The following is a 56,836-nucleotide window of genomic DNA, read 5'->3' as shown; positions in this document are numbered from 1 at the left end:
CACGCGCTGGACGTTGGCGCCATGGGCCCGTTCCTGTATTGCTTCCGCGACCGCGAAGACTTGTTCGACGCCTACGAGGCAGTCTCGGGCGCGCGCATGCACGCGGCTTACTACCGTCCGGGCGGCGTGTACCGCGACCTGCCGGATGCGATGCCGCAGCACAAGGCGTCGATCATCCGCAACGCCAAGGCGATTTCCAAGCTGAATGAAAACCGCCAGGGTTCCCTGCTGGACTTCATCGAAGACTTCGCGCGCCGTTTCCCGAATTCCGTGGACGAGTACGAAACGCTGTTGACCGATAATCGAATCTGGAAGCAACGGACCGTCGGTATCGGCGTGGTCTCGCCGGAAGATGCGCTGGCCATGGGCTTTACGGGCGCCATGCTGCGCGGCTCGGGCGTGCAGTGGGATTTGCGCAAGAAACAGCCGTACGAAGTGTACGACCTGATGGACTTCGACATTCCTATCGGCACCAACGGCGATTGCTACGACCGCTACCTGGTCCGCGTGGAAGAGCTGCGCCAGTCGAACCGCATCATCAAGCAATGCGTGGAGTGGCTGCGCAACAATGAAGGTCCTGTCATGACCAGCAACCGCAAGGTGGCGCCTCCGGGCCGCGTCGATATGAAGACCAACATGGAATCGTTGATTCACCACTTCAAGCTGTTTACGGAAGGTTTTCACGTGCCGCCAGGCGAGGCCTACAGCGCCGTGGAGCATCCGAAGGGCGAGTTCGGCGTGTACCTGGTGTCCGATGGCGCCAACAAGCCGTACCGCATGAAACTGCGCGCGCCAGACTACGCCCACTTGCAGTCGCTCGACGAGATGGCGCGTGGGCACATGCTTGCCGACGCCGTGACCATCATCGGGACGCAAGATATCGTGTTCGGCAGTATTGACCGCTAAGAGGCAAAAAGTATGTTGTTATCAGAGCAATGCTATAAGAAAATTGACCGCGAGCTGGCCAAGTACCCGGCCGACCAGCGTCAGTCGGCCGTCATGGCCGCGCTGGCCCATGCCCAGGATGAACTGGGCTGGCTGGCGCCGGACACCATGAAGGAACTGGCCGATTACATCGGCATGCCGGCGATTGCCGTGCAGGAAGTGGCCACGTTCTACAATATGTACAACGTGAAACCCGTGGGCAAGCACAAGATCACCGTGTGCACCAACCTGCCATGCGCCCTGTCGGGCGGCGTGCGCGCTGCAGAGTACCTGAAGCAGAAACTGGGTATCGATTTCCGCGAAACCACCGCAGACGGCCAGTTCACCCTGGTTGAAGGCGAGTGCATGGGTGCTTGCGGCGATGCGCCGGTCTTGCTGGTCAGTAATAAAACCATGTGCAGCTGGATGTCGAACGAGAAAATCGACGCCATGCTGGAGGAACTCAAGAAATGACGTCACTCCACAACCGCCATATCGATCCATTGATCCTGAAGGATCTGGATGGCAAGAACTGGCATTTGCAAGATTATGTGAACCGCGGCGGCTATAGCGCCCTGCGGCGTATCCTGGAAGAGAAAATCACGCCGGAACAGATCATCGCCGACCTCAAGGCTTCGTCCTTGCGCGGCCGTGGCGGCGCGGGTTTTCCTACCGGCTTGAAGTGGAGCTTCATGCCGCGCCAGTTCCCGGGTCAAAAATACCTCGTCTGCAATACAGATGAAGGCGAACCGGGCACTTTCAAGGACCGCGACATCATTCGTTACAATCCCCATGCCCTGATCGAAGGCATGGCCATTGGCGCTTATGCGATGGGCATCACTGTCGGCTACAACTATATCCACGGCGAAATCTGGGCCGAGTACGCCCGTTTCGAAGAAGCGCTGGAAGAGGCGCGTGCCGCCGGTTTCCTGGGCGATAAGATCATGGGCAGCGAGTTCTCGTTCCAGTTGCATGCGCACCATGGTTATGGCGCTTACATCTGCGGCGAAGAAACGGCCCTGCTGGAGTCGCTGGAAGGCAAGAAAGGCCAGCCGCGCTTCAAGCCGCCTTTCCCTGCCTCGTTTGGCCTGTACGGCAAGCCGACGACGATCAACAACACGGAAACCTTTGCGGCCGTGCCATTCGTGCTGAACATCGGTCCAGAGAAATACCTGGCGATGGGCAAGCCGAACAATGGCGGTTCGAAGATCTTCTCGATCTCGGGCGACGTGGAAAAACCGGGCAACTACGAAGTGCCGCTCGGCACCCCGTTTGCGACCCTGCTGGAACTGGCAGGCGGCATGCGCGGTGGCAAAAAGATCAAGGCCGTGATCCCTGGCGGCTCGTCCGCGCCAGTGATCCGCGGCGACATCATGATGCAGACCGACCTGGACTATGACTCGATCGCGAAAGCCGGTTCGATGCTGGGTTCGGGCGCCGTCATCGTGATGGACGAAACACGCTGCATGGTAAAGGCGCTGGAACGCCTGTCCTACTTCTACTTTGAAGAATCGTGCGGCCAGTGTACGCCTTGCCGTGAAGGCACAGGCTGGATGTACCGCATGGTGCACCGCATCGAGCAGGGGCAGGGTCGTCCAGACGACCTGGACATGCTCAACTCGATCGCCGACAACATCCAGGGCCGCACCATTTGCGCGCTGGGCGATGCGGCTGCCATGCCGGTACGGGCCTTCATTAAGAATTTCCGTGAAGAATTTGAATATCATATCGAGCACAAGCATTGCTTAGTGCCCGCATATATCTAAGCTGCGTCAGGTAACGATCACCATGGTTGAAATCGAAATAGACGGCAAAAAAGTCGAAGTCCCTGCTGGTAGCATGGTGATGGACGCCGCCAACAAATTGGGAACCTACATTCCGCACTTCTGCTATCACAAGAAATTGTCGATCGCAGCGAACTGCCGCATGTGCCTGGTCGAAGTGGAAAAGGCGCCCAAGCCTTTGCCCGCTTGTGCGACCCCGGTCAGTGCCGGCATGATCGTGCGCTCCGCCAGCGATAAAGCTGTGCAGGCGCAAAAGTCGGTCATGGAATTCTTGCTCATTAACCACCCGCTCGATTGCCCTATCTGCGATCAGGGCGGCGAATGCCAGTTGCAAGACTTGGCAGTGGGCTACGGCAAGAGCGAATCGCGCTACAAGGAAGACAAGCGCGTGGTGCAGCCGAAGGAAGCCGGTCCGCTGGTTTCCATGCAGGAAATGTCGCGCTGCATCCAGTGCACCCGCTGCGTACGCTTTGGCCAGGAAGTGGCCGGCGTGATGGAGCTGGGCATGATCGGCCGCGGCGAACACTCGGAAATCGTGTCCTTCGTGGGCCAGACGGTCGACTCCGAACTGTCGGGCAACATGATCGACCTGTGCCCGGTCGGCGCACTGACCTCGAAGCCGTTCCGCTACAGCGCCCGTACGTGGGAACTGTCGCGCCGCAAATCGGTCAGCCCGCATGACGGCCTGGGCGCGAACCTGATCGTGCAAGTGAAGGCTGGCAAGGTCAAGCGCGTATTGCCGCTGGAAAACGAAGCCGTCAACGAGTGCTGGATCTCGGACAAGGACCGTTTCTCGTACGAAGCGCTGGACAGCGCCGAACGCCTGACTTCCCCGATGCTGAAACAAGGCAACGAGTGGAAAGAAGTCGATTGGCAAACGGCGCTGGAATACGTGGCGCACGGTTTGAAAAATATCAAGCACGAGCATGGCGCTGACGCCATCGCCGCGTTGGCAACGCCGCATTCGACCGTCGAAGAGCTGGTACTGCTGCAAAAAGTGGCCCACGGTCTCGGTTCCGAGAACGTCGACTTCCGCCTGCGCCAGACCGACTTCGCGCTCGACGCAAGTGTGAAACCATGGCTGGGCATGCCGATCAACGAATTTGGCCAGATCAAGCGCGCCTTCGTCATCGGCTCCTTCCTGCGCAAGGATCATCCATTGCTGGCCACGCGTTTGCGCGCATCCGTCAAGGGCGGCGCCAAGCTGTCGATCCTGCACGCCTCCGACGATGATCAATTGATCAGCATCGCCAACAAGATGATCGTCGCACCTGGCGATTGGCTGGCGGCCTTGTCGGAAGTGGTCGTCGCTGTTGCTAAAGCGAAAGAAATCGCCGCGCCTAACGGTTTTGAAGCGGTTGCCGCTTCGGACGTGGCTGTCGCCATCGCCGCCAGCCTGATGGCCGGCGACCATGGCGCCGTGCTGCTGGGTAATGCGGCCACGCAACACCCGCAAGCGTCGCAACTGCATGCTGCTGCGCAATGGATCGCCGAACAGACGGGCGCCAAGCTCGGTTACCTGACGGAAGCGGCCAATACGGTTGGCGCGCACCTGGTCGCCAAGCCGCGCGCCAACGTGCAAGCCGCCTTTGCCGTGCCGAAAAAAGCTTACGTGCTGCTGCACGCCGAGCCGGAACTCGATGCCGCCAATCCACAAGCGGCCCGCGCCGCCCTGGATGGCGCCGAGATGGTCGTGGCGATGTCCGCCTTCAAGCATGGCATGGATTACGCCGATGTCTTGCTGCCGATCGCCCCGTTCGCTGAAACCTCGGGCACCTTCGTGAACTGCGAAGGCCGCGCGCAAAGTTTCAACGGTACCGTCAAACCGCTGGCCGATACCCGTCCAGCCTGGAAAGTGCTGCGCGTCCTGGGCAACATCCTGGGCCTGGCCGGTTTCGACTACGACACTTCCGAAGCGATCCGCGACGAAGCGTTTGGTGCCGGCGTGACCGATTTGTCGGCACAGCTGAACAACATCGCCAAGAACGCGCCGGAAGCGGCATCGTACGCACCGGCTTCGCCAGCGCTGCAACGCATCGCCGACGTGCCGATCTACTTCGCCGACGCGCTGGTACGCCGCTCCGAACCGCTGCTGCGCACGGTCGATGGCGCCGCGCCGCAAGCGCACCTGTCCCTGGCGCTGGCTGACAAGCTGGGCATCAAGGCGGGCGACAAGGTCAAAGTGGCGCAAGGCTCCGGCAGCGCCATCCTGGTGGCGGCACTCCATGCCGGCCTGCCAGCCAATGTGGTGAAAGTGTCGGCGGCGCATGCCTCGACGGCTAGCCTGGGCGGCATGTTCGGTGACATCACAGTTGAAACAGCAGAGGGGAAAATCTGATGGCTCTGCCTGAATTTGTAAACGTCATCAACAGTACCGGCCAGGATTTGCTGGGCGGTACCTGGCCGTTCTTCTGGACCCTGATCAAGATCCTGTGCGTGCTGTTGCCGCTGATGGGCCTGGTTGCTTACGCCACCCTGTGGGAGCGCAAGCTGATCGGCTGGATCCAGATCCGCGTCGGCCCGAACCGCGTGGGCCCATTGGGCTTGCTGCAACCGATCGCCGATGCGCTGAAACTCTTGTTCAAAGAGATCATCATCCCGGCCAAGGCCGCCAAGGGCCTGTTCGTGATCGGCCCGATCATGACCATCATGCCGGCCCTGGCCGCCTGGTCGGTCGTGCCGTTCGGTCCGGAAGCCGTGCTGGCCAACGTCAACGCGGGCTTGCTGCTGCTGCTGGCGATTACCTCGATGGAAGTCTACGGCATCATCATCGCCGGCTGGGCCTCGAACTCGAAGTACTCGTTCATGGGCGCCATGCGCGCTTCGGCACAGATGATTTCGTATGAAATCCCGATGGGCTTCGTGATGGTCATCGTGCTGATGGTCTCGGGCAGCCTGAACTTCATCGACATCGTTGGCGGCCAGCAAATCGGCTACTTCGCCGACAAGGGCGTGAACTTCCTGTCGTGGAACTGGCTGCCGCTGCTGCCGATGTTCGTCATCTACCTGGTGTCTGGCCTGGCTGAAGCCAACCGTCACCCGTTCGACGTCGTCGAAGGCGAGTCGGAAATCGTCGCCGGCCACATGGTTGAATATTCGGGCATGGCCTACGCCATGTTCATGCTGGCCGAATACGCCAACATGATCCTGATCGCCGCCCTGGCTTCGATCATGTTCCTCGGTGGCTGGTCCGCGCCATTTGCTTTCCTTGAGTTCTGGGGTGGTTTCGGCGGCTTCTTCTGGCTGTTCGCCAAGACCTTCTTCATCGTCTCGGTGTTCATCTGGGTACGCGGTACTTTCCCACGCTACCGTTATGATCAGATCATGCGCCTCGGCTGGAAAGTGTTTATCCCGTTGACGCTGGTCTACCTGGTCTTCGTCGCTGCCTGGATGCAGACATCCTGGAATATTTGGAAGTAAGAGAGTGCATACGAATGGATAAGGTAAAAGATTTCTTCAGCAGCCTCTTGTTAGGCGAGCTGATCAAGGGCATGGCGCTGACAGGCAAGTACATGTTTTCGCGCAAGATCACGGTGCAATTCCCGGAAGAGAAGACACCGATCTCGCCGCGTTTCCGTGGCTTGCACGCGCTGCGCCGCTACCCGAACGGCGAGGAACGTTGCATCGCCTGCAAACTGTGCGAAGCGGTTTGCCCGGCGATGGCCATCACGATCGAATCGGAACAGCGTGACGACGGTTCGCGCCGCACCACGCGTTACGATATCGACTTGACCAAGTGCATCTTCTGCGGTTTCTGCGAAGAGTCCTGCCCGGTCGATTCGATCGTCGAGACGCAAATCCTGGAATACCACGGCGAGAAACGCGGGGATTTGTATTACACGAAAGAGATGTTGCTGGCCGTGGGTGATCGTTATGAAAATGACATCGCCGCTGCGCGCGCCGCCGACGCACCTTATCGCTGATGGATGCGCCGTAGCCCCTGGCTGCGGCGCGCCCCTCGTTCATCTGTACGTCTATTGGGTTTTTTATGGACTTTAAAACAATTTTGTTTTACGCCTTCGCGCTGATCTTGATTCTGGCAGCGACGCGCGTCATCACGGCCCGTAATCCGGTCCACGCAGTACTGTTTTTGGTGCTGTCCTTCTTTTCCGCAGCGGGCATCTGGATGCTGCTGCAAGCTGAATTCCTGGCCATCGTGCTGGTATTGGTGTATGTCGGCGCCGTGATGGTGCTGTTCCTCTTCGTGGTCATGATGCTCGATATCAATATCGACCGCATGCGCGAAGGTTTCTGGGGCTATCTGCCGTTGTCGGTGACGGTGGGCGTGATCATCGTGCTGGAAATGGCTGCCGTCCTGTGGCACGGTTTCCGCAACTTTGCGCCTAGCATCGCTCCGGTGAACGTCAACCTGGGCGGCACCAAGGAACTGGGCTTGCTGATCTACACGAAATATGTGTTCGCTTTCGAGATCGCTGCCGTCGTGCTGCTGGTGGCCATCGTCGCCGCAGTTGCACTGACTTTGCGCAAACGCAAGGACACCAAGCATTTTGCTCCAGGCGATGCGGTACGCGTCAAGCGCAACGACCGCCTGAAGATCATCAAGATGGACGCGGTCGTCGAGCGTCCTGCGGCTGAGCCGGAAGTTAAGGAGGCACCATGACATTATCGCTCACACATTTTCTGGTCCTGGGCGCGATCCTGTTCGCAATCTCGATCGTCGGTATTTTCCTGAACCGCAAGAACATCATCGTATTGCTGATGGCAATCGAATTGATGCTGCTGGCGGTGAATATGAATTTCATCGCGTTCTCCCATTTCATGGGCGACGCGGCCGGTCAGATCTTCGTTTTCTTCATCCTGACGGTTGCCGCCGCTGAGTCGGCTATCGGTCTGGCTATTCTGGTGGTGATGTTCCGTAATCTGGATACCATCAACGTCGAAGACCTGGACAGCCTCAAAGGCTGATGTTTTTCAGACTCGATCTCTCGAATAATAACGATTAAGGTTCATCATGGCGGGGCAACTCCTCAACCCTAACCTCCTTCTTGCCGTACCGCTGGCGCCGCTGGCCGGTGCCGCGATTGCAGGTTTGCTTGGCACCCAGTTCCTGGGTAATTTGGTCGGACGCAAGACGTCGCATACCGCGACGATCCTGGGCGTACTGATTGCACTCATCCTGTCCGTCCACACGCTGCTGGCCGTACTCGATGGCGCGACGTTCAATGGCACCATCTATAACTGGATGACGATCGGCACCCTGAAGATGGAAGTGGGCTTCCAGATCGATTCGCTGTCGGCGATGATGATGTGCGTGGTCACCTTCGTCTCCCTGATGGTGCACATCTACACGATCGGCTACATGAAGGACGACGAAGGCTACAACCGCTTCTTCGCCTACATCTCGCTGTTCACGTTCTCGATGCTGATGTTGGTCATGGCCAACAACTTCCTGCAACTGTTCTTCGGTTGGGAAGCCGTGGGCCTGGTCTCCTACCTGCTGATCGGTTTCTGGTACCAGCGTCCGACGGCCATCGTGGCCAACATGAAGGCTTTCCTGGTCAACCGCGTGGGCGACTTCGGCTTCATCCTGGGCATCGGCCTGCTGCTGGCCTACGCCGGCACCATGAACTACCAGGAAGTGTTCGCCAAGAAAGACGAACTGGCGCTGTTGAGCTTGCCAGGTACCGACTGGGCCCTGCTGACCGTTGCCTGCATCTGCCTGTTCATCGGCGCGATGGGCAAATCGGCGCAGTTCCCGCTGCACGTGTGGCTGCCTGACTCGATGGAAGGTCCTACCCCGATCTCGGCACTGATCCACGCCGCGACAATGGTGACGGCCGGTATCTTCATGGTCTCGCGCATGTCGCCGCTGTTCGAACTGTCCGACACGGCACTGTCCTTCATCCTGGTGATCGGTTCCATCACGGCGCTGTTCATGGGCTTCCTGGGCATCATCCAGAACGACATCAAGCGCGTCGTCGCTTACTCGACCCTGTCGCAGCTCGGTTACATGACCGTGGCGCTGGGCTCGTCCGCGTACTCCGTGGCCGTGTTCCACCTGATGACGCACGCATTCTTCAAGGCACTGCTGTTCCTGGGCGCCGGTTCCGTCATCATCGGCATGCACCATGACCAGGACATCCGCAACATGGGCGGCCTGCGCAAATACATGCCGATCACCTGGATCACTTCCCTGGTCGGTTCGCTGGCCCTGATCGGCACGCCGCTGTTCTCCGGTTTCTACTCGAAAGACAGCATCATCGAAGCCGTCGAAGCGACGCACATCTGGGGTGCTGGCTTTGCCCAGTTCGCCGTGCTGGCTGGCGTGTTCGTCACCGCCTTCTACTCGTTCCGCATGTATTTCCTCGTCTTCCACGGCAAGGAACGTTTCGGCCAGGCGCACGCGCATGGTCACGACGACCATCACGCACCGAAAGCGGCCCATGGCGCGCACGGCGATGCACATGACGACCATCATGAAGAAGAGGAAGACGACCACGCGCACCACGGTCTGGAACCTGGCCAGAAGCCGCATGAGTCGCCGTTCGTCGTATGGTTCCCGCTGGTGATGCTGGCGATTCCTTCGCTGATCATCGGCTACCTGACGATCGGCCCGATGCTGCATGGCGATTTCTTCAAGGGCGTGATCTTCGTTGGCGAAAACCATCCAGCAATGGAAGAGTTGTCGCATGAGTTCCACGGCGCGATGGCGATGGCGATCCACGGCCTGTCGACGGCACCGTTCTGGCTGGCATTGTCCGGCGTGGTGGCAGCCTACTACTGCTACATGGTCAACCCGCGTGTACCGGCCTGGTTCTTTGCCAAGTTCCACGCGATCCACACCCTGCTGGACAACAAGTACTACATGGACAAGTTCAATGAAGTCGTGTTCGCCGGCGGTGCCCGCTTGCTGGGTAATGGCCTGTGGAACTTCGGTGACAAGAAGCTGATCGATGGCCTGCTGGTCAACGGTAGCGCCAAGGTCGTCGCCTGGCTGTCCTCGCTGTCGCGAGTGCTGCAGACCGGCTACATCTATCACTATGCATTCGTGATGATCCTGGGCGTGCTGGGCTTCCTGATCTATTTCCTGCCATTCTGGCCCGCTAAGTAAGCTGACCTGATAAAAGAATACTGAGAACCATGATGCAGTCTACGATTTCTACACTACCTCCTTACCTGAGTCTGTCGATCTGGGTGCCGATCATTTGCGGCGTCCTGGTCCTGGCTCTCGGCCGTGACAGCAAAGCGGGCTTTACCCGCTGGCTGTCGCTGGCTGGCGCCGTGCTCAGCATGCTGTGCACCTTGCCGCTGATCCAGCATTTCGACAACGCCGCACACGGCATGCAATTCGTCGAAAAAGCACCCTGGATAGCAACTTTCAATATCTGGTACTCGCTGGGTATCGACGGCCTGTCGCTGTGGTTCATTCCACTGACGGCCTTCATCACGGTCATCGTCGTCATTTCCGCTTGGCAAGTGATCGAGAAGCGCATCGCCCAGTACATGGGTGCCTTTTTGATCCTGTCGGGCCTGATGATCGGCGTGTTCTGCGCGCTGGACGGCTTGCTGTTCTACTTCTTCTTTGAAGCAACCCTGATCCCGATGTTCATCATCATCGGTATCTGGGGTGGTTACAACCGCGTGTACGCCTCGTTCAAGTTCTTCCTGTACACCTTCTTCGGTTCGCTGCTGACGCTGGTCGCCATCATCTACCTGCGCAATGTGACGGGTAGCTTCGACATCCTGGCCTGGCACGCGTTCAAGCTGACGATGAACGAACAGATCTTCATCTTCCTGGCCTTCCTGATGGCGTTTGCCGTCAAAGTGCCGATGTTCCCCGTCCACACGTGGTTGCCGGACGTCCACGTGGAAGCGCCTACCGGTGGTTCCGCCGTGCTGGCCGCCATCATGCTGAAACTGGGCGCGTATGGTTTCCTGCGTTTTTCGCTGCCGATCACGCCGGACGCCAGCCATTACCTGTCGGGCTTCATGATCGCCTTGTCGCTGATCGCCGTCATTTACATCGGTCTGGTTGCCCTGGTGCAAACCGACATGAAAAAACTGGTCGCCTATTCGTCGATCGCGCACATGGGCTTCGTGACCCTGGGCTTCTTCATGTTCAACGACATCTCGGTGCAGGGCGGTATCGTGCAAATGGTGTCGCACGGCTTCATCTCCGGCGCGATGTTCCTGTGCATCGGCGTGCTGTATGACCGCATGCATACCCGTAACATCGCCGACTACGGTGGCGTGGTGAACCGCATGCCAAAATTTGCCGCCTTCTTCGTGCTGTTCTCGATGGCCAACTGCGGTCTGCCAGCGACGTCCGGCTTCGTCGGCGAGTTCATGGTGATCCTGGGCGCGGTGCAATACAACTTCTGGATTGGTCTGCTGGCTGCAACGGCACTGATCTGGGGCGCGGCGTACTCGCTGTGGATGGCCAAGCGCGTGGTGTTCGGCAAGATCAAGAACAAGCATGTGGCCGAATTGACCGACATCAACAAACGTGAATTCTTCATGCTTGCTGTGCTGGCCATCGCCGTGCTCGTGATGGGTCTGTACCCAGCCCCGTTCACCGACACGATGCAAACTTCGGTTGCCGACCTGCTGCAGCATGTCGCCACCAGCAAGTTGCCTTAAATAGAAGACCGATAACATGACTAATGCACCTAATCTGGTACCGCTGTACGCGGAAATCTTTCTGCTGATCGCCACGTCGGCGCTCTTGCTGATCGATATGTTCTTGCCTGCGGCGAAGCGTTCGATCACTTACGTGCTGGCCTTGCTGACCCTGGCCGGCTGCGCCTTGCTGACCGTGGGCGACTTCAATGCGGGCACCACCGTCTACACGTTCCACAACATGTTCGTGTCGGATCCGATGTCGCAGTTGCTGAAACTGTTCTCGTATGGCGCCGTGGCGCTGACCCTGATCTATTCGCGTGCCTATGCCACTGACCGCAACATGCTGTCGGGCAACCTGGGCGGCGAGTTCTACGTGCTGGCCCTGTTTGCACTGCTGGGCCAGATGATCATGATCTCGGCCAACAACTTCCTGATCATCTACCTGGGTCTGGAACTGATGTCGCTGTCGCTGTACGCGCTGATCGCCTTGCGCCGTGACAATGCCAAGGCCACGGAAGCGGCCATGAAATACTTCATCCTGGGCGCCCTGGCTTCCGGTTTCATGTTGTACGGTATTTCGATGCTGTACGGCGCCTCCGGCACCCTGGATCTGGGCGAACTGCGCGTGGCGCTGGAAAACGGCAAGACCAACGGCACCATCATGGTCTTCGGCCTGGTGTTCCTGGTAGCCGGCCTGGCCTTCAAACTGGGCGTCGTGCCATTCCACATGTGGGTGCCTGACGTGTATCAAGGTTCGCCGACGGCCGTGACCCTGCTGCTGGGCGCGGCGCCGAAACTGGCCGCCTTCGCCATCACTCTGCGTTTGCTGGGCGAGGGCTTGCTGCCGATGGCACATGACTGGCAGCAAATGCTGCTGGTACTGGCCGTGATGTCACTGGCGATCGGTAACTTCACCGCTATCGCGCAAACCAACCTGAAGCGTATGTTGGCGTACTCGACCATCGCGCAAATGGGCTTCGTTCTGCTGGGCCTGCTGTCGGGCACCGTTGACGCGCCGAACAACACCCTGAACGCGGCTGGCGCAGCCACCGCTTACGGCGCCTCGATGTACTACGTCATCACCTACGTGTTCACCACGCTGGGTACCTTTGGCGTGATCATGTTGTTGGCACGTAATGGTTTCGAAGCAGAAGAATTGGCCGACTTCAAGGGCCTGGGCAAACGCAGCCCGATCTTCGCGCTGGTGATGACCCTGTTCATGTTCTCGCTGGCCGGCGTGCCGCCGCTGATGGGCTTCATGGCCAAGTACTCGGTGCTCGCCTCCGTGCTGGCGACGGGCCAGTTGTGGCTGACCATCGCTGCCGTGCTGTTCTCGCTGATCGGTGCCTTCTACTACCTGCGCGTCGTGAAAATGATGTGGTTCGACGAGCCGACAGACAGCAACGCGCTGGTCGTGCATGGCGACATGCGTGTCGTGCTGGCCCTGAACGGCGTGTTCGTCCTGGCGCTGGGTGTGATGCCTAACAGCATCCTGGCTGCCTGCGCGACGGCCATCACCAAGACCCTGGCGTCCTGACCGATGGATGTCACCGCCTCGAGCTGGCTGGTGATCGCGCTGGGTATCCTGGGCGCCAACCTGCCGTTCCTGAACGAGAAACTGTTTGCCGCCGTGCCCCTCAAAAAGGCGGCGCAAGCAGAGCAGGGCTGGCGCAAGCCACTGGCGCTGCGCCTGCTGGAGATGGTGATTCTGTACTTCATCGTCGGCGCCGTGGCGTTCGCGCTCGAAGCGCGCATCGGTAACGGTTTCCCGCAGACGTGGGAGTTTTACGCCATCACCGGCTGTCTGTTCCTGGTGCTGGCTTTCCCCGGCTTTGTCGGACGCTATCTGCGCAAACGCCGCTAGCCCCATCGACCGAAAGCGGCGCCTCTGGCGCCGTTTTTTATTGAATAAAGGAATCCCATGGATACGAATCTGATTGAAACCAAGGTCGACGGCGAGCTCGTCTACCAGGGCGGCTTCCTGCGCGTGCAGCGCGACCGGGTCGCCCTGCCGGACGGCAAGATCACGGCGCGCGAATTCGTCCTGCATCCGGGCGCCGTCGTCATCCTGCCGCTGCTCGACGATGGCACGGTGCTGATGGAACGCCAGTACCGCTATCCGCTGGACCGGGTCTTCATTGAATTCCCCGCCGGCAAGATCGATGCGGGAGAATCCCACCTGGCTTGCGCCCAGCGCGAGTTGCTGGAAGAGACGGGCTACACGGCCAGCGACTGGCGATTCGTCTCCACCATCCATAACGCCATCGCGTATTCGGATGAACATCTGGAGCTGTTTCTGGCGCGCGGCCTGGTCGCCGGCGAACGCCAGCTCGACGAGGGTGAATTCCTGGAAACGTTCACGGCCACGGTGCCGCAGCTGCTCGACTGGGTCAGGGATGGCACGATCACCGACGTGAAAACCGTCATTGGCATCTTCTGGCTCGACAAGATTACCAGCGGCGCCTGGCAAGCGGCTTGATCCTGCGCATGCGTATGGCTCTTTTCCTGCTGCTTGCCTGTGTCACCTTTGGTGCACAGGCGCAGGCGCGCACGCCGTTCCAGGTGCGCTGCGAAGACACGATCAGCAAGACGGTGTCCGTGCTGACGGCGCAGCAGAACGGCTACAGCATCGACACGCATCTGCCATACAAGGCCCTGACGGTGATGAAGGGCATGGCGCGCGCCAACACCTGGGTGCTGGGATTGACGAAGACGGATTCGCGCGTGGCCATCGCCCTGGCCGGCCCCATGCTGCAAGACCCGGTCAGCGGCTACGAATGCGTGGCACCGCAGATTACCGTGACCCTCACCTATGCGCCCGTGGTGATCTATATCGGCCGCGAGTTTGCCCCCGGCACTTGCGCGTATGATGAGATACTCGCGCACGAGCTGCGGCACATGAAAACCTATATGGAACACTTGCCGCGCGTGGAAAAGACCGTGCGCGCCGCGCTGGCCAAACGCTTTGAGGCGCGGCCCTTGTATGCGCCCAGCGGCACGGCCAAGGCGGCGCTGGCGCGCGAGATCGACACGGGCTGGTTGCCGTATATCAAGGCGGAAATGCGCAAGGTGGAAACCTTGCAGGCGGCCATCGATTCTCCACAAGAATACGCGCGCCTGGGCAAGGCGTGCAAGGGCGAAATCCAGAACATTCTGGCGGGCAAGGCAGGGCCCGCCAACTAGGAAATTAGATGAGGAATGGCATGACAGCAGCACCGAACACCATCCGCTACTTTGCGCTGATCCCCGCCGCCGGCGTGGGCGCGCGCATGGCAGCGGGCAGTCCCAAGCAATATTTGCCCATCGCCGGCAAGCCCATGCTACGCCATGCGCTCGACGCCTTTCTCGCCAGTCCCCTGATTGCGCACACCTATGTGGTCGTCAGCGCCGAGGATGGCGTGATTGACACGGTCGTGCCCGAGCAGGGCGCAGGGTTTGGCGTATCGGTGTTGCGCTGCGGCGGCGCCACGCGCATGGAAAGCATCCTGAATGGCTTGCACGCCGTGCAGGGCAGCATAGCCGCCCACGACCAGGTGCTGGTGCACGACGCGGCGCGCCCCGGCCTCACGCCGGCGCTGATCGCAAAGCTGATCATGGAAGTGGGTGAGCATGCGGCCGGCGGCCTGCTGGCCTTGCCCGTGGTCGATACCGTCAAGCGGACGGGGCCGGGCACGGGTGGCGCCAGCATGTCGGCGCAGACGGTGCCGCGCGACGGCCTGTGGCTGGCGCAGACGCCGCAAATGTTCAGCTATGCCTTGCTGCACCGGGCGTTATCCGAAGCGCCCGATCCGCAAGCGATTACCGACGACGCCAGCGCCGTCGAAGCGCTGGGCCTGGCGCCCAAGTTGGTCGAAGGCCACCCGCGCAACCTGAAGGTGACCTTGCCGCGCGACATACACACGGCCGAGCTGTATTTGGCCAATTCCTGACCTTACAAGAGACTTGCATGCACACAACGACTCCCGTCCTCCCATTTCGCATCGGCCAGGGCTATGACTGCCACGCACTGGTGGAAAACCGCGACCTGATCATCGGCGGCGTGAAAATCCCCCATCACCTGGGCTTGCTCGGCCACTCCGACGCCGACGTGCTGCTGCACGCTATTACGGACGCCATCTTCGGCGCCGCCGCGCTGGGCGACATCGGCCGCCATTTCCCCGATACGGACGCGCAATTCAAGGGCGCCGATTCGCGCACCCTGCTGCGCGAAGCCGTGCGCCGCGTGCAAGCCACCGGTTATATCATCGGCAATATCGACGCCACCATCATCGCCCAGCGCCCGAAAATGGCGCCGCACATCGCCGCCATGTGCGCCAACGTGGCCGACGACCTGGGCGTGAGTGTGGGCCAGGTCAACATCAAGGCCAAGACGAATGAAAAACTGGGCTACCTGGGCCGCGAAGAGGGCATCGCGGCCGAAGCCGTGGCCTTGCTGCTGCGCGCCTGATACGCCACCGACGATCGACCACTGACAGGAGAGAGCATGTTCCAGCTACGCCGTACCAGCATCTTGCTTGCATGGGCACTGACCGCCGCACCATCGGCCTGGGCCGAACTGCCAGCCACGGGCGAGCCGCCCGCCGCCAGACAGGGCTGGAAGGCCGAGACTGTCGCGCAGGGCGTGCGCCAGCCGTGGGGCATTGCCTGGCTGGGCGAGGGACGCGCGCTCGTCACCAGCAAGCAGGGCACATTGCATTTACTGAATGGCAAGAAATTCGAAGATGTGGCGCTGGAAGGCATGCCCAAGGTATTTACGGGCGGGCAGGGTGGCTTGCTCGATATCGTGATTCATCCGCAGGATACGGGCAAGGCCACGTCACGCGTGTACATGACGCTGTCGACGGGCACGAATGACGCGAACCGCACGACCCTCGTGCGCGGCGTGTTCGATGGCAAGAAGGTGACGGGCATCCAGACCCTGTTCAAGGTGGCCACGGACAAGAGCGGCGGCCAGCACTTCGGTTCTCGCCTGCTGTGGTTGCCGGATGGCACTTTGCTGATGAGCGTGGCCGACGGCGGCAACCCGCCGCTGCGCATCGGCGATCGCCTGGCGCGCGAGCAGGCGCAAAACCTGGCCACGCACCAGGGCTCCATCCTGCGCCTGACGGACGAGGGCAAGCCGGCGCCCGGCAATCCGCTGGCGGCCAAGGGCGCCTTGCCGGAAATCTGGTCGTATGGCCACCGCAACGTGCAGGGCCTGGCGCTCGACCCCGTTTCTGGCCGCGTGTGGGCCACGGAACACGGTCCGTATGGCGGCGACGAGCTGAACCTGGTGGTAGCGGGCGGCAACTATGGCTGGCCCCTGCAAAGCTATGGCGCCGACTACAAGACGCATGAACCCGTTGGCAAGCACGAAGTGGCCGGCATGCTCAATCCCAGCGTGGCCTGGGTGCCATCGCCGGCGCCCTCGGGCCTGGCCGTCTACACGGGCGACAAGATTGCCGCCTGGCGCGGCAGCATCTTCAGCGGCGGCCTGGCGGCCAAGGATATCCGCCGCATCGCCGTCGATACGAATGGCAAGGTGACGGGACAGGACCGCCTGGCCATCGGCGCGCGCGTGCGCGACGTGCGCCAGGGCCCGGACGGCTATCTGTATGCGCTGACGGACGAAGATAATGGCCGCTTGCTGCGCATCGTGGCGCAGTAGCACGGCAGGTGCCATCTTCGCTTAAGATGGCGCCTTTACTTCATTCAAGGTGGCGGCATGGCCCGTGATACTTATGCATACCGGCACGTCGCCGTCGAATCGCGCGCCATTCATGGCCGTGTGGAAATCCGCCCCGTGCCGGGCCAGGCCTTTTCGCCGGAGCTGGCCGTGCAATGCGCGCGCCGCCTGGTGGACGTGCAGCGCTACCCGCTCGGCAGCCGCTTTTTACTCTTTGCCAAACTGACGGACCGCCTGGGCGGTACGCCCTTCCTGTACGCGTATTACGGCGATGCGGATGTGCTCATGACGCCGGCCGAAGTGACGAAATTCCTCGGCGAATTCCGCCGCGGCCGCATTTGATACCTACGAGGTGATGCAGGCTGCGCCGGCCTTGCTGCTGGCCCGCGGCTTGCCGAAGAACGCGATCGTCAAGGCGCAGCCGAGGGCGAACAGGCCGCCCACCAGCATCGCACTCGATACGCCCAGCCGGTCGACGGCCATGCCTCCGAGCAAGGCGCCGGACGCCAGCGACACTTGCACGATGGCGACAAACAGCGCGCTGCTGCCTTCCATCAAATGTGGCGCCGCCTTGAACATCCACGTCTGCACGGCGATCGGCATGGCGCCGAAACCGAAGCCCCAGACGGCCACCAGCAGCATGGCTGTCACCGAATGGCTGCCGAACGCGGCCAGGGCCAGGGTGGACAAGCCCAGCACGGCGCCCGTCACCATCAGCGCGGCCCGTTCGTAGCGGCCGGCGGCCCAGCCGCCCGCGAGGTTGCCGATGAAGCCGGCAGCGCCATACACCAGCAGCATGGCGCTGACCGTACCGGCTGCCAGGTGCGAGATTTGCGTGAGGAAAGGCGCGATATATGTGTAGGCGGAGAACTGGCCCGTGAAGAGCATGGCCGTGGCGATCAGGCCCAGGCGCGCCTTGCGGATGCTGAAAATCATCGGCAACTGGCACAAGCGGATGGCCTGTGTCGGTGGCAGCTTGGGTAACAGCAGCAACTGACCGAGGAAGACCAGTACGGCAATGGCGCTGGCCGCGCCGAAAGCCACCCGCCAGCCGACCAGCTCGCCCACCAGCGCGCCGGCCGGCACGCCCGCCACCGTGCCCAGCGAGACGCCGGCGAAGATGATGGACATGGCGCGCGACGCATGTTGCGGCGCCACCAGGCGCGGGCCGATGGCGCTGCCGATGGCCCAGAAGCCGCCCACGCCCACGCCCAGCATGGCGCGGCCCAGCAGTATCCACGCATACGAGGGGGCCAGCGCCACCAGCAGGTTCGATGCGACCAGCAGGGCCGTGAGGGCCAGCAGCACGATGCGGCGGTCCAGGCGGCCCGAACCGACGGTGACGAAGATGGCGGCAAATGCGGCGACGATGCCGGGCGTGGTGATCATCAGCCCCGCCTGGCCCTTGCTGATGGCCAGTTCGGCGGCCATGGCCGGCAGCAGGCCGACAGGCAGGAATTCGGAGGTGACGAGGGCGAAGGCGCCGATGCCGACCGACAGGACGGCCAGCCACGGCGCCACGGTGGTATCGTCGCCAGAAGTGTTGGAAAGTGTTTGCATGTGAGGTTCCTGAAAAGCTGGGAGGTTTTTAACCGGTCGGTATATAATCAGGGCAGGCAGACAGTGTTGTCAATAATTTTTTACCGAACGGTATGAAACAAGATAAAAAAGAAGCAGCGGCCAAGGCGAAAACGGGGCGGCCGCGCACCTTCGACGCGGACGAAGCGCTCGATTGCGCCATGAAAGTGTTCTGGGAAAAAGGCTATGAGGGCAGTTCCCTGCCGGAATTGACGAAAGCCATGGGCATGAACCGGCCCAGCCTGTATGCCGTCTTCGGCAACAAGGAGCAATTATTCCACAAGGCGTTGGAGCGCTACAGCGACACGCGCATGCGGTTTTTCGATGCGGCGCTGGAGCAGCCGACGGCGCGCCAGGTGGTGGAAGCCTTGCTGACGCAATATGTTGACGCGCAAACCATGCCCGATGGCCCGCACGGCTGCATGGGCGTCAATGCGGCGCTGGCCTGCAGCGACGATGCCTTGCCGATCCGCGATGAATTGTTTGCGCGCCGGCTGCGCGGTGAAATCAAATTGCGCGACCGTTTGCGGCGCGCCAGGGAAGAGGGTGATTTGCCGCCCGATTCCTGTCCGGAGCAGCAGGCGCGCTTTGTCGTGACCCTGTCGCAGGGCATGGCCATCCAGGCCGCCGCCGGCGTCTCGCGCGAGCAATTGCAGCAGATGGTCGGATTGCTGCTGCGCAACTGGCCGCTGTAACTACTCTGTCGGGGCGATGGTCTTGGCCAGTTCGCTGGGCGCCTTGCGCCGCCAGGCGGCCGTCAGGGCGGCGGCCAGCATGTCCAGCTCGGCGTCCGCCAGGCGCACCGTGATGCCGGCCAGGCGTTCGCCCCACCAGAGTTTCTCGCAGCCCGCTGGCGTGATGACGGTGGCGATATGCGCCGCTTCCGCATCGAGCAGTACGTTGATGTGCTCGTCGTCGGGCAGGGTGGCAAAGATCTTCCCGCCCACGCGGAAGGCCGGACGCTCGTGGTGTTCTTCCTCGGTGGTGTCGGGAAACGACAGTGCCAGATAGCGTAGTTCTTCCAGGTCGACCATTTCCTCTTCCCCCCTCATCGGACAGATAGCTGCATGGGTGCATTTTGCCATGCTGTTTCGCCCAGTGGTGCAGCGGCATGTGAAAAGAAATGCGCAAGATGCGACAGTGGCGGGCTGCTCTGTGGTACCGCCGCGACACGCCACGGGCTACCGAGATGGGCGTATGGCCAGTGCGCCAGAGCGAGAGTTGGCACTTTCCTGTGCCGGGAAGGATATTGCTAGAAAAATATCTCTCATGGTTAAAAGAAAAATACTTTTCCTTTTGGAAATTTAAGATAGAATACGCTCATCGTCTTACCTGACCCGTCAATCGACTGGCCTTGTCCCGGGAACCCGAACCCTTTCCAGGACGCTTGCAGTGTCGTCATGGCACGCTGCAAGTCCGCAGTTTCACGCGGAAGTCCACGCCACAGACCGCTCATCCTTGCAATTCTTGCGCTAAGCCGGCACGCCTCAATGCAGCGTGTATTCAGCTCCAGTGCTCCTAGCTGCCCTCACTGAATACTTACTTACTGGATACCATCATGAAAAACTTGCCTAAAATCGCCTTGTCCCTGATCGCTGTCGGTGTGTTTGCCCACGCGAACGCCAGCACCATCACCCTGTCCACCGGCTACTCGAACGCTGGCGCGCAAGCTTCCGCCGCCGCTTATCAGGCAGTGGTGAATGCCGCCGTGGCCACGCCGGGCGCCGGTTATGGCTCGACCTCGGTCGCCAGCTATAACAACGTCGATAACAGCAGCCTGTTTGGCAGCGCTTCGAATATCGCTTTCAAATCGACCATCAACTTCGGCGTCAGCGCGGCCAATGCCGGTGCGTGGAGCTTCCGCACCGGCGTCGATTTCGGCAAGGGCGGCGCCTTGTTCCTCGACGGCGTGGCGCTGGACTTCAAGAGCAATGACATGTGGTGGGCAGGCAACTACAACAATGGCAGCCAGTTCCTTGGCGGTTCGAGATCCCTGTCGGCCGGCAACCATACCCTGAGCATCTTCGGCCTGGAAGGCTGCTGCGATGGCGGCCAGCAAGCGCAGTTCAAGGCGGGCAATAACAATTTCGTCAGCTTCGGCGCCAATGATGGCTTGATCTCGGCAGTCCCTGAGCCAACCACCTACGCCATGCTGTTGATCGGCCTGGGCTTGCTGGGCTTTACGGCGCGCCGCAAGCAGGAAGCCAAGTTCTAAGCGCAAGTTCTAAGCAGTAATAAAAAGCCCGCCGGTCTGTCAGGACACGGCGGTTTTTTTTTGCATGCGCGTTGTCAGTCGCCGCCGTCTTCGTCTTCGTCGGCACCCTTGGCCGCCTTGCCCCGCTCGGCGTCGACGGCGCGCTGCAGGCTGGCCGCATCGCGCAAGAAGGCGTCCGTCGTGTGATCCGGGCTCAGGCGCAAGGCGGGCGGGTAGATCGCGGACATATACTGCTCGTCGGCCAGGCGGCCGCTGCTCTGCAGGTTGCTCAGCAGGATCAGGGTCGAGCCGAGGATGGCCAGCACGATGGCAACGAGGCCGAAGCGGCGCGGATGCTGCGGCTTGATCGTGCACAAATGGTAGTAGATCATGGCGCATACAATGACGATAAACATATGCCGTCCGTAGCGCGTCAGCACTTCCAGCGACAGCGCATACGCCGCCACATTGCTGCCCAGTTCCCACACTTCCATGGCCAGCAAGCCGCAGCCGATGATGAACAGGTGGCGGCCGAAGCGCGCCACATGGCCAAACAAACGGTTTGCCACGGCCCAGATCGACGCCCACACGAGGCCGCCGGCCAGCGCGTAGGCGATGATCATCAGGTAGGAAATCGGCTCGAAGGCGTCCGCATCACTGAGCCAGTTGCTGAAGGCGGCCGAGGCGCCGATCATGGCCAGGCCGGCGACGGCGGGGTGCAAGCCTTCCCAGTCGTGCCTGGTCGTGTCGCCCAGTTCGGGCGCCACGGGATGGTCGCTGGCGCGCACGCGCAGACGCGTGTGGCCCAGGCGCACGATGCTGTTGCCAGTCATGGCCACTTGCAGTTGCCGCTGCCCCCGGTGGATCACGCCATTCTGGCTGCCCAGGTCGCGCAGCAGCAGGCCGCCTGCGCCGTCGTCCTCGACGATGGCGTGCGCGGCGGCCGTATGCGCATCGTCGAGGATGAAGTCGTTGTCATAGCCGCGCCCGATACGGATCGGCAGGGATGCAATCGGCTGGCGTTGCCGCACTTCGCCATTCTCGGCGAGGATTTCGATGAAATAGGGCGGCTTCATGGCTTGCGCCCACTTTCCCGCGATAGCGCTTCGAGGAAGGTGCGCGTGACGCGCATGCCGTTGGCGTAGGACACGCCGCGCGCGTCGATGCGGCTTTGCAGGCTCATGAGTGGCTCATCGGTACTGGCGGCCAGCAGGGCAAAGTCGTACAGGCCCGTCAACTTGCGGTAGGCGCGCACGCACAGGACGGCGCGCAAGGGCAGGGTCTTGTTCTTGACGAACTGTTCGGTGCAATGGGGCCCCGTCAGGTGGGCGCTTTTGTAGCTGCCGAAACTTTCATTCTTGAACGAAGCGCTGGCCAGCTCCGAGAAGCGCAGGGCGCCCAGTTCGCTGCTGCGCAAGAATTCATGGCGCATCGACACTTGTCCCGTCTGCAGGGCGCCAGAGATGAAGATGGCCGATTCCATGGCGCAGCTGGTGTTGTCGAGCATATAGGGCTTGTCGGACTTGACGTTGGAACGGCCCCAGCAGCGCATCTGGTCGGATTCGCGCACGGGCACGCGGTACGGGCCCATGGCTTTCAGGCTCAAGGGCGTGCCCAGCAGGCGCGCCAGCATGACTTCCTGGTGCGCCAGCAGCTGTGCCGTCACCAGCGGCTTGAAGTCCTTCGGCGGCTTGCCTTGCTGGGCCACCTTGGCCAGCAATTGCTGGGCATAGCGGGCGGGCACGAGAAAACTGACGAGTTCACCATCGAGGCGTTTCGAGACATTGATGCCGGCGACGTCGCCATTCGCGGTGACGCTGGGGCCGCCGCTCATGCCGGAATTGATCGGCCCCGTAAACATCAGCTGATCGTAGAAGCTGCGCGTGACGACGCCGTTGTACGAGCCTTCCGAGATGGCGAAGCCGAGGTCCAGCGGATTGCCCATCGAGTACAGGTACTGGCCCTGCGTCAGGGGCGCCAGCGGCTCGGGCATCTTGAAAAAACCCGTGCCGTGGCGGTTCACGCGCAGCACGGCCAGGTCGTGCAGCACGTCCACGGCCAGCAATTCGACATTGCCGCGCTGGCCGCTGGTGTCGACCCATTCGCCCACATAGGTATCCGGCTCGAGGGCGAATTGCGACACGACGTGATAGTTGCTCACCACCAGGTCGCCCGTGCCGATCAAAAAGCCCGAGCCGACGGACGACTGCGTGCGGCCGTTTTTCAGCAGCACGCGCACTTGCAGGATATCGGCGCGCGCGGCCGTGTACAGCTTTTGCGCGGCGGACGAAGGCGGCGGCAGGGCCGCATGCTCGGTGGCGGCGGGCGCGGCGGTGGCCGGCGGCGGTTTGATGGGGGGAGTCGAAGCGGTGGGGGGCGCCGCTGGCGCAGGCGCCGGGGCCGCGTGTGCGCCAGCGCCAGCGCACAGGCTGGCCAGCAAGCAGGCGTAGTTAGATAATTTCATGCATCCTTTATGCGTGAGCAGGAGCGAAGCGGGCGCGGGCCGGCGCCCAGGTGACGCGCCGCCGCGCGCCGGCCCGGGAATTACAGGGCGCCGTCTTCCAGCGCCGGCGCCGTTTCCGGCGTCATCATGTGACCCAGCTTGCTTTGCTTGGTATTCAGGTAGTGCTGGTTGAAGGCGTTGCGGTTGACCAGCAACGGCACCCGTTCGGCCACCGTGATGCCCAGCGCTTCCATGGCGGCGATCTTGCGCGGGTTGTTCGTCATCAAACGCAGGCTGTGGATGCCGAACTGCGCAAACATGGGCTGGCACAAGGTGTAGTTGCGCGCGTCGGCCTTGAAGCCCAGCTGTTCATTCGCCTGCACCGTGTCGGCGCCGGCCTCTTGCAGGCGGTAGGCGCGGATCTTGTTGATCAGGCCGATGCCACGCCCTTCCTGGCGCAGGTACAGCAAAATGCCGCGGCCTTCCTCGGCGATGCGTTTCAAGGCGCCTTCGAGCTGCGCGCCGCAGTCGCAGCGCTGGGAAAACAGCACGTCGCCCGTCAGGCACTCGGAATGCACGCGCGCCAGCACCGGTTCGCCGTTGCCGATATCACCCAGCACCATGGCCAGGTGTTCCTTGCCCGTGGCGTGTTCGACAAAGGCGTGCAGGGTGAACTGGGCCCACGGCGTCGGCAGTGCGCAGGAAGTCGTGTAATCCAATTCGCCTGTCGCCAGGAGGTCTGCGCCGCTTTGCATGGTTGTGCTCATATAAGTAATTATCAAAAATAAAAGGCGCGCCACACCACTCCGATGCCGGCGCGCCTTGCCATCATACCAAAAAGCAGGGAAACGTTTTCCCCCGCTGCCATTCGGTCGTTGCAATGTCGGGTGATAAGCCTTACTTAGGGGCACTTCCTCCTTTTACAAGGTGAATTGCTGGCTTTGCCTGGCGGATGCCTCCGCCAGGCACGGGACATCAGCTGCCGATGCGTCCGCCGTCGTTCTTGGTGATCACGATGGTGGCCGAGCGTGGCCGCTTGCCGGCGCCATAACCGGCGTTGGCCGGCCACTGGCTCGTGTATTTGGACGGATCGCCGATATTGGCCAGCGCAGTGTTTTCGCCCGGATGCTGGATGTTGATGAACATGGTCTTGCCATCAGGCGTTTCGCTGATGCCCGTGATTTCCGAGCCGACCGGCCCTACCAGGAAGCGCTTGAGCGTGTCGGCCGTGGGTTTCTTGCCGATGAAGGTGTCGACCGCCAGGTTGCCGCCGGCTGCCGTGGCATAGTTCAGGGTGGACTTGGCGCCGTCGCCGACCTTGCCGGGGATGGCTGCCAGCATCATGCAGTTGGTCACATCCGTGTAGGCGCCGTCGTCGGTCTGGATCCAGCAGATGCCCGTGTAGGGGCTGAAGGCCAGGCCGTCCGGGCTCGAGAAATCCTGGTCGGCCGTCAGGTTCGACAGGTTGATCTTGCTGGCGTCGGCGCCGCTCTCGGCGCCAAACAGGTAGACATCCCAGGTAAAGCTGGTGGCTGCGGCTGCGCCCGTGCCTTCCTTGAAGCGGATGATATGGCCGTTCGGGTTGCCGTTCTGCGCGCTGCTGCCCTTCATGTCCGTGTAGGCGCGCGGGTTGGCGCTGTCCGGCGCCAGCTGCGACGAGCCGCTCGGGTTGACGGTGCGGTTCGAGTTGTTGGTCAGCGTGTAATAGATCTCGCCATTCGCCGGGTTGACCGAGCACCATTCCGGACGGTCCATCTTCGTCGCGCCCACGGCGTCGGCCGCCAGGCGGGCATTCACCAGCACATCGGCCAGGTCGGCGAATTTGTAGGCGCTGTACGCCTGGATCAGCGCGTTCGACATGGCCAGCTCGATCCACTGGCCCGTGCCGTCGGCGGCCAGCTTGGCCACGTACAGCTTGCCCGAATCGAGGTATTTGTCGCCGGTGGCCATGCGGTCGGCCGGGTTGGCGTCTGCGGCGGCCCACACGGCCGTCGTGACGAACTTGTAGATGTATTCGTTGCGCGAATCGTCGCCCATGTAGACGGCCAACTGCTGGCCCACGGCCGGCACGCTGAAGGCGGCGCTTTCGTGCGCGTAGCGGCCCAGCGCCGTGCGCTTGCGGATGGCACGGGTCTTGTCATACGGGTCCATCTCGACGATGTAGCCCATGCCGTTCAATTCATTGCGGTAGTCGTCGCTGCCATTGGCGGAGGTGCCAATCTTGCTCAGATTCCAGCGCGCGTACTTGTCGTCGCTGCCGCCCGTTTCCCAGCCGTGGCGCGAGCCGGCGCCCTGGCTGCGGCCATAGCGGTTCAGCGAAGCGACGGACTTGTCGCCGCGCGCGGCGTTGTCGGTGGCCGAGCGGGTGAAATAGCCGGCCCAGTTTTCTTCGCCGGAAAGGTAGCTGCCCCAAGGCGACTTGCCCGTGCCGCAGTTGTTGATGGTGCCGCGCGTCTTGGTGCCGGTCGGCGAATACTTGGTCACCACGAGGGCGTTGCCGCGCACGGGGCCGGAGATTTCGATGTCCGTCAGCGGCGTGACGCGGCGGTTGAAAGCGGAATCGTTGACGGTGGCCCAGGCGCTGCCCGTCTTCTTGACTTCGACCACGCTCAGGCCGTGGACGGCCACTTCCTTGTCGACTTCGGCGGCGGGACGCGGCAGCGAGGTGGTGCCGCCATTCACGTGCAGGAAGTGCGAGGACAGTTTTTCGTCGGTGGTTGCTTCGTGGTTCATCGCCAGCAAGCCCCGCTCGGCGCCGGACGCCAGCGGCGCGCCGGCGGCGGACAGGCCGTAGTATTCCATGCCGTCGTGGTGGTCGCCGGCGCGGTTGTCGAAATCGGTATCGCTGCCGTCGTTCTTGTAGGCGGGCGTGGCCGCGCGCAGCGAGTCGCCCAGCGCATACAGGGCCGTGGCCGTGTAGCCGGCAGGCACCGACACGACGTCAGCCAGGCTTTTCGGCACGGCCGTGAAGGCCAGCAGTTTTTCCGGCGTTGGCGTCGGTGTCGGCGTCGGCGTGACGGCGGCTGCATCGCTGCCGCCGCCGCAAGCGGACAATCCCATCGAACCCATGACGGCGGTAGCGGCCGTGACGGCGCTGCCGCGCAACCAGTTGCGGCGGCTCAGGCGGGCGTTCAGGATGCTGTTGAAGTGGTTGTCGTGGGACGCGTTGCTGTCAATGTCGTTCAGATCGGTGGCGCTGATGGCCAGATCGTTGGGCTTGTTCATGGGCTGCGATGTCCTGTGGTTGCGTGATTAAATGGCAATCGCATGATAATCAGCTAATGTGACAGCGCCATGTCAGCTTGATGACAAAACGGTGACAGGCAGCCCCCGGCCTTATCTGGCCTGGCGAAAACCGCGCTCCACCAGCAGCAACATGCCGCCAAAGATGGACAGGTTCTTCAGGAAGTTCGTCAGCTGGTCCTGGAAGTGGGCCGCATCGGCGCTCCAGAAGGCGTGGAAGATCACCGTGGTGGGGATCAGGAACAGCGCCAGGGCCAGCGCCGCCCAGCGCGCCTGCCAGCCCGTGATCAGCAGCAGGCCACCGCCCACTTCCAGGATAATCACCCCCACCAGCAAGATATTGGCGATTGGCAAGCCCTGGCTGGCCATGTAGCCGGCCACACCCGCAAAGCCGCCGATTTTCAGCAAGCCCGAGACAAAGAACAGCACGCCAAGGGCGGCACGGCCGAGGGGGAGCAATACGTTGGTTCTGTTTTCCATGATTTTCTCTTCCTGTATATTTAGCTGTTAATTATTTTGGCAGGTCGAAGAGCAGAAATTCCGCGTCTTCCGGCTGGGTAATTGTCACGCTGGCCTCTTGCGTCAGTTTCAGCGCATCGCCCGCTTTCAGTGGCGTGCCGTTGACGACCAGGCTGCCACGGATCAGGTGCACATAGGCGTGGCGGCCTTCTTCCAGCGCATGTTCGGCCTGTTCGCCTTGCTGCAGGATGCTGGCGTAGATGGCCGCATCCTGGTGGATCAGCACGGAACCCTGGCGACCGTCGGAGGAGGCGATCAAACGCAGCTTGCCGCGTTTGCTTTCCGGCGTGAAGTGTTTCTCTTCATAGCTGGGCGGAATGCCCGTCACGTTCGGCTGGATCCAGATCTGCAGGAAGTGCAAGCCATCCGTGTTTGAATGGTTGAACTCGCTGTGGCGCACGCCGCTGCCGGCGCTCATGCGCTGCACATCGCCGTAGTGCAGGACGGAGCCGGTACCCATGCTGTCCTTGTGTTCCAGGGCGCCGTCGAGCACATACGAAATGATTTCCATGTCGCGGTGGCCGTGCGTGCCGAAACCCTGGCCAGGCGTGACCCGGTCTTCATTGATTACCAGCAGGGGGCCGAAGCCCATGTGCAAGGGATCATGGTAGCTGCCGAAGGAAAAGCTGTGGTGGGAGTTGAGCCAGCCGTGGTTGGCGGCGCCGCGTTCTTCGCTATGACGAATCTGTAACATGGTGGACTCCGTTTCTAAAGGTTAATGTGCGATAATTTCGAAGGGCCGTTGCCTGGCGCTACGCCGTGGCTTTTCTCTGCCCTTCGCTGTACGATGAACAAAGTATAGGCGCCTGCGCAGGGAAAGAAAAACGGAAAATCTACCGCGCTATGATCGAAAAAATCGAATGTTAAGACTGAGCCTGGAAGCGCTGCAAATCGTCGACGCCATCGACCGCCGCGGATCGTTCTCGTCGGCGGGCAAGGAGTTGCATAAAGTCCCGTCTACCATTTCCTATACGGTGGCCAAGCTGGAAGACGACCTGGGCGTGCAAGTGTTCCAGCGCAATGGCCCGAAAGTCATGCTGACGGCGGCCGGCCAGGAGTTGCTGAAAGAGGGCCGTTATTTGTTGAAGGCGGCACAGGACCTTGAGCACCGCGTGCGAAGGGTAGCGTCCGGCTGGGAGACGGAATTGTCCATCGGCATCGATTCCATGTTTTCCGCCGTGGCCCTGGCCGACGACGTGCGCGCCTTTTACGGCGTGGCGCAGCAGACGCGTTTGCGCCTGTCGCAAGACACCTTGTCGGGCACCTGGGAAGCGCTGCTGGACCGGCGCGTCGACTTGCTGGTGGGTGCGCCCGGCGACGGGCCAGCCGGTGGCGGTTATATCGCGCAGCCGATCGGCATGCTCGACTTCGTGTTTACTGTGGCGCCCACGCATCCGCTGGCGCAGGTGGCGGAACCCTTGTCGCGCGGCCACCTGCAGCAGCATCGCGCCGTGGTGGTGGCCGATTCGGCGCGCCAGATGGCGCCGCGCACGGTGGGACTGCTGCTGGGACAAGATGCCTTGAGCGTGCCGAACATGCAGGTCAAGTTCGATTACCAGGTGCTGGGGCTGGGTTTTGGCTTCCTGCCGGGGCCGTGCGCCCGCGCCGCCATCGCGCGCGGCTTGCTGGTAGAAAAGGCCGTGGAAGAGCCAAAACCATCGGAAACGTTTTACCTGGCGTGGCGCGTGGGCGAGGATGGCGCCGCGCTGCGCTGGTGGATGGCGCGCATGCGCGAACCGCATGTGTTTGCCCGCCTGGCGCAGCATCTGCCGGGCCATTCGGCCCAGGCCTTAAAATGTTGACATACGCCAACACTTTTAAGTTACCATATTCACAGTATTTCCGGCCCGACCTCCACGCCCCACAGTGGGATTTTGATGATTACACACACCGCAGCGCCCCTGATAGTTTCCCCTGACCTGGCTTTAGAGTGGGGATGCCATGCTTGAGGCGAAGGTTGCGCTGTGCCTGCGCCTGGCCGAGGATGCCCGTGAACAGGCGGGGCCGCAGCAGGCCGCCACCCTGGCGCGGCTGGAGGAAGAGCTGGAGCGGCTGCGCGGCGCCAGCCGGCCCGTGGTGCGCGTGGCGCCCCCCGACGCCTTGCTGGAAATCGATCCCGACGGCTTTTTGATCGGCTGGAACCATGGCGCCGAACAGATGTTCGGCTATTCCGAACTGGAAGCGCTGGGCCAGCACATCCTGTTTTTGTATCCGGAAGACGACGCGGAAGCGAGCGTGCTGGAGCTGCATTTCACGCAGGGCGACGTGGCCACCGATGTGCGCCGGCGCAAGAAGTCGGGCATGGTGACGTGGTTGCGCATGCACCGCCACGTGATCTTCGACCAGGCTGGCAAGGCATGCGGCACGGCCGTGCGCCTGTCGGCCATGAGCGAGCCGCTGTCCGACGTCGACAAGGTGAGGTTGCACGCGCGCATCATCGAAGATAGCGAGCAAGCCGTGCTGATCACGGATGCGGAAGAGCGCATCGTCTCGATCAACAGTTCCTTTAGCCGCATCACCGGCTACTCGCCGGCCGAAGCCATCGGCCGCACGCCGGACTTGCTGCGCTCGGGCGTGCACGACCCCGATTTCCGCGCCAAGGTGCGCGCCGCCATGCGGGGACACGGTTCCTGGCGCGGCGAAATCATCGGCAAGCGCAAGAATGGCGAACTGTTCCCGCAAGACGTCACCATCAGCGTCGTGCGTGACGAGTTCGGCGAAATCAGCCACGTGTTTTCCCTGTTTTCCGATATCTCGGTGCACAAGGATGCCGAGGCGCGCATGCAGCGCATGGCCAACTACGACAGCCTGACGGGCTTGCCCAACCGCTGCCTGCTGAATCAATTGGTCGACCAGGGCCTGGCCGAAGCGAAACGCCAGGGCTCGCATGGCGCGCTGATGGTCATCGACATCAGCCGCATCGGTTCCATCAGCGATACCCTGGGCCATGAAGTGGGCGACCAGTTGGTGATCGCCATCGGTCAGCTGTTCCGTGGCGCCCTGCGCGACGCCGACATCCTGGCGCGGGTCGACAACAGCAAGTTCGTCGTCGCCCTGCTGCATATCGAAAAGCGCGAACACGCGGCGAATGTGGCGCAAAAGCTGCTCAACCTGCTTGAAGCGCCGATCAATATCGATACGCACGCCCTGCACGTGGGCGCCAGTATCGGCATTACCGTGTATCCGGAAGACGGCATGGAAGCGCCGGCCCTGTTCCGTTTTGCCGACGTGGCCGTGGCCAAGGCGGGCCAGACCATCGAATCGACCTTCCTGTTTTACCGCGAAGACATGAACCGCAGGGCCAAGGAACATTTGCGCCTGGAAAGCGAAATGCGCCTGGCCTTGGGCGACAAGGAGCTGGAATTGCATTACCAGCCGAAAGTGAGCCTGGCCAGCGGACGCATCGTGGGCGCGGAAGCCTTGCTGCGCTGGAAGCATCCGATGCGCGGCATGGTCTCGCCGGGCGTCTTCATCCCCGTCGCCGAGGAAACTAGTTTAATTTTAGAACTGGGCACTTGGGTGCTGGACGAGGCCTGCCGCCAGATCCGCAGCTGGGAAGACCGGGGCCTGCACATGCCGGCCATCGCCGTCAATCTGTCGGCGCGCCAGTTCGATGAACAGTTGCCGGCGCGCATAGCGGCCGTGCTGGAACGCTATGGCGTGCGGCCCGACCAGATCATGCTGGAAATCACGGAAAGCCTGTTGATGCGCGGCGCCGACAAGGTCATCGACATCATGAATCAGCTGGTGGCCATGGGCCTGGCGCTGGCGCTGGACGACTTCGGCACCGGCTATTCCAGCCTGGCGTATCTGAAGAAATTCCCCATCAGCACATTGAAAATCGACCGCTCGTTTGTCATCGGCTTGCCCTTCGAGGAAAACGATTGCGCCATCGCCCGCGCCATCGTCACCATGGCGCAGCAGCTGCGCCAGGAAATCGTCGCCGAAGGGGTGGAAACGGCCGAGCAGATGCGTTTCCTGCGCGAACTCGGTTGCGACCAGCTGCAAGGCTATCTGTTCAGCCCAGCCGTGCCGGCGGCGGAATTCGAGCTGATGCTCGATGAAGGCCGGCAGTTGCGGCTGGACGCGGCGGTGGCTTAAGCAACGCTCAAGTTCACTTTTTCCAGCAGGTAATCGAGCATCACGCGCACGCGGGCGGGCACTTGCAGGCCCGGCCCCACGAAGACGGCGTGCACGAGTTCCTTGTCGCCCGGATTGTAGTCCTGCAGCACGGGTATCAAATCGCCTTGCGCAATATCGCGCTGCACATGCTGGCGCGAAAAGCGTCCCAGTCCCATGCCCGCCAGCACCAGCTGGCGCATGCTTTCCCCATCGCTGACGCAAGTATTGCCTTGCGGCGCCACTTGCATGATGTTGCCAGCCTCATCGAGGAAGGGCCAGTTTTCGTTCTGGCAGCGGAAGTTGAATGCCAGCAGATTGTGCTTCGATAAGTCCTGCGGCGTGCGCGGCAGGCCGTGGCGCGCCACGTAGGCAGGGGCGGCGACGACGACCATCGCGTCTTCGCCCAGTTTCCGCGCCACCAGATTTGATTCCTTCAGCTTGCCCGTGCGGATGGCGATGTCGGTGCGGTCTTCCAGCAAGTCGACGATGGCGTCGCTGACGACGACGTCAAGCACGATGTCGGGATAGCGCTGCGCGAACTCGGGCAGGATGGGCAGCAGATGGCGCACGCCGAACGGCACGAAACAATTGATGCGCAAGCGCCCGCGCGGCGCCGCCCCTTGCGCCGCTTCGCGCTCGGCGCCATCGATATCGTCGAGGATGCGCTTGCATTGCACAAAGAAGGCGTCGCCCTCGGGCGTGGTGTGCAACTGGCGCGTGCTGCGCTGGAGCAGACGGGCGCCGAGCCGCGCTTCCAGGCGATTGACGAGCTTGCTGACGGCCGATGGCGTCAAGTCCAGGCGGCGCGCGGCGGCGGAAAAGGCGCCCGTTTCCACCACAGCGGCAAACACGGCCATCTCGAACGCTCGGTTGATGTCTTGCCGCGCCATTATTGAATCCATTTCACAGGTGTTTCCATTATTAGAGTCTATATCAAAAGCACTTGCATCGATACACTGGCTGGCTTGAACTCTGCCGGAGAAATCCATGACCACCGCAAGCCCTGTTTCACCTCCAGCCAGCAAGATGCCGCCCGGCGTGCTGGCGCTGGCCGTCGGCGCCTTTGCCATCGGCGTCACCGAATTCATCGTCGTCGGCATCCTGCCCACCATCGCGAAAGATTTGCATATTTCCATCGAATCGGCCGGCTCGCTGGTGAGCCTGTATGCGCTGGCGCTGGCCATCGGCACGCCGCTGCTGGTGCTGCTGATGTCGCGTTTGCCGCGCAAGGCGGCCCTGCTGGGGCTGATGAGCGTGTTCCTCGCCGGCAACTTGCTGGCGGCCTTTTCCCACACGTTTGAACTATTGCTGCTGGGCCGGGTCATTACGGCCGTGGCGCACGGCACCTTCTTTGCCATCGGCGCCACCGTGGCCGCCAGCCTGGTCAGCAAGGCGCAGACGGGTAGGGCGATTTCCGTGATGTTTGCGGGATTGACTTTGGCCATGGTGATCGGCGTACCGTTCGGCAGTTTCCTGGGCAACCTGATGGGCTGGCGCTTGCCTTTCTTTGCCGTCGTCGTGCTCGCTGCGCTGGGCCTGGTGGCCATGGCGCGCTGGCTGCCGGCCAATTTAGCGCAAGGCAAGGGCGGCAAGGTCATGACGCAGCTGGCGGCCCTCGGCAGCGGTCCCATTTTGACCATGATGGCGGTGACCACATTGGGCTTCGGCAGCAGCTTTGCCGCTTTTACGTTCATAACGCCCATCCTGACGGAGGTGACGGGCTTTTCCGCCACCATGGCCAGCGCCTTGCTGATCGTCTTTGGCGCCGCCACCTTTGCCGGCAACCTGGCGGGCGGCTACCTGACCAGTCACCTGGGCTGGCAAAAGGCCTTGCGCCTGATGCTGCTGTTGCTGGCAGTCACGCAAGCGGGCGTGGCGCTGAGCATCGCTTCGCCCTTGATGATGACGGTGATGCTGTTCGTCTGGGGCGTGTTCGCCTTCGGCCTGTCGCCCGCCCTGCAGGCCGGCATGCTGGCCACGGCAGAACGCTACACGCCGCAAGCGGTCGACTTCGCCTCGGGCCTGAATATTTCCGCGTTTAATCTGGGCATTTCCTTCGGCTCGATGCTCGGTGCGTTAATGGTGTCGCGCCAGATGATGGCGTCGTCGCCATGGGCCGGCGTAGCTGCCGCATTGCTCGCCTTGCTGCCGCTGGCGTGGCTGGCGCGCAAGAAGCTGGCCGCCCATGTGGCGGGTGCGGCCGTGCACTGAGGGCAAAGAGGGTTCAGGTATGCACGGCGGCGGCCGGCGCCGGTTTCCTCATGCGCTGCGCCATGTACGAACTGCCCATCGACGCGGCCATGATCATGGCGATGGCCAGCCATTGCGGGGCGTCCAGGCGTTCGTCCAGCAGGATGAACGCCAGCATGGCCGCCACGGCCGGTTCCATGCTGCTCATGATGCCGAAGGCTTGCGGCGTCAGCCGCTTCAGGGCCACCATTTCCAGCGAAATGGGAATGGCGCTGGAAATGAGGGCCACGCCCAGCCCCACCGCCAGTACCACCGGCGAGAGCAGGGCGGTGCCGCTGTGAACCACGCCGACGGGCACCACCACCAGCGCGGCCATGGCCAGGCCCAGCGAGACGGAATGGCCCGCATGCAAATGGCTGGCGCGCTTGCCGAAGATGATATAGGTGGCCCAGCACACGGCGGCGCCCAGCGCGAACAGCACGCCGGTGGGATCGAGCTTGCTGACGTCGTGACCCAGCGGCAGCAGCAGCGCCAGTCCCGCCACGGCCAAGGCCACCCAGACGAAGTCGAGCGGGCGGCGCGAGGCCAGCAGCGCCACGGCCAGCGGGCCGGAGAATTCGATCGCCACGGCGATGCCGAAAGGGATCGTGCGCAAGGCCATGTAGAAACACAGGTTGGTCAAGCCCAGCGCCGCGCCGTACAGGGCCACCGTGCGCAGGTCGGCGCGGCTCAGCTGCCAGCGCCACGGGCGCCAGAACAGCAACAGCAGCAAGGCGGAAAAGCCCACGCGCACGGCTGTCGTGCCCTGTGCGCCGACCAGCGGGAACAGGCTGTGCTTGGCCCATGACGTGCCCAGTCCCAGGCAGGTGACGGAGCCGAGGATGGCCAGCAAGGGAATAAACGAGGAATAGCGGCGGAATGGCATGGTGATAAAAGGCTTGATATCGAAATAGCGAAAGTTTATTGTGTCTGCTCTGATATTTGTACTGCATTTTGACCTTCATGACGCAACTTTCGCTCACGCCTTCCATCACCCTCGACGCCTTCGACCTGGCGATCCTGGACATCTTGCAGCGCGATAACACGACCTCGCAGCGCGAAATCGCCCAGGCCGTGCACCTGTCGGCGCCGGCCGTGCAGCGGCGCATCCGCCGCCTGCGCGAAAGCGGGGTGATCCGTCATGAAGTGGCCGTGCTCGACGCCAGCCGCCTGGGTCGTCCCCTGATCTTGACGGTGGAAGTGCATTTGCACGACGAGCACCCGCAGCGCACGGCCGGCATGCGCGCGCGCATCATGGCCGAGCCTGCCATTCAGCAGTGCTACGGAATCACGGGCGAGGCCGATTACCTGCTGATCATTACTGCCAGCAGCATGGCCGAATACGAAGCGCTGACGGAACGCCTGTTCGGCGGCGACGACAATATCCGGCGCTACCGCACCTCGGTGGCCCTGACTTGCCTCAAGATGGGCTTGCACGTGCCGCTGGGATAGAGAAAAGGCAAGCCAAATGAGCATCTCCAACAGCCAGCAAGCCGCCGTGACGGCAGCCATGCGCGCCAGCCCGCGCGCCGGACCTGTACCTGAAGTACGGCAGCGCTGTTGCCGCTGCCGATATCGCCGATGAAATGGCGCGGCTGCGCTGGCTGGCGCAGTATTGCCCCGTGCCGACGGTGGCGCAATTCGCCCGCGCGGCAGACCCGGAGCAGGCCTGCCTGCCGATCACGCCCGACCCCGTCGTCACGCATGGCGACTTCTCGCTGGAAAATATCCGCCTGCAGGAAGGCGCCGTCGTCTGGCGTGCGCTCGGTGAGTTGGACGCCGCGCGACAGCAAAGGTTTGTGCAGCAATATGGGATCCTTGATGCCGATCAAGGCAAGCTGCAATTTTACTTGCTGCTCGACGAGCTGTTTTGAATGCGATCCAGCGAATAGCTGTTGGCCATCACGGCTCATCGCGCTCCGCGTCGCGTTCCCGGCAGCTTAATGCGGCGTAATGGCCCTTGGGCAGCCTGGTCTTGATGGCAACCTCGCTCAGTGCATGTTGAACATCGACAGGGTCGGTCAAGGTGCAGCGCTGGGCGCGGGCGAACGCTTGCAGGTTTTGCGTGTTGCCGCGCACCTTCACCGTCACGCCGGCGCCGGGGCTGACGCAGCAGCCGATGTATTGCGTGATGTATTCTTCCTCGATGAGCACCAGTTCATGTCCCATGAAGCTGGCCGGCTTCTTCAGCAGGTAGTAATCAGTGTAGTCGGCGCGCTGGTCGGGGTGCTTGCCGAGGTAGCCTTCGCGCATGTAGGCTTCGATGGCCTTGCCCGAGGTGCCGACTCTGTCCGTCGTGCCCTTTTTCAGGTGCAGCGCATGCTGCAAGCCCGTTTCGAGCTCGCCATTGGCGGTGGCGCAGGCGCTGGCGCAGCAGGTGGCCAGCAGAAGCGAGCCGAGCAGGCGGCGGCTGCGGCATGCAGACTTGGGAGTGATTCCTTGCATATATTTCACGCGAAGAGGAGAAGAGGCGCAGTGTAGCGCACGCCAGCCTGTGCGCGTGTCACAATGCGTGATCCGCACGCTACGTGCTACTGACCCCAGGACTTTCATGACCCGCGCCATCCTTGACGAAGCCCAGATCCATCCCGCCGCCCGCCCTTTGATCGGCAGCAAGCACAAGGACATTGTGCGCGAAGTGCAGGCGGCCATCGCCGCGCACCAGGTGGTGGTGGTCGGCATGGCGCACAATCCGTTCCCTCGCAAGGCGCGCAAGATCCTCGACGTGCTGGGCACGCCCTACCAGTACTTGCAATATGGCAGCTATCTGAACCAGTGGCACCGCCGCAATGCCTTGAAAATGTGGACGGGCTGGCCGACTTTCCCCATGGTTTTTGTCAATGGCGTGCTCATCGGTGGCGCCAGCGAGCTGCAAAAGCTGGTGGAAAATGGCGAGTTCAGCGCCATGCTGGCGAAGAAGATGCGCCAGTTTTAAGACCTGCTTTATTCCCCAGGCCGCCACGGCGATGTGCGCGTGCGCAAGGGGTCGAGCAAGCCGCGCAAATCATTGTGGTCGAGCTCGTACATCAGCGCAATTAAACTGCCCAGTTCGCCCGAGGGGAAGCCCTCGCGCGCGAACCAGCCCAGGTAGTGTCCCGGCAAGTCGGCCAGCAAGCGCCCCTGATATTTCCCATATGGCATTTCGCGCGTGACCAGCAGCGCCAGTTTCTCTGAATTCATGTGACGGCTCTCCCTTGCTAGTGGTGCAGTGTAGCAGAGCCGGTACGTGCCGGTTTGTAGGTCACTTGCGTGTATTGGTTCCATGGTTTTGACGACAGTGTTAGCCAGATCAAACAATCGGCGAATGGTGCCATGCGTAGGGCGCTGGCGGCGCATACTGTCTTGCCAGTGCGCCTTGGCGCCAGCATGCAGGTGCGCGTGACCATGGAAAGGGAGTGCAACGATGCGAACGGCTATCGTTTTGTGCCGCCAGTGGTGGTGGCGAGCCCTCATCGCCGCTTGCCTTGCCGCTGGCCTTGTTTTACTGGCAGCCTGCCACCGGCCGGCGCCCGTGAATAGCGAGGATCCGGGCTGGGTCGAGCGCGCCGATCCCCGGCATAGAATCGCCGTGGTGTTTGTGCATGGCATCTTTGGCAGCACGCGCGGCACGTGGACGGGCGGGCAAGGCGAGAGTTTCTTTCGCTTGCTCAAGAGCGATACCAGGCTGGGGCCACAAGTCGATAGCTATGCCTTCGGCTTCAGCTCCAACATCATGACGGATGGCTCGCTCGATATCCGCGAAGCGGCCAACAAGCTGCAAAGCTATCTGCTGCCGTCCGGCGTGCTCGATTACCCGGCCATCGTGTTTGTCGGGCACAGCATGGGTGGGCTCGTCATCATGCGCTACCTGGCCAATAATCTGGACAAGGCTCCCGAGCTGGCCGAAAAGGTGCCGCTGATTGTTTTGTTCAGTGCTCCCATGGAGGGGGCGCAGGTGGCGCAGCTGGCGGATCTGGTGGCGCGCAATCCCGCGCTGTCGCACCTGCGACCGGTGGACAGCAATGATGTGCTCAAGCAGCTCAGCGACGACTGGGCCAGCCTGGCGGTCAAGCCGCGCGTCAGTTGCGCCTATGAAACGGCCGATGTGAGCGGCGTGCGCATCGTGCAATGGGGCAGCGCCACGCGGGTGTGCGCCGGGCGCCCGGTGGCGATCGATAATGCCGATCACATTTCGCTCGTCAAGCCCGACCGGGCCACGCATCCCGCTTACATGTTCCTGTCGGGGCAGCTGATCGAGCATGTGCTGCCGCTGCAGATGGGAGTGCCGCTGGAGTTGCCCGATTTTCAGCGCGACAAGAATGTCTACACGTTTACCCTGGCCGCGCCCGAAGAAAATGCCCGCCTGATGAACACGGGACGTGCCAGGATGAAGTACTGGATCGCGGAAAAGTCCAGCCGCGCCTTGCTGGTGTCGCCTGGCGCCAGTCCGCAGCCGATCAATGGGCATTCCACCGAGACGCTGACCGTGGCGCTGCGGGTCGATGCCGATGAAAATACCTATGCTTTCACCTTGAAAAGCGATTTGCCCTCGGAGCAAAGGGTGCGCGTGCTGGTACCCGACTTGTCCCGCCTGCGCATGGGCCACCAGCGCAATGCCATCAAGGTGATGGCTGGCCTGGCCCAGTACCTGAGCGACCCTGCCAATGCGGAACAAATTGCGGCATTGCAGCGCGATCCCGGTCAGATGAATGGGCAACTGGCGACAGTGGCGCATGCCGCCCTTGGCGAGCCCATCAAGCGCCTGCCCAGCGCCGAACAATGGCTGCTGACGGCAGACTTGCTGGCCGCCGCCAACCTGACGCACGTCGCTTCCGCGGCGCTGCTCCACAGCGCCGGCATCGATGCCTTTTATCAGCCGGCAGCAAACGAGTTGCGCAGCAAGCTGCTGGCGCAGGTGAACGCGCAGTTGCTGCTGCGTTCAGGCTCCGTGAATGTGTTGTATGAGCGTACGCCCGATGGGTATCCGGACAAGCCGCGCAGCGCGGGCCAGGCCCCCCCGGTATTGCTCATGCCCGCCATTCCCGCATGGCTGGACACGGAGGCTTACAGCAAGTCATCGCTGCAACTGGTGCGCAGTATGGAGCAAGTCGATTCGCTGCGGCAAGACGCGGCCAGCCTGAAAGTGGCGACAGTGAAAATGCCGCTCGATGCGGCACTGGGCGTCATCCTGCAGGCAGAGCGCGAACGCTTCCCGCAAGTGCCTGCCGCGCAACGGCGCCATTTCGAGCCCCCCGCCGCCAAGGCGGAGCAGTGGCATCCCAGCTTGCCTGAGCTGGAGCCGCGTGACAAGGCGAAAAAGATGGAAAAGCCGGAGCCGCGCACCAGTCCCGGTAACGCTCCCCTGTCACGCTAAGCGCCAGATATGTATAGACCTGTCCAGGATTTTTCAATTTCCGTTTTTTTGGGCGCGCCAAGTCTCGCGACTGACTGCCTTGACGGACGAGGTCCCCCGCAAGACCCTGCTGCTGTCGCCGATGGTCCTGTTCACCATGGGCAATTTGCTGGCGTGGAAATCGCCCGGCTATGAAATCCTCGACATCACCGTGCTGCTGTGGGGCACCGTGGCCTTCGGTAACGTCGCTGGCCTGCAAGTGTATGTCGTGCAGCAGGCGGAACACGTCACGCCACGCGCCGTGGACGTGGCGTCGGGCTTGAATATCGCCGCCTTCAATCTGGACATCACCGGCGGTGCCTGGGGTGGCGGCTTGATCGTGCAACACCTGGGCCTCGTGCATACGGGCTGGATCGGTGCGCTGGTCGTGCTGGAAGCGTTCGGTTTGACGGTGCTGAGTGGACGTCTGGATCGCTTGAACCCGATTTCTGCGCGTACGGGCCGACGCGCAAGTTGCTGGCACGGCCGAGAGTATGGCTTAGAGTATGGCTTAGAATAGGGCTTACCTTCCTCTGACCCATACTCCCCATGTCCGATACAGCAACGTCATCCCTGCGCCTGCGCGCCGCCATCAATCCGAAACCGCTGGGCGTCGCGCTTGTGCTCATCGTGCTGGGCGCCTGGTACCTGGCGCTGAGCGTCGGCGCCACCCAGGCCGCGCTGTATGTGGTGGGCGCCTTGCTCGGCATCACCCTGTATCACGCGGCCTTCGGCTTTACGTCGGCCTGGCGCGTCTTCATCGCCGATGGCCGCGGCGACGGCTTGCGCGCGCAAATGCTGATGCTGGCCGTCGGCGTGGCGCTGTTCTTTCCCGCGCTGTCAGCCGGCACCCTGTTCGGCACGCCCGTGGCGGGCCTGGTTTCTCCGGCCGGCACCTCGGTCATCTTTGGCGCCTTCATCTTCGGCATTGGCATGCAGCTGGGCGGCGGCTGCGCCTCCGGTACCCTGTACACGGTGGGCGGGGGCAGCACGCGCATGCTCATTACGCTGGCCGCCTTCATCGTCGGCTCCGTGATCGGCACGGCGCACATGCCGTTCTGGACCGCGCTGCCGCAGCTCAAACCGATTTCCCTCGTCACAAGTCTGGGCCTGGTACCCGCGCTGGTGCTGAACTGGATCGTTTTTGCATTGATCGCCGTCATCACGGTGCTCGTTGAAAAACGCCGCCACGGCAAGCTCGTCGCCACACCCCTGCGCCCGGCGCAGTCGTCGCCCTGGTTGCACGGTCCCTGGCCGCTGGTGGCGGGCGCCGTCGCCCTCGTCGTGCTGAACTTCGCCACCCTGGCGCTGTCGGGCAAGCCGTGGGGCGTGACGTCCGCGTTCGCCCTGTGGGGCGCGAAGGCCGCGTCCGTGGTCGGCATCGACACGGCCAGCTGGGCTTACTGGTCCACCAAGGCGAATGCCGCCGCCCTGGCCGCGCCGTTGACGCAAGACAAGACTTCCGTGATGGACATCGGCATCGTACTGGGCGCCATGCTGGCGGCGGCACTGGCCGGCCGCTATGCGCCCGTATGGCGCATCCCGCGGCGCTCGATCATCGCCGCCATCGTCGGCGGCTTGCTGCTCGGCTACGGCGCGCGCCTGGCCTACGGCTGCAATATCGGCGCCTACTTCAGCGGCATCGTCTCGGGCAGCCTGCACGGCTGGCTGTGGCTGGTCTGCGCCTTCCTCGGCAACGTCGTCGGCACGCGCTTGCGTCCGTGGTTCGGCCTGGAAGTGGAGCGCGTGAAGCCGAGCGGCTGCTGATACCTGATTGACCGGGGGCATTGCTGTACGCTTTGTTGTATATTGCTGCCCCTGTTCCCCTTTGCCTCCAGCGCAACACCCATGTCCCCCCTCATCCTGTTTGCCGTCGTCCTCGCGTATTTCCTGATCCTGCTGGGCGTGGCGTGGCGCACCTCGCGCCATGCCACCAACGAGAGTTTTTTCATCGGCAACAAGGACAGCAACTGGATGCTGGTGGCCTTCGGCATGGTGGGCACCACGCTCACGGGCGTGACCTTCATCAGCGTGCCCGGCGCCGTGGGCAGCAACGGTTTCGGCTACATCCAGCTGATGATAGGCTATGTACTGGGCTACCTGGCCATCACGTTCATCTTGCTGCCGCTGTACTACCGGCTGCAGCTGACCTCGATTTACCGCTACCTGGAATGGCGCCTGGGCCGGCGCTCCTACCAGAGCGGGGCGGCGTTTTTCATCCTGTCGCGGCTGCTGGGCGCCACGGCGCGGCTGTATCTGGTGGTCAATATCCTGCAAGCGACGATACTCGACAGCCTGGGCGTGCCGTTCTGGCTGACGTCGTGCGTCGTGCTGTTGCTGATCCTGCTCTACACCTATGAGGGCGGCGTGAAAACCATCGTCTGGACCGATACCCTGCAAACGGCGTGCATGCTGGCGGGGCTGGTGATTTGCAGCGTGTTTTTGCTGCGCGCAATGGACCTGTCCCTCATCGACAGCCTCGAGCGCATGCGCGCGCAAGGCCTCACGCGCATCTTCACCGTCGACCCGGACAGTCCCGCCTATGTGTGGAAGCACATTCTCGCCGGCATGTTTATCACGATCGCCATGACGGGCATGGACCAGGAAATGATGCAAAAGAACATTTCCGTGCGTACCTTGCGCGATTCGCAAAAGAATATGCTCAGCCTGACCGTGGTACTGACTGGCGTGCTGCTGCTGTTCCTCTTCCTCGGCGGCTTGCTGCACCTGTATGCGCCGCTGGCTGGTGTGACCGCGACAGGGGATAAACTGTTCCCCGCCGTCGTGCTCGGACATTTCCCTGCCGTGGTGCAGCTGATTTTCTTCATCGCCCTCATTTCCGCCCTGTTTCCCAGCGTGGACGGGGCGCTCACTGCCTTGACGTCCACCTTCTGCATCGATATCCTCGGCCTGCAGCGCAGGCAGGACTTGAGCCCGGCGGCGCAGATGCGCTGGCGCCGCCGCGTCCATCTGGGGTTTGCCGCACTGTTTTTGATCCTGATCATGGCCTTCAAGTGGATCGATAGTCCCAGTATGATCGTCGTCATCCTGAAGCTGGCCAGCTATACCTATGGTCCGCTGCTGGGCCTGTTCGCCTTCGGCCTGCTGAGCCGGCGCGGCGTGCGTGACCGCTGGGTGCCGCTGGTGGCCGTGGCCGGGCCACTGCTGTGCGCGCTGATCGAGCAGGAGCAGGCGCTGCTGTTCGAGCATTACCGCCTCGGCCTGGAATTGCTGATCCTGAATGGCGCCCTGGTGCTGGGCGGGCTGTTTCTCATTTCCACGCCGGCAGGGCGGGGAGGCAAGAGCGCGTAATACTTGTCAAAATAAGACGAATCCTACGACGATTCCGGCCGTTTTCAGCTATATTGATTTCCTTTAGGCATATAACCTCACGGAGCATCAATGTCACTCAACCCCTTCCCGCCGCTGCGCCGCGGCTTTGGCGCATTCTGGCGCGCGCTGGACGCCACTCGCCGCGCGGTCATCAATCTGATTTTCCTGCTGATCGTCATCGCCATCCTGATCGCCATCTTTGGCGGCGGCGCCAAGCCCCTGGCGGAAAAGACCACGCTGGTGCTGGACTTGCAAGGCCCGCTGGTCGAGGAAACCCCGGGCGGCGTGCGCGAGGCGGTGCTGGCCAATGTCAGCGGCGAAGTCAAGAAAAGCGTGCAGTTGCGCGACGTGCTGGCGGTGCTCGACACGGCGGCCAAGGACAAGAACATCGGCTCCATGGTCATCCTGCTCGACGAATTGCAGGGCGGCGGCCTCGCTTCGCTGCGCGAAGTGGCGGCCGGCGTGGAACGCTTCCGCGCCACGGGCAAGAAAGTCACGGCCTGGGGTTCGAGCTACAACCAGCGCCAGTACCTGGTGGCGGCCAAGGCCGACGAGGTATTCCTGCACCCGATGGGCGGCGTCATGCTGGAAGGCTTTGGCCGCTACCGCAATTACTACCGCGACGCGCTCGACAAAGTGGGCGTGACGGTCAACCTGCTGAAAGTGGGCACGTATAAAAGCGCAGCCGAGCCTTTCATCGCCAACGGCCCGTCCGAAGCGGCGGCCGAAGCGGACCGTTACCTGAACAACGGTCTGTGGACCACCTACACGACGGATGTGGAAAAGGCGCGCAAGCTGCCAGCCGGCGCCATCATGCAATCGATCGATGCGCTGCCCGCGCTGATGACGGCTGCCGGCGGCGATCTGGGCAAGCTGTCGCTGGAGGCCAAACTGGTCGACGGCCTGAAAACGCGCGACGAACTGCGCCAGTTCATGATGGCGCGCGGCGCGAAGAACACGGAAGGCACGAACTTCCGCCAGGTGAACTACTCCGATTACCTGGCGCGCCTGCGCCCCGTGCACGTCGGCGACGCCGTCGGCGTGGTCATCGCCTCCGGTGAAATCGGTGACGGCATCGCGCCACCGGGCGCCATCGGCGGCCTGTCCACTTCGCGCTTGATCCGCCAGGCACGCGAAGACAAATCGATCAAGGCCATCGTGCTGCGCGTCGATTCGCCGGGCGGCAGCGCCTTCGGCTCGGAACTGATCCGCCGCGAACTGGAATTGACGCGCGCCGCTGGCAAGCCGGTGGTCGTCTCGATGGGCAACGTGGCCGCTTCCGGCGGCTACTGGATCAGCACCTCGTCCGATGAAGTGATCGCCGACGCGGCCACCATCACCGGTTCCATCGGCGTGTTCGCGATTCTGCCGACGGCCGACAAAGTGGTGGAAAAGCTGGGCATCCACACGGCCGGTTCGCCCACCACCTGGCTGGCCGACGCGGGCAACCCCCTGCGTCCGCTCGACCCCCGCTTTGCGCAAGTGATCCAGGGTTCGATCAACCACGTGTATGGCGACTTCCTGAACCTGGCCGCCAAGGCGCGCAAGACGACGCCGGAAAAGATCGATGAAGTGGCGCAGGGACGCGTCTGGACGGGTTTGCAGGCGAAAGAGCGCAACCTGGTCGACCGCATCGGCAGCTATGGCGATGCGCTGGCGTCGGCGGCCAAGCGCGCCAAGCTGGGCAGCGACTACCGCGTGACCTACCTGGAACAGGAAACGTCGAACGTGGACCGCCTGATCGGCATGTTCGGCGCCAAGGCCATGGCCGCGCTGGGGTTGGGCGAGCACGTGAAGCTGGGCCTGGCCACGACCGGCTTGCCGGCCGACGCGGCGCTGGGCATGGCGCAGGACCTCTCCTGGCTGTCGGGCATCACGCGCGAGCACAAACCGTTCATGGCCCTCACGCACTGCCTGTGCGAGGTGCCACTCGGCAGCAAGTAACACCAGCATAAACAAGCTCCCCAAGCCGGCTTCGCCCGGCTTGTTTCATATCAGGAGCACAGCATGGCAAGCGACATGAGTACACCCACGGGTGTCAGCATCCGCCCTTGCGTCAAGGGCGATGAGCTGGCGCTGCCGGCCATGCGGCTGTGGCTGGCCGAGACCACGCCCGGCGGCGCGCCCGTGGGCTAGCTGGTGCTCAGTCCCGCCAGCCTGCCGGTGGCCAACCCGCAGCCGAATGACCTGGAAAGCAAGCGCATCTACCTGCTGCATCGCTTCCAGGGCCAGCGCGTGGGCCAGCGCCTGATGCCGGCGGCGCTGAGCCAGGCGCGCGCCAGCGGGGCGGGAAGGGTGCTGCTGGGCGTGTACGCGGAAAACCACGACGCGCTGGCGTTCTATGCGCGCTGCGGCTTTGCGCAGGTGGGACGGCGCACTTTTCGCGTGGGCCGCACCGACTGCCAGGATGTCCTCCTTGGCATGACGTTGTAAGCGCAAACGGCCCGCGTGGCGCCAGGTCAAGCCGGCCGGCGGGAGATTTGTAGCGAGTTTGTATCTGCATGCGAGTCGCCCGCGCGCCGATGGCGCCGGGGTGCGACGTCCCGCAAGCCTGATTTTTCCAACGTTCCCCCACAGTGGCGGCATGCGTGCCGGCCCGCCTGCTCCTGCCATGCCTGTCTGGCTGTGTGTAATTGTTTCAAGTCGAAATGAAACAGTTACATGACTATGCTAGAGTCGTTTCACGCTAGGGAGCGATGTTTTTTCAGCTGATTTTCAGCTCTTGACTCCCCCGGCTGTGTACCGAAACAACCCCGAAAAACGGTCGTCCGGCCTGAGTGTGTTCCACCTCGGCCGGCGCCACAGACTCGCCGTGCCAGCGGCGTATACAAGGATAAGCGATGGATTCGCAAACAACACCCAATACCCCGCGGCGCAGCCGCCGTTCGACAATCGTCGGCAGTGTCATCGCGCTGGCCGTGATGGCTGCGCTGGGCGGCGGTGCCTGGTATTTGACGCATACCGGCGTCAGCGCGCAGTCTGGCGCCGGCGGTCCTGGTGGCCCCGGTGGTCCCGGCGGGCGCCGTGGCGGCCCTTCCACCACCGTGGGCGTGGCCACGGCTGTCAAGTCAGACCTGCCCGTGGTGCTCGACGCGCTGGGCACGGTGAAGGCCGCGTCCACCGTGACGGTGCGCCCGCAAGTGTCGGGCATTTTGAAGGAATTGAAATTCAAGGAAGGCGGCATGGTCAAGGCGGGCCAGGTGGTGGCGCAGATCGACCCGGCGCAGTTCGAGATGGCGCTGATGCAAGCCACGGGCCAGCGCCAGCGCGATGAAGCGCAGCTGGAAAACGCGCGCCTGACCTTGAAGCGCTATCAAACCCTGCTGGGCCAGGACTCCATCGCGCGCCAGGAGGTCGATACGCAGGCCGCCCTGGTCAAACAGCTGGAAGGGACCGTCATGACAGACCGCGCGGCCGAAGGCACGGCCAGGCTGAACCTGGGCTACACCAGGGTGGTCTCGCCGATCAGCGGGCGCGCGGGCCTGAAAGTGGTCGACATCGGCAATCTGGTGAGCACCAGCGACGCTGGCGGCGTGGTGGTGGTGACGCAGCTCTCGCCCATCGACGTGGAATTCTCCGTGCCGCAGGATAAGGTGCAAACCATCCAGGAACGCCTGAATGCCGGCTCGGCCCTGGCGGCCCTGGCGCTGGACCGCACGCGCACGCATACCCTGGACCAGGGCAGCCTGACGGCGCTGGATAATCAGGTCGACGTGCAGACGGGCACCGTGCGCGCCAAGGCCCGCTACACGAATGACAAGATGGCCCTGTTCCCCAGCCAGTTCGTCAACGTGCGCCTGGAGCTGGGCAATATCACGGGCGCCGTGCTGGTGCCCGTCACGGCCCTGCGCCACAGTAACAACGGCGATTTCGTGTATGTGTTGAAAGCGGATAAAACCGTCACCGTGCGCATGGTCACGCGCGGCCAGGCCACCACCGACATGGTAGAAATCCGCGCCGGCCTGGAAGCGGGAGAACAAGTCATCACGGAAGGCGCCGACCGCCTGAAGGAAGGCGCGAAAGTCACTCTGGCCGGCGACAAGCCTGCCATGGGCGGCGCCGGTGCGGCCGGGGCAAACGGCGAACGCCGCCACCGCCGCCAGCACGCTGACGGCGCGGCCAGCGCCTCGGCTTCCGCATCCGCATCCGCATCCGCATCGGTATCCGCGCCAGCCACGGCGCCAGCGAAGGGCGCAGCGCAATGAGTCCATCGACTCCCTTCATCCAGCGCCCCGTCGCCACGGCGCTGCTGATGCTGGCCATCGTGCTGGCGGGGCTGGTCGGCTTCAAGTTCCTGCCGCTGGCCGCCTTGCCGCAGGTGGATTTCCCCACCATCCAGGTGCAGACCTTGTACCCTGGCGCCAGTCCGGAAGTCATGGGGCAGACCGTGACGGCGCCGCTGGAGCGCCAGTTCGGGCAAATGTCAGGCTTGCAGCGCATGAGTTCCACCAGCGCGGCCGGCGTCTCCCTCATCACCCTGCAATTTACCTTGGGGCAGACCCTGGACGTAGCCGAGCAGGAAGTGCAGGCGGCCATCAACGCGGGCGGCTCCCTGCTGCCGACCGACTTGCCGGCGCCGCCCGTGTACGCCAAGATCAACCCGGCCGACGCGCCCGTGCTGACTCTGGCCATCACATCGGACACGATGCCGCTGACGCAGGTGCAAAACATCGTCAACACGCGTTTGGCGCTGAAAATCAGCCAGGTCAATGGCGTGGGCCTGGTGTCGCTGTCGGGCGGCCAGCGTCCCGCTGTGCGCATCCAGGGCGATACCAGGCTGCTGGCCTCGTACGGCCTGGGCCTGGACAGCCTGCGCACGGCCATCGCAGCGGCCAACGTCAATAGCGCCAAGGGCAGTTTCGACGGTCCCACGCGCTCGTTTACCATCAACGCCAACGATCAGCTGGTCACGGCGGAAGACTACAAGCGCCTCATCATCACCTATAAAAATGGCGCGCCCGTGCGCCTGCTTGATGTGGCGAATGTGGTCGACAGCGCGGAAAACACGCGCCTGGGTGCCTGGTCGGGCAAGCAGCCGGCCATCATCCTGAACGTGCAGCGCCAGCCGGGCGCCAACGTCATCAAGACGGTGGACGCCATCAAGGCCTTGCTGCCGGACTTGCAAGCCAGCCTGCCGGCGGCCATGAAGCTCGACGTGCTGAGCGACCGCACCACGGGCATCCGCGCCTCGGTCGAACACGTGGAAATGGAACTGTTATTGTCCGTGCTGCTGGTGGTGCTGGTGATCTTCGCCTTCTTGCACAGCATGCGCGCCACCGTGATTGCCAGCCTGTCCGTGCCGATCTCGCTGATCGGCGCCTGCGGCGTCATGTATTTGCTCGGCTACAGCCTGAACAACCTCTCCTTGATGGCGCTGACGATCGCCACCGGCTTTGTCGTCGATGACGCCATCGTCATGATCGAAAACATCGCCCGCTACATCGAGGAGGGCGAAACGCCGATGGCCGCCGCCCTGAAGGGCGCGTCGCAGATCGGCTTTACCATCATCTCGCTGACGGTTTCCCTGATTGCCGTGCTGATTCCCCTGCTATTCATGGGCGACGTGGTGGGCCGTCTTTTCCGCGAATTTGCCATGACCCTGGCCATCACGATTCTGATTTCCGCCGTCGTGTCGCTGACCCTGGTGCCGATGATGTCGGCGCGCTGGCTGAAAAGCCGTGCCGATGAAAAGGTCAGCGCCACGGGCCAGCGCATCCAGGCTTTCCTCGACCGCGTGATTGTGCAGTACGACCATGCGCTGATATGGGTCTTGAAACGCCAGGGCTTGACCCTGCTCGTCGCCCTGGCCACCTTGCTGCTGACGGTGATTTTGTACATCACCATTCCGAAAGGCCTGTTCCCCACGCAGGACACGGGGCAGCTGAAGGCGCGCATCGAAACCTCGCAAGCCGTCTCGTACGAGCGCATGGCCACCTTGCAGCAGGCCGCCGCCAGCGCGCTGCTGGAAGATCCCTCTGTCGATACCCTGAGTTCTCTGGTGGGCGTCGATGCGGCCAACAATACCATGCTGCATACGGGCAGCATGCTGATCAATCTCAAGCGTCCGCGCAGCGGCGAGCAGGACGAGATCATGGAGCGCCTGCGCAACCGCGTGGCCAAGGTGGCCGGCGTGACTCTGTATCTGCAGCCGACGCAGGACCTGACCATCGATGCGGAATCTGGCCCGACGCAGTACCGCGTCTCGCTCGAAGGGGCCGATACGGCCACCGTCACCGAGTGGGCCGGCAAGCTGGCCGCACGCATGCGCGAAAAATCGCAGCTGCGCAACGTCGTCACGGACGCGGGCGCCACGGGCGCCGCCGTCACCGTGGCGATTGACCGCGACAGCGCTGCGCGCATGTCGGTGACTACCGCCACCGTCGACGACGCCTTATATAACGCCTTTGGCCAGCGCATCATCTCGACGATTTTCACGGAAACCAACCAGTACCGCGTGATCCTCGAAGCGCAGCCCGGCATCGTCACCACGCCGGCCGACCTGTCGGAACTGCAGGTGCGCACGGGTTCCGGCAAGTCGACGCCGCTGTCCGCCTTTGCCAGCGTCAGCGAAAAACAGGCGCCGCTGCAAATCACGCACGTGGCGCAATACCCGGCCACCACCCTCGGCTTTGATACGACGCAAGGCGTGGCGCTGGGCAGCGCCGTCGACGCCATCCGCCAGGCGGCGCAGGACATCGCCTTGCCGCCATCGGTGACCCTGACCTTCCTCGGTGCGGCCGGCGCGTATGAAAATTCGCTGTCGAACCAGCTGTGGCTCATTTTGGCCGCCGTGGTCTGCGTGTATATCGTGCTGGGCGTGCTGTACGAAAGCTATATCCACCCGCTGACGATTTTGTCGACCTTGCCGTCGGCCGGCGTGGGCGCCTTGCTGGCGCTGATGATTTCCGGGCAGGACCTGGGCGTGATCGGCATCATCGGCATCATCCTCTTGATCGGCATCGTCAAGAAGAACGCCATCATGATGATCGATTTCGCCATCGAGGCCGAGCGCGACGAGGGCAAGAGCCCGCAGGAAGCCATCCACCAGGCGGCCCTGCTGCGTTTCCGTCCTATTTTGATGACGACCCTGGCAGCCCTGTTCGCGGCCGTGCCGCTGATGCTGGGCTGGGGCGAGGGCGCCGAGTTGCGCCGTCCGCTGGGCCTGGCCATCTTCGGCGGCCTGATCGTCAGCCAGGTGCTGACCCTGTTTACCACGCCCGTCATCTACCTGGGCTTCGACCGCCTGGGCCAGCGCTTCACGTCCAAAACGCGGGGCGTGAGCCTGGACAAGCCGGGCGATAATGCGGGGAGCGCCGCGTGAACCTGTCCGAACCGTTCGTGAAGCGCCCCATCGCCACCGTGCTGCTGACTATCGGCATCGCGCTGGCGGGTGTCGGCGCCTTTTTTGTGCTGCCCGTCTCGCCGCTGCCGCAGGTCGACTATCCGACCATTTCCGTCAGCGCCAGCTTGCCCGGCGCCAGCCCCGCGACCATGGCCACGTCGGTGGCCACGCCGCTGGAACGGCGCCTGGGCGTGATCTCGGGCGTAAACGAGATGACCTCGTCATCGGGCACGGGCTCGGCGCGCATCAATTTGCAGTTTGACCTGAACCGCAAGATCGATTCGGCCGCGCGCGAAGTGCAGGCGGCGATTGCCGCTGCGCGCGTGGACTTGCCGGCCACCCTGCGCAGCAATCCGACGTATCGCAAGGCCAATCCGTCCGACGCGCCCGTGATCATTCTGGCCCTGACGTCGAAGACGCGCACGCCGGGCCAGATCTACGACGCCGTGTCGAATCTGGTGCAGCAAAAGGTGGCGCAAGTCAAAGGCGTGGGCGACGTGGAACTGGGCGGCGGTTCGCTGCCGGCCGTGCGCGTGGAACTGCTGCCATATCAACTCAATCACTATGCCGTGTCGATGGAAGACGTGCGCGCGGCCATCCAGGCCAGCAACGCCAACCGGCCCAAGGGAGCGATTTCCGGCGACGCGCGCAGCCTGCAGATTTATTCGGGCGCGACGACGGCCTCAGGCGGGCGCAGCGCGGCAGACTACCGCAGCCTGGTGGTGGCCTGGCGCGACGGCGCCGCCATCCGCCTCGACGACGTGGCCGAAGTGGTCGACGGCGTCGAGAACAACAATACTCTGGGCCTGTTCAATGGCGACCCGGCCGTCATCGTGCTGATCACGCGCCAGCCGGGCGCCAACGTCATCGCCACGGTGGACGGCGTGCGCGCGCTGCTGCCGCAACTGCAGGCGCAGCTGCCGGGCGACATCAAGCTGCAGGTGGCGTCCGACAGCACCAATTCCATCCGCTCCTCGCTGCACGAGATCGAATTCACCCTGATCCTCTCCATCGTGCTCGTCGTGCTGGTGGTCAGCGCCTTCCTGCGCAGCGTGCGCGCCACCATCATCCCCGCCGTGGCCACCATCGTCTCCCTGCTGGGCACCTTCGGTGTGATGTATATGCTGGGCTTTTCGCTAAATAACCTTTCCTTGATGGCGCTCACGGTGGCCACGGGCTTTGTCGTCGATGATGCCATCGTGGTGCTGGAAAACACGCAGCGCCACATCGAGGCCGGCATGGACCGCTTCAAGGCGGCCCTGCTGGGCGCGCGCGAAGTGGGCTTTACCGTGCTGTCGATCAGCCTGTCGCTGGTGGCCGTCTTCATCCCGCTGCTGTTCATGGGCGGGCAGGTGGGGCGTTTGTTCCGCGAATTTGCCGTGACCCTGTCGGCCGCCGTGATGATTTCGCTGGTGATCTCGCTCACGACCACGCCGATGATGTGCGCCTGGCTGCTGAAAAGCGGCGCGCAGCACAAGCCGCCCGGTAGCGTGGCGCGCTGGTTCGAACGGGGCTTCGAGCGCATGCTGAAAGTGTATGAACACTGCCTGGACTGGGCTTTGTCCAGCGCCGCGCTGGTGATGACCATCCTCGTGTTTGTCGTTGGCCTGAACGTGTACCTGTTCGCGGCCGCGCCCAAGGGCTTCTTCCCGCAGCAGGACACGGGCCAGATCAATGGCGGCATGCGCGCCGACCAGAGCATCTCCTTCCAGGCCATGCAGGGCAAATTGCGCCAGCTGGTCGACATCATCAAGGACGATCCGGCCGTCGCCACCGTCGTCGGTTTCACGGGCGGCGGACGGGCAGGTGGCGGCTTCATGTTCATCGATCTGAAACCGGCCTCGCAGCGCACCGACAAGGGGCAGGCCGTGATCGCCCGTTTGCGTCCGCAACTGGCCAAGGTGACGGGCATTTCGCTGTTCCTCAACCCCGTGCAGGATTTGCGCATGGGCGGGCGCTCCAGCAATTCCACCTACCAGTACACGCTGATCAGCGACAACCAGGCGGACCTGAAGAAATGGGCGGCCAAGCTGGCCGACCAGATGAAGCTGCAGCCGGCCCTGATCGACGTGGACACGGACCAGGCGGAAAACGGCGTGGAAACCTTTGTCAGCATCGACAAGGACCGCGCCACGCAGCTGGGCGTACAGGTGCGCGACATCGACAATGCGCTGTACAACAGCTTCGGCCAGCGCCAGGTGGCGACCATCTACGATGAGCTGAACCAGTACCACGTGATCATGGAAGTGGCGCCGCGCTATGCGCAAAGCCCGGAAGCGCTGCGCTCCGTGTATGTGCCGGCGTCGAATGCGGCCGCCGTCGCCGCTGCCGGCACCAGTACTGCCACGGCCACCACCAGCGTCGCGACGGCGTCGAATACGACGGCCGCGCGCGACCCGTCCAGCGGCACGGCATTGAGTACCACCCTGGCGACGATGGTGCCGCTGTCGTCGTTCAGCAGCTTTGCCGAAAGCGCGACGGCCACCTCGATCAACCACCAGGGCGGCGAACTGGCCACTACCGTGTCGTTCAACCTGGCCGACGGCTATCCGCTCAGCGACGGGCAGGCTGCCGTGGCCCAGGCGGAGTCGGAAATCGGCATGCCGGTGAATGTGCGCGGCAGCTTCCAGGGTTCGGCCAAGAGCGCGCAGGACAGCAACAAGGAGCAGCCGCTCTTGATCCTGGCCGCCATCGTGGTGATCTATATCGTGCTGGGCATCCTGTACGAAAGCCTGATCCACCCGATCACCGTGCTGTCGACTTTGCCGTCGGCGGGCGTGGGCGCCGTGCTGGCATTGCTGCTGTTCCGCATGGAGTTTTCCATCATCGCCCTGATCGGCGTGTTTTTGTTGATCGGTATCGTCAAGAAAAATGCTATATTGATCATCGACTTCGCGCTGGAGGCCGAGCGTTCGCGCGGGCTGACAGCTGTGGAGGCGGTGCGCGAGGCATGTTTGCTGCGTTTCCGCCCCATTCTGATGACCACCCTGGCGGCGGCCCTTGGCGCCTTGCCGCTGGCGATCGGTTTCGGCGAGGGGTCAGAGCTACGCCAGCCCTTGGGGGTCGCCATCATCGGCGGCCTGATTGCCAGCCAGTTACTCACATTGCTGACCACCCCGGTGGTCTACATCCTGCTCGACAAGCTGCGCACGCGCAGCGCCGACGAGCAGCAATTGAGCCGCATTCCTGGGCCAGATAACCCGAGCACACAATCATGAAGCAAGTAAAACCTATCCCGTCCGCCGTACCCGCACGCCACTTGCTGGCACTGGCCGCTGCTGTCCTGCTGGCCGGCTGCGCCGTCAGTCCGACCTATGAAACGCCGACGGCCGCCGCGCCGCACACATTCAAGGAGGCGGCCGGCTGGCAGCCTGCCGTGCCGGCCGATACCCTGGAACGGGGCCCCTGGTGGACCCTGTTCGGCGACGCGCAGCTGAACCAGCTGGCCGACAGCATCGACATATCGAACCAGAACGTGGCCGAAGCCGTCGCCTCTTACGAGCAGGCGCGCGCGCTGGTGCGTGAACAGCGCGCTTCGCTGTTCCCCAGCGTGAACCTGACGGGCAGCGGCGCCCGTTCCGGCGGCGGGGGCGAGCAGCAGGCGAACAATAATTTCAAGGCCGCCATCGGCGCCTCGTGGGAACCGGATATCTGGGGCCGCTTGCGCGCCGGCGTGACGGGGGCGGACGCCAGCGCAGCCGCCAGTGCGGCCGACCTGGCCGCCGCGCGCCTGTCGGCGCAGGGCGAACTGGCGACGAATTACTTTTCGCTGCGCCAGAGCGATGCGCAGATCACGCTGCTGAACGCCACCATCGCCGGCTACAAGCGCGTGCTTGACATCACCAGCAACCGTTTCAACTCCGGCATCGCCGCCAAGTCCGACCTGCTGCAGGCGCAGACGCAGCTGGCCAATGCGCAGATCGACCTGTCGAGCCAGACGCGCGCGCGCGCGCAGCTGGAACACGCGATTGCCATCCTCTTGGGCCGCGCACCATCGGACTTCAGCCTGGCCGTGGCGCCGTGGACCCTGACCGTGCCGGAGGTGCCGCTGGGCGTGCCGTCGACCCTGCTGCAGCGCCGTCCCGACATCGCCGCCGCCGAGCGCCGCGTGGCCGTGGCCAACGAGCAGATCGGCATCGCCCGCTCCGCCTACTATCCGAGCCTGAACCTGACGGGTTCCTACGGTTCCGGCGCCAGCAAGGTCGGCGACCTGTTCAATGCATCGTCGAGCCTGTGGTCGCTGGGCGTGTCGGCCGCGCAAACCCTGTTCAATGCGGGTGCCACCACGGCCAGCGTGGATGCGGCCAAGGCCGGCCATGAGGCGGCCGTGGCGCGCTACCGCCAGACGGTGCTGTCCGCTTTTGGCGCCGTGGAAGACCAGTTGTCGGCCACGCGCGCGCTGGCCGAGCAGCTGGCCTTGCGCCAGCAGGCGTCGTCCGCCGCCGACCAGGTCGAGCAGCAGATGCTGAACCGCTACAACGCTGGCCAGGTCGGCTACACGGACGTGGTGACGGCGCAAGTGACGGCCCTGTCGGCGCGCCGTTCGCTGGTGCAGGCGCAGGCGGACCGCCAGACGACCGCCGTGGCCCTGATCCAGTCGCTGGGCGGCGGCTGGCAGGTGCCGCAGGCGCAGTAGAGGGCAGTAAAGGGCAGGCTGGCGCAGGGCAAAACCCTGCGCCAAATACCTTCCCTTTCTGCGTAACAATCCTGCGAAAATCGACCTGCTATTCAAGCAATTGCTGATCGGTGTGACGCATTGTTTCCGCGACCCGAAAGTGTGGCAACACCTGAAGATGGTGGTCTTGCCGCCATTACTGGCGTCCCACCCGGACGGGCGCGCCTTCAATGCCTGGATAGCGGCCTGTTCCACGGGAGAGGAAGCCTATTCGCTGGCCATGGTGTTTCATGAAGCGGTGGCCAGGCCGAGATCGAACTCAGTTCGGATGCCTGCGCCGTGTACGTGGCCATCAGCGACAACGGCATCGGCATCACGCCGCAGCAGCAGTGCAAGAAACAGTGCTTTGACCTGATCGGCATCGCCGAGCGGGCACTTCGAGGTGGGCCTGCCGGCATCGGGTGCCGGTTGCCGCCTGATACAGAAATTGCAATGGGTTAATTTTTGCCGACTCAGGCCCCTTGGACAGGCTATACTTTCGCCTGCTATTTATGGAGGGGCATATCTTGTTCAAAACAATCGTTTTACCAGTCGCCTTGTTGGGCGCGTTCGCCGGCGCACACGCCGACGAAGGGCAGTGGCAACCACACCAACTGCCACAGCTGAAAGCCGAACTCAAACGGGTCGGCATCGACATTCCTGCAGAAAAACTGGCCGACCTGAGCAAGCACCCGATGAGCGCCATCGTGTCGCTGGGCGGCTGCTCGGCCGCTTTCGTCTCCGACGCGGGCCTGGTGGTGACGAACCACCATTGCGCGTATGGCGCCGTGCAGCGCAATTCCACGCCGGAACACAATTACATCACCAATGGCTTCCTGGCCAAGACGCGCGCCAGCGAGCTGCCGGGCGGTCCGAACAGCCTGGTGTATGTGACGGACAAGGTGGAGAACGTCAGCGAGCGCGTCTTGAAAGGCTTGACGGCCGACATGACGGGCCGCGCGCGCCACGAAGCGGTGGAAAAGCGCATCAAGGACCTGATCGCCGAATGCGAGACGGACAAGATGTACCGCTGCTCCGTGCCCGCCTTCCACCGCGGCCTCGAGTACTACCGCATCCGCCAGATGATGATACGCGACGTGCGCCTGGTGTACGCGCCATCGGACAAGATCGGCAACTTCGGCGGCGACATCGACAACTACGAATGGCCGCGCCACACGGGCGATTACTCGTTCCTGCGCGCCTACGTGGGCAAGGATGGCCGTCCGGCCGACCCGTCGCCGGACAACGTGCCGTACAAATCGAAGGACTTTCTGGTCGTCTCGGCCGAAGGCTTGAAAGCCGGTGACGGCATCTTGCTGGCGGGCTACCCCGGCCGCACCAGCCGCTACAAGCTGCCGGCGGAAATCCGCTTCGCGCGCGATACGGCCTTCCCCTTGAAAGTATCGGAGCTGCAAGCTGATCTGGCCGTGATGGCTGACGCGACGCATGGCGACGCTGCCGCTGCCGTGCGCTATGCCAGCGTAGTGAAAAGCATCAACAACGTGCTGAAGAAAACCCAGGGCTTGCTCGACGGTTTCGCCCGCAAGGACATCGCCGCCATCAAGGACGTGCAGGATGCCGAGTTCCGCGCCTGGTATGCGAAGCAGCCGAACGTGTCGCCCACCTTGCTGGCCGAACTGGACGCGGCGATCGCCAGCGACATGGCCTTGAGCGAAGAAGAGTTCGCCTGGAGCGTGGCCACCAACAGCGACTTGCTGAAAAGCGCGCGCACCCTCTACCGTTTGTCGCTGGAGCGCCAGAAAGCGGACGCCGAGCGGGAATCGGGCTTCCAGCAGCGCGACCTGGCCTTCATCAAGGCCCGTCTGGCCCGTCTGGAACAGTCGTACGTCAACAAGGTCGACCAGGCGCGTTTTGCCGCGGGCTTGAAGCGTTACGCGCAACTGGCGGCGAAGAGCCATCCGCAAGGCCTGGACGCGCTGCTGCCGGCGCCAGCAGCCGTGGCGGCCCTGTACCAGCAGACGCAACTGGCTGACACGGCCAAGCGCCTGGCCTGGCTGGAAAAGGACCAGGCCGCTGTTGCCCGGTCCGACGACGCCTTCATGCAACTGGCCGTCAAGCTGCAGCCCGTGGACGCGGCGCTGGAAGAGCGCCGCAAGGAAATCGACGGTAACCTGGAACGCGTGATTCCGCAATACATGCAAGCTGTGATTGCCTGGAAGAAATCGCAAGGCAAACCCGTCTATCCTGACGCCAACTCGACCCTGCGCGTGACCTACGGCACCGTCTCGCCGTACTCGCCGCGCGATGGGCTGACCAAGGGCCCATTCACGACGGTGGAAGGCATCGTCGAGAAAGTTACGGGCAAGGCGCCGTTCGAAGCGCCGCAAGGCTTGATGGACGCCGTCAAGGAAAAACGCTACGGCCAGTTCCGCGATCCGGCACTGGGCACGGTTCCCGTCAATTTCCTCACCAGCGCGGACACCACAGGCGGCAATTCCGGCTCGGCCGTGATGAACAAGCGGGGCGAACTGATCGGCCTGAACTTCGATTCGACGTATGAATCGATCACCAAGGACTGGTACTTCGACACGGCCATCACGCGCGCCATCCACCTCGACATCCGCTACATGCTGTGGGTCATGAAGGAAGTGGACCATGCGGATAACTTGCTGCAGGAAATGACCATCAAGTATCCGAAGCCAGTGAAGGCTGCAAAGAAGTAAGCTTTAACTTGCGCTAGCGCAAAGCCGCATCCGCCCCAGGGCCGATGCGGCTTTTTTGCGGTGCGCCCGGCAGGGCGCACTCACTGGGAGGTGCAAGTCCTCTACTCGCCCGACAAGGGGAAGAGTTAGCTGAACGGCAAGGGTGCCGCGGGCGACTGCGGATCTGGA

Annotated in this window: 50 protein-coding genes and 1 pseudogene (1 of these 51 cut by a window edge); 39 read left to right on the top strand and 12 right to left on the bottom strand. The window is 62.9% G+C overall.

Features of this window, described 5'->3' with window-relative positions:
• From ACQ4WS_RS20310 to ACQ4WS_RS20225, 18 genes are all read left to right on the top strand, one after another.
• Window positions 1-906, top strand: partial view of an NADH-quinone oxidoreductase subunit D gene (locus ACQ4WS_RS20310; RefSeq protein WP_010399731.1) — the 3' portion only. The gene continues 348 nt to the left of window position 1, outside the view; only the last 906 of its 1,254 coding nucleotides appear in the window; its start codon lies off the left edge, out of view; it ends in the stop codon at window positions 904-906.
• Between the two features lie 12 nt (window positions 907-918).
• Complete coding sequence (gene nuoE / locus ACQ4WS_RS20305) at window positions 919-1,398, top strand: NADH-quinone oxidoreductase subunit NuoE (protein ID WP_071076360.1); 480 nt, start codon at window positions 919-921, stop codon at window positions 1,396-1,398.
• A complete protein-coding gene (gene nuoF, locus ACQ4WS_RS20300) occupies window positions 1,395-2,690 on the top strand; it encodes an NADH-quinone oxidoreductase subunit NuoF (protein ID WP_071076361.1) in 1,296 nt (431 codons plus the stop codon). Before nuoE ends, nuoF begins: the two co-directional genes overlap by 4 nt.
• Before the next feature lie 22 nt (window positions 2,691-2,712).
• Window positions 2,713-5,046, top strand: coding sequence for an NADH-quinone oxidoreductase subunit NuoG (gene nuoG / locus ACQ4WS_RS20295; RefSeq protein ID WP_436478849.1), 2,334 nt, complete (start codon window positions 2,713-2,715; stop codon window positions 5,044-5,046).
• On the top strand, window positions 5,046-6,128 hold the full coding sequence (gene nuoH / locus ACQ4WS_RS20290; RefSeq protein WP_436478848.1) for an NADH-quinone oxidoreductase subunit NuoH: 1,083 nt from the start codon (window positions 5,046-5,048) through the stop codon (window positions 6,126-6,128). The genes nuoG and nuoH overlap by 1 nt, the downstream gene beginning before the upstream one ends.
• 14 nt (window positions 6,129-6,142) lie before the next feature.
• Window positions 6,143-6,631, top strand: a complete 489-nt coding sequence (gene nuoI / locus ACQ4WS_RS20285; protein ID WP_010399726.1) for an NADH-quinone oxidoreductase subunit NuoI — start codon at window positions 6,143-6,145, stop codon at window positions 6,629-6,631.
• A 65-nt stretch (window positions 6,632-6,696) separates the two neighbouring features.
• Window positions 6,697-7,329 carry an NADH-quinone oxidoreductase subunit J gene (locus ACQ4WS_RS20280; protein ID WP_034779507.1) on the top strand — a complete coding sequence of 211 codons (633 nt, stop codon included), beginning with the start codon at window positions 6,697-6,699 and terminating at the stop codon, window positions 7,327-7,329.
• Window positions 7,326-7,634, top strand: coding sequence for an NADH-quinone oxidoreductase subunit NuoK (gene nuoK, locus ACQ4WS_RS20275; RefSeq protein WP_010399724.1), 309 nt, complete (start codon window positions 7,326-7,328; stop codon window positions 7,632-7,634). Before ACQ4WS_RS20280 ends, nuoK begins: the two co-directional genes overlap by 4 nt.
• A 46-nt stretch (window positions 7,635-7,680) precedes the next feature.
• Window positions 7,681-9,780 (top strand): NADH-quinone oxidoreductase subunit L, encoded by a 2,100-nt coding sequence (nuoL, locus tag ACQ4WS_RS20270; RefSeq protein ID WP_436478847.1) that lies wholly within the window; start codon window positions 7,681-7,683, stop codon window positions 9,778-9,780.
• Between the two features lie 29 nt (window positions 9,781-9,809).
• A complete protein-coding gene (locus tag ACQ4WS_RS20265) occupies window positions 9,810-11,309 on the top strand; it encodes an NADH-quinone oxidoreductase subunit M (RefSeq protein ID WP_436478846.1) in 1,500 nt (499 codons plus the stop codon).
• A 16-nt stretch (window positions 11,310-11,325) separates the two neighbouring features.
• Complete coding sequence (gene nuoN, locus ACQ4WS_RS20260) at window positions 11,326-12,828, top strand: NADH-quinone oxidoreductase subunit NuoN (RefSeq protein ID WP_436478845.1); 1,503 nt, start codon at window positions 11,326-11,328, stop codon at window positions 12,826-12,828.
• Window positions 12,829-12,831: 3 nt separating this feature from the next.
• Window positions 12,832-13,155, top strand: a complete 324-nt coding sequence (locus ACQ4WS_RS20255) for a DUF2818 family protein (RefSeq protein ID WP_070224104.1) — start codon at window positions 12,832-12,834, stop codon at window positions 13,153-13,155.
• 57 nt (window positions 13,156-13,212) lie between these two features.
• On the top strand, window positions 13,213-13,770 hold the full coding sequence (locus ACQ4WS_RS20250) for an NUDIX domain-containing protein (protein WP_436478844.1): 558 nt from the start codon (window positions 13,213-13,215) through the stop codon (window positions 13,768-13,770).
• 8 nt (window positions 13,771-13,778) lie between these two features.
• The gene (locus ACQ4WS_RS20245; protein WP_436478843.1) at window positions 13,779-14,474 is read left to right on the top strand and encodes a hypothetical protein; all 696 of its coding nucleotides are present in this window, start codon (window positions 13,779-13,781) and stop codon (window positions 14,472-14,474) included.
• Window positions 14,475-14,494: 20 nt separating this feature from the next.
• Window positions 14,495-15,220, top strand: coding sequence for a 2-C-methyl-D-erythritol 4-phosphate cytidylyltransferase (ispD, locus tag ACQ4WS_RS20240; protein WP_436478842.1), 726 nt, complete (start codon window positions 14,495-14,497; stop codon window positions 15,218-15,220).
• 17 nt (window positions 15,221-15,237) lie between these two features.
• A complete protein-coding gene (ispF, locus tag ACQ4WS_RS20235) occupies window positions 15,238-15,738 on the top strand; it encodes a 2-C-methyl-D-erythritol 2,4-cyclodiphosphate synthase (protein WP_436478841.1) in 501 nt (166 codons plus the stop codon).
• Window positions 15,739-15,774: 36 nt separating this feature from the next.
• The gene (locus ACQ4WS_RS20230) at window positions 15,775-16,938 is read left to right on the top strand and encodes a PQQ-dependent sugar dehydrogenase (protein ID WP_436478840.1); all 1,164 of its coding nucleotides are present in this window, start codon (window positions 15,775-15,777) and stop codon (window positions 16,936-16,938) included.
• 57 nt (window positions 16,939-16,995) lie between these two features.
• The gene (locus ACQ4WS_RS20225; RefSeq protein WP_436478839.1) at window positions 16,996-17,298 is read left to right on the top strand and encodes a hypothetical protein; all 303 of its coding nucleotides are present in this window, start codon (window positions 16,996-16,998) and stop codon (window positions 17,296-17,298) included.
• Window positions 17,299-17,301: 3 nt separating this feature from the next.
• Here ACQ4WS_RS20225 and ACQ4WS_RS20220 read toward each other — a convergent pair whose 3' ends face one another.
• Window positions 17,302-18,516, bottom strand: a complete 1,215-nt coding sequence (locus tag ACQ4WS_RS20220) for an MFS transporter (protein ID WP_436478838.1) — start codon at window positions 18,514-18,516, stop codon at window positions 17,302-17,304.
• Between the two features lie 92 nt (window positions 18,517-18,608).
• Here ACQ4WS_RS20220 and ACQ4WS_RS20215 point away from each other — a divergent pair, with 92 nt between their 5' ends.
• A complete protein-coding gene (locus tag ACQ4WS_RS20215) occupies window positions 18,609-19,229 on the top strand; it encodes a TetR/AcrR family transcriptional regulator (protein WP_436478837.1) in 621 nt (206 codons plus the stop codon).
• Here the strand turns inward: ACQ4WS_RS20215 and ACQ4WS_RS20210 are convergent, their stop codons facing one another.
• Window positions 19,230-19,619: an MmcQ/YjbR family DNA-binding protein gene (locus tag ACQ4WS_RS20210; protein ID WP_436478836.1), complete on the bottom strand. Its 390-nt coding sequence runs from the start codon at window positions 19,617-19,619 to the stop codon at window positions 19,230-19,232.
• Window positions 19,620-20,092: 473 nt separating this feature from the next.
• Here ACQ4WS_RS20210 and ACQ4WS_RS20205 point away from each other — a divergent pair, with 473 nt between their 5' ends.
• Complete coding sequence (locus ACQ4WS_RS20205) at window positions 20,093-20,749, top strand: CCXG family PEP-CTERM protein (RefSeq protein WP_436478835.1); 657 nt, start codon at window positions 20,093-20,095, stop codon at window positions 20,747-20,749.
• Window positions 20,750-20,823: 74 nt separating this feature from the next.
• On the opposite strand, the gene ACQ4WS_RS20200 is transcribed toward ACQ4WS_RS20205, so the two are convergent.
• The 6 genes from ACQ4WS_RS20200 to ACQ4WS_RS20175 all read right to left on the bottom strand — a co-directional run bounded on the left by ACQ4WS_RS20200 (window position 20,824) and on the right by ACQ4WS_RS20175 (window position 27,627).
• Window positions 20,824-21,804, bottom strand: coding sequence for an FHA domain-containing protein (locus tag ACQ4WS_RS20200; protein WP_436478834.1), 981 nt, complete (start codon window positions 21,802-21,804; stop codon window positions 20,824-20,826).
• Window positions 21,801-23,192, bottom strand: coding sequence for a S1 family peptidase (locus tag ACQ4WS_RS20195; RefSeq protein ID WP_436478833.1), 1,392 nt, complete (start codon window positions 23,190-23,192; stop codon window positions 21,801-21,803). Before ACQ4WS_RS20195 ends, ACQ4WS_RS20200 begins: the two co-directional genes overlap by 4 nt.
• A gap of 80 nt (window positions 23,193-23,272) precedes the next feature.
• On the bottom strand, window positions 23,273-23,926 hold the full coding sequence (ribA, locus tag ACQ4WS_RS20190) for a GTP cyclohydrolase II (RefSeq protein ID WP_436478832.1): 654 nt from the start codon (window positions 23,924-23,926) through the stop codon (window positions 23,273-23,275).
• A 220-nt stretch (window positions 23,927-24,146) separates the two neighbouring features.
• Window positions 24,147-26,396 carry a PhoX family protein gene (locus tag ACQ4WS_RS20185; protein ID WP_436478831.1) on the bottom strand — a complete coding sequence of 750 codons (2,250 nt, stop codon included), beginning with the start codon at window positions 26,394-26,396 and terminating at the stop codon, window positions 24,147-24,149.
• Window positions 26,397-26,507: 111 nt separating this feature from the next.
• Entirely contained in the window at window positions 26,508-26,894 is a 387-nt protein-coding gene (locus ACQ4WS_RS20180) for a DoxX family protein (RefSeq protein WP_436478830.1), read from the bottom strand.
• Window positions 26,895-26,925: 31 nt separating this feature from the next.
• Window positions 26,926-27,627: a pirin family protein gene (locus ACQ4WS_RS20175; RefSeq protein ID WP_436478829.1), complete on the bottom strand. Its 702-nt coding sequence runs from the start codon at window positions 27,625-27,627 to the stop codon at window positions 26,926-26,928.
• A 166-nt stretch (window positions 27,628-27,793) separates the two neighbouring features.
• Here ACQ4WS_RS20175 and ACQ4WS_RS20170 point away from each other — a divergent pair, with 166 nt between their 5' ends.
• The gene (locus ACQ4WS_RS20170) at window positions 27,794-28,735 is read left to right on the top strand and encodes a LysR family transcriptional regulator (RefSeq protein WP_436478828.1); all 942 of its coding nucleotides are present in this window, start codon (window positions 27,794-27,796) and stop codon (window positions 28,733-28,735) included.
• A 139-nt stretch (window positions 28,736-28,874) separates the two neighbouring features.
• Window positions 28,875-31,034, top strand: coding sequence for a putative bifunctional diguanylate cyclase/phosphodiesterase (locus ACQ4WS_RS20165; protein ID WP_436478827.1), 2,160 nt, complete (start codon window positions 28,875-28,877; stop codon window positions 31,032-31,034).
• Here the strand turns inward: ACQ4WS_RS20165 and ACQ4WS_RS20160 are convergent.
• Complete coding sequence (locus ACQ4WS_RS20160; RefSeq protein ID WP_436478826.1) at window positions 31,031-31,957, bottom strand: LysR family transcriptional regulator; 927 nt, start codon at window positions 31,955-31,957, stop codon at window positions 31,031-31,033. The genes ACQ4WS_RS20165 and ACQ4WS_RS20160 overlap by 4 nt on opposite strands.
• Window positions 31,958-32,042: 85 nt before the next feature.
• Between ACQ4WS_RS20160 and ACQ4WS_RS20155 the strand changes: the two genes are divergently transcribed.
• Window positions 32,043-33,266, top strand: coding sequence for an MFS transporter (locus tag ACQ4WS_RS20155; RefSeq protein WP_436478825.1), 1,224 nt, complete (start codon window positions 32,043-32,045; stop codon window positions 33,264-33,266).
• A 13-nt stretch (window positions 33,267-33,279) separates the two neighbouring features.
• Here the strand turns inward: ACQ4WS_RS20155 and ACQ4WS_RS20150 are convergent, their stop codons facing one another.
• A complete protein-coding gene (locus tag ACQ4WS_RS20150; protein ID WP_436478824.1) occupies window positions 33,280-34,170 on the bottom strand; it encodes an EamA family transporter in 891 nt (296 codons plus the stop codon).
• Between the two features lie 77 nt (window positions 34,171-34,247).
• Here ACQ4WS_RS20150 and ACQ4WS_RS20145 point away from each other — a divergent pair, with 77 nt between their 5' ends.
• Together ACQ4WS_RS20145 and ACQ4WS_RS20140 are read left to right on the top strand one after the other, a co-directional pair.
• Window positions 34,248-34,736, top strand: a complete 489-nt coding sequence (locus ACQ4WS_RS20145) for an Lrp/AsnC family transcriptional regulator (protein WP_436478823.1) — start codon at window positions 34,248-34,250, stop codon at window positions 34,734-34,736.
• A gap of 134 nt (window positions 34,737-34,870) precedes the next feature.
• Window positions 34,871-35,158: a protein kinase family protein gene (locus ACQ4WS_RS20140; RefSeq protein ID WP_436478822.1), complete on the top strand. Its 288-nt coding sequence runs from the start codon at window positions 34,871-34,873 to the stop codon at window positions 35,156-35,158.
• A 28-nt stretch (window positions 35,159-35,186) separates the two neighbouring features.
• Here ACQ4WS_RS20140 and ACQ4WS_RS20135 read toward each other — a convergent pair whose 3' ends face one another.
• Complete coding sequence (locus ACQ4WS_RS20135) at window positions 35,187-35,729, bottom strand: hypothetical protein (RefSeq protein ID WP_436478821.1); 543 nt, start codon at window positions 35,727-35,729, stop codon at window positions 35,187-35,189.
• Between the two features lie 106 nt (window positions 35,730-35,835).
• Between ACQ4WS_RS20135 and ACQ4WS_RS20130 the strand changes: the two genes are divergently transcribed.
• On the top strand, window positions 35,836-36,219 hold the full coding sequence (locus ACQ4WS_RS20130) for a glutaredoxin domain-containing protein (RefSeq protein WP_436478820.1): 384 nt from the start codon (window positions 35,836-35,838) through the stop codon (window positions 36,217-36,219).
• Window positions 36,220-36,227: 8 nt separating this feature from the next.
• Here the strand turns inward: ACQ4WS_RS20130 and ACQ4WS_RS20125 are convergent, their stop codons facing one another.
• Window positions 36,228-36,464, bottom strand: a complete 237-nt coding sequence (locus ACQ4WS_RS20125) for a DUF3820 family protein (RefSeq protein ID WP_436478819.1) — start codon at window positions 36,462-36,464, stop codon at window positions 36,228-36,230.
• Window positions 36,465-36,795: 331 nt separating this feature from the next.
• Here ACQ4WS_RS20125 and ACQ4WS_RS20120 point away from each other — a divergent pair, with 331 nt between their 5' ends.
• The 13 genes and pseudogenes from ACQ4WS_RS20120 to ACQ4WS_RS20060 all read left to right on the top strand — a co-directional run bounded on the left by ACQ4WS_RS20120 (window position 36,796) and on the right by ACQ4WS_RS20060 (window position 56,668).
• Entirely contained in the window at window positions 36,796-38,637 is a 1,842-nt protein-coding gene (locus ACQ4WS_RS20120) for an esterase/lipase family protein (protein WP_436478818.1), read from the top strand.
• 184 nt (window positions 38,638-38,821) lie between these two features.
• Window positions 38,822-39,175: pseudogene (locus ACQ4WS_RS20115) on the top strand (hypothetical protein); the annotation flags it as partial.
• Between the two features lie 29 nt (window positions 39,176-39,204).
• On the top strand, window positions 39,205-40,422 hold the full coding sequence (locus ACQ4WS_RS20110) for a YeeE/YedE family protein (RefSeq protein WP_436478817.1): 1,218 nt from the start codon (window positions 39,205-39,207) through the stop codon (window positions 40,420-40,422).
• An 81-nt stretch (window positions 40,423-40,503) separates the two neighbouring features.
• Entirely contained in the window at window positions 40,504-41,967 is a 1,464-nt protein-coding gene (locus ACQ4WS_RS20105) for a sodium:solute symporter (protein ID WP_436478816.1), read from the top strand.
• Between the two features lie 90 nt (window positions 41,968-42,057).
• Window positions 42,058-43,932, top strand: a complete 1,875-nt coding sequence (gene sppA, locus ACQ4WS_RS20100) for a signal peptide peptidase SppA (protein ID WP_436478815.1) — start codon at window positions 42,058-42,060, stop codon at window positions 43,930-43,932.
• 195 nt (window positions 43,933-44,127) lie between these two features.
• Window positions 44,128-44,421 carry a GNAT family N-acetyltransferase gene (locus tag ACQ4WS_RS20095; RefSeq protein WP_436478814.1) on the top strand — a complete coding sequence of 98 codons (294 nt, stop codon included), beginning with the start codon at window positions 44,128-44,130 and terminating at the stop codon, window positions 44,419-44,421.
• 407 nt (window positions 44,422-44,828) lie between these two features.
• A complete protein-coding gene (locus tag ACQ4WS_RS20090) occupies window positions 44,829-46,193 on the top strand; it encodes an efflux RND transporter periplasmic adaptor subunit (RefSeq protein WP_436478813.1) in 1,365 nt (454 codons plus the stop codon).
• Window positions 46,190-49,309 carry an efflux RND transporter permease subunit gene (locus tag ACQ4WS_RS20085; RefSeq protein WP_436478812.1) on the top strand — a complete coding sequence of 1,040 codons (3,120 nt, stop codon included), beginning with the start codon at window positions 46,190-46,192 and terminating at the stop codon, window positions 49,307-49,309. Before ACQ4WS_RS20090 ends, ACQ4WS_RS20085 begins: the two co-directional genes overlap by 4 nt.
• Window positions 49,306-52,548, top strand: coding sequence for an efflux RND transporter permease subunit (locus tag ACQ4WS_RS20080; RefSeq protein WP_436478811.1), 3,243 nt, complete (start codon window positions 49,306-49,308; stop codon window positions 52,546-52,548). Before ACQ4WS_RS20085 ends, ACQ4WS_RS20080 begins: the two co-directional genes overlap by 4 nt.
• Complete coding sequence (locus ACQ4WS_RS20075; RefSeq protein WP_436478810.1) at window positions 52,545-53,966, top strand: efflux transporter outer membrane subunit; 1,422 nt, start codon at window positions 52,545-52,547, stop codon at window positions 53,964-53,966. The genes ACQ4WS_RS20080 and ACQ4WS_RS20075 overlap by 4 nt, the downstream gene beginning before the upstream one ends.
• Window positions 53,967-54,123: 157 nt before the next feature.
• Complete coding sequence (locus ACQ4WS_RS20070) at window positions 54,124-54,360, top strand: CheR family methyltransferase (RefSeq protein WP_436478858.1); 237 nt, start codon at window positions 54,124-54,126, stop codon at window positions 54,358-54,360.
• On the top strand, window positions 54,285-54,446 hold the full coding sequence (locus tag ACQ4WS_RS20065) for a hypothetical protein (protein WP_436478859.1): 162 nt from the start codon (window positions 54,285-54,287) through the stop codon (window positions 54,444-54,446). The genes ACQ4WS_RS20070 and ACQ4WS_RS20065 overlap by 76 nt, the downstream gene beginning before the upstream one ends.
• Window positions 54,447-54,511: 65 nt before the next feature.
• Window positions 54,512-56,668 (top strand): S46 family peptidase, encoded by a 2,157-nt coding sequence (locus ACQ4WS_RS20060; protein WP_436478809.1) that lies wholly within the window; start codon window positions 54,512-54,514, stop codon window positions 56,666-56,668.
• Window positions 56,669-56,836 lie beyond the last annotated feature (168 nt).

The sequence above is a fragment of the Janthinobacterium leeuwenhoeki genome (genome assembly GCF_051380795.1).
Classification (GTDB): Bacteria; Pseudomonadota; Gammaproteobacteria; order Burkholderiales; family Burkholderiaceae_D; genus Janthinobacterium.
Note: the sequence above shows the minus strand (reverse complement) of the source record. Positions and strands in the feature narration are given on the sequence as shown.

What these genes read in the sequence shown, in the direction of transcription:
- ACQ4WS_RS20175 (WP_436478829.1), bottom strand. Translation starts at nt 27,627, where the DNA reads ATGTTACAGATTCGTCATAGCGAAGAACGCGGCGCCGCCAACCACGGC.
- ACQ4WS_RS20255 (WP_070224104.1), top strand. Translation starts at nt 12,832, where the DNA reads ATGGATGTCACCGCCTCGAGCTGGCTGGTGATCGCGCTGGGTATCCTG.
- ACQ4WS_RS20265 (WP_436478846.1), top strand. Translation starts at nt 9,810, where the DNA reads ATGATGCAGTCTACGATTTCTACACTACCTCCTTACCTGAGTCTGTCG.
- ACQ4WS_RS20220 (WP_436478838.1), bottom strand. Translation starts at nt 18,516, where the DNA reads ATGCAAACACTTTCCAACACTTCTGGCGACGATACCACCGTGGCGCCG.
- ACQ4WS_RS20200 (WP_436478834.1), bottom strand. Translation starts at nt 21,804, where the DNA reads ATGAAGCCGCCCTATTTCATCGAAATCCTCGCCGAGAATGGCGAAGTG.
- ACQ4WS_RS20160 (WP_436478826.1), bottom strand. Translation starts at nt 31,957, where the DNA reads ATGGATTCAATAATGGCGCGGCAAGACATCAACCGAGCGTTCGAGATG.
- ACQ4WS_RS20150 (WP_436478824.1), bottom strand. Translation starts at nt 34,170, where the DNA reads ATGCCATTCCGCCGCTATTCCTCGTTTATTCCCTTGCTGGCCATCCTC.
- ACQ4WS_RS20085 (WP_436478812.1), top strand. Translation starts at nt 46,190, where the DNA reads ATGAGTCCATCGACTCCCTTCATCCAGCGCCCCGTCGCCACGGCGCTG.
- nuoK (WP_010399724.1), top strand. Translation starts at nt 7,326, where the DNA reads ATGACATTATCGCTCACACATTTTCTGGTCCTGGGCGCGATCCTGTTC.
- ACQ4WS_RS20225 (WP_436478839.1), top strand. Translation starts at nt 16,996, where the DNA reads ATGGCCCGTGATACTTATGCATACCGGCACGTCGCCGTCGAATCGCGC.
- nuoN (WP_436478845.1), top strand. Translation starts at nt 11,326, where the DNA reads ATGACTAATGCACCTAATCTGGTACCGCTGTACGCGGAAATCTTTCTG.
- ACQ4WS_RS20105 (WP_436478816.1), top strand. Translation starts at nt 40,504, where the DNA reads ATGTCCCCCCTCATCCTGTTTGCCGTCGTCCTCGCGTATTTCCTGATC.
- ACQ4WS_RS20165 (WP_436478827.1), top strand. Translation starts at nt 28,875, where the DNA reads ATGCTTGAGGCGAAGGTTGCGCTGTGCCTGCGCCTGGCCGAGGATGCC.
- ACQ4WS_RS20215 (WP_436478837.1), top strand. Translation starts at nt 18,609, where the DNA reads ATGAAACAAGATAAAAAAGAAGCAGCGGCCAAGGCGAAAACGGGGCGG.
- ACQ4WS_RS20245 (WP_436478843.1), top strand. Translation starts at nt 13,779, where the DNA reads ATGCGTATGGCTCTTTTCCTGCTGCTTGCCTGTGTCACCTTTGGTGCA.
- ispF (WP_436478841.1), top strand. Translation starts at nt 15,238, where the DNA reads ATGCACACAACGACTCCCGTCCTCCCATTTCGCATCGGCCAGGGCTAT.
- ACQ4WS_RS20180 (WP_436478830.1), bottom strand. Translation starts at nt 26,894, where the DNA reads ATGGAAAACAGAACCAACGTATTGCTCCCCCTCGGCCGTGCCGCCCTT.
- nuoH (WP_436478848.1), top strand. Translation starts at nt 5,046, where the DNA reads ATGGCTCTGCCTGAATTTGTAAACGTCATCAACAGTACCGGCCAGGAT.
- nuoF (WP_071076361.1), top strand. Translation starts at nt 1,395, where the DNA reads ATGACGTCACTCCACAACCGCCATATCGATCCATTGATCCTGAAGGAT.
- ribA (WP_436478832.1), bottom strand. Translation starts at nt 23,926, where the DNA reads ATGCAAAGCGGCGCAGACCTCCTGGCGACAGGCGAATTGGATTACACG.
- ACQ4WS_RS20210 (WP_436478836.1), bottom strand. Translation starts at nt 19,619, where the DNA reads ATGGCAAAATGCACCCATGCAGCTATCTGTCCGATGAGGGGGGAAGAG.
- ACQ4WS_RS20250 (WP_436478844.1), top strand. Translation starts at nt 13,213, where the DNA reads ATGGATACGAATCTGATTGAAACCAAGGTCGACGGCGAGCTCGTCTAC.
- nuoG (WP_436478849.1), top strand. Translation starts at nt 2,713, where the DNA reads ATGGTTGAAATCGAAATAGACGGCAAAAAAGTCGAAGTCCCTGCTGGT.
- ACQ4WS_RS20125 (WP_436478819.1), bottom strand. Translation starts at nt 36,464, where the DNA reads ATGAATTCAGAGAAACTGGCGCTGCTGGTCACGCGCGAAATGCCATAT.
- ACQ4WS_RS20155 (WP_436478825.1), top strand. Translation starts at nt 32,043, where the DNA reads ATGACCACCGCAAGCCCTGTTTCACCTCCAGCCAGCAAGATGCCGCCC.
- ACQ4WS_RS20170 (WP_436478828.1), top strand. Translation starts at nt 27,794, where the DNA reads ATGTTAAGACTGAGCCTGGAAGCGCTGCAAATCGTCGACGCCATCGAC.
- ACQ4WS_RS20195 (WP_436478833.1), bottom strand. Translation starts at nt 23,192, where the DNA reads ATGAAATTATCTAACTACGCCTGCTTGCTGGCCAGCCTGTGCGCTGGC.
- ACQ4WS_RS20280 (WP_034779507.1), top strand. Translation starts at nt 6,697, where the DNA reads ATGGACTTTAAAACAATTTTGTTTTACGCCTTCGCGCTGATCTTGATT.
- nuoI (WP_010399726.1), top strand. Translation starts at nt 6,143, where the DNA reads ATGGATAAGGTAAAAGATTTCTTCAGCAGCCTCTTGTTAGGCGAGCTG.
- nuoL (WP_436478847.1), top strand. Translation starts at nt 7,681, where the DNA reads ATGGCGGGGCAACTCCTCAACCCTAACCTCCTTCTTGCCGTACCGCTG.
- ACQ4WS_RS20130 (WP_436478820.1), top strand. Translation starts at nt 35,836, where the DNA reads ATGACCCGCGCCATCCTTGACGAAGCCCAGATCCATCCCGCCGCCCGC.
- ACQ4WS_RS20070 (WP_436478858.1), top strand. Translation starts at nt 54,124, where the DNA reads ATGGTGGTCTTGCCGCCATTACTGGCGTCCCACCCGGACGGGCGCGCC.
- ACQ4WS_RS20135 (WP_436478821.1), bottom strand. Translation starts at nt 35,729, where the DNA reads ATGCAAGGAATCACTCCCAAGTCTGCATGCCGCAGCCGCCGCCTGCTC.
- nuoE (WP_071076360.1), top strand. Translation starts at nt 919, where the DNA reads ATGTTGTTATCAGAGCAATGCTATAAGAAAATTGACCGCGAGCTGGCC.
- ispD (WP_436478842.1), top strand. Translation starts at nt 14,495, where the DNA reads ATGACAGCAGCACCGAACACCATCCGCTACTTTGCGCTGATCCCCGCC.
- ACQ4WS_RS20185 (WP_436478831.1), bottom strand. Translation starts at nt 26,396, where the DNA reads ATGAACAAGCCCAACGATCTGGCCATCAGCGCCACCGATCTGAACGAC.
- ACQ4WS_RS20230 (WP_436478840.1), top strand. Translation starts at nt 15,775, where the DNA reads ATGTTCCAGCTACGCCGTACCAGCATCTTGCTTGCATGGGCACTGACC.
- ACQ4WS_RS20075 (WP_436478810.1), top strand. Translation starts at nt 52,545, where the DNA reads ATGAAGCAAGTAAAACCTATCCCGTCCGCCGTACCCGCACGCCACTTG.
- ACQ4WS_RS20205 (WP_436478835.1), top strand. Translation starts at nt 20,093, where the DNA reads ATGAAAAACTTGCCTAAAATCGCCTTGTCCCTGATCGCTGTCGGTGTG.
- ACQ4WS_RS20145 (WP_436478823.1), top strand. Translation starts at nt 34,248, where the DNA reads ATGACGCAACTTTCGCTCACGCCTTCCATCACCCTCGACGCCTTCGAC.
- ACQ4WS_RS20090 (WP_436478813.1), top strand. Translation starts at nt 44,829, where the DNA reads ATGGATTCGCAAACAACACCCAATACCCCGCGGCGCAGCCGCCGTTCG.
- sppA (WP_436478815.1), top strand. Translation starts at nt 42,058, where the DNA reads ATGTCACTCAACCCCTTCCCGCCGCTGCGCCGCGGCTTTGGCGCATTC.
- ACQ4WS_RS20140 (WP_436478822.1), top strand. Translation starts at nt 34,871, where the DNA reads ATGGCGCGGCTGCGCTGGCTGGCGCAGTATTGCCCCGTGCCGACGGTG.
- ACQ4WS_RS20110 (WP_436478817.1), top strand. Translation starts at nt 39,205, where the DNA reads ATGTCCGATACAGCAACGTCATCCCTGCGCCTGCGCGCCGCCATCAAT.